Source organism: Aminobacter sp. P4_D5 (assembly GCF_056401815.1).
In genome coordinates, this window is record NZ_JBFUIP010000009.1 from 1 (window position 1) to 57,671 (window position 57,671).

Annotated in this window: 47 protein-coding genes and 7 pseudogenes (1 of these 54 running past the window's edge); 34 read left to right on the top strand and 20 right to left on the bottom strand. The window is 61.0% G+C overall.

What is annotated here, in order from left to right; all coding sequences use genetic code 11:
- Nucleotides 1-300 precede the first annotated feature (300 nt).
- From AC1DWF_RS03700 to AC1DWF_RS03725, 6 genes are read left to right on the top strand one after another with little or no spacing between them, the layout of a single operon-like run.
- Entirely contained in the window at nt 301-2,415 is a 2,115-nt protein-coding gene (locus AC1DWF_RS03700) for a hydantoinase/oxoprolinase family protein (RefSeq protein WP_476841463.1), read from the top strand.
- Complete coding sequence (locus tag AC1DWF_RS03705; RefSeq protein WP_476784848.1) at nt 2,412-4,607, top strand: hydantoinase B/oxoprolinase family protein; 2,196 nt, start codon at nt 2,412-2,414, stop codon at nt 4,605-4,607. The genes AC1DWF_RS03700 and AC1DWF_RS03705 overlap by 4 nt, the downstream gene beginning before the upstream one ends.
- Entirely contained in the window at nt 4,604-5,059 is a 456-nt protein-coding gene (locus tag AC1DWF_RS03710) for a Zn-ribbon domain-containing OB-fold protein (RefSeq protein WP_476789106.1), read from the top strand. The genes AC1DWF_RS03705 and AC1DWF_RS03710 overlap by 4 nt, the downstream gene beginning before the upstream one ends.
- On the top strand, nt 5,056-6,219 hold the full coding sequence (locus AC1DWF_RS03715; protein WP_476789105.1) for a thiolase C-terminal domain-containing protein: 1,164 nt from the start codon (nt 5,056-5,058) through the stop codon (nt 6,217-6,219). The genes AC1DWF_RS03710 and AC1DWF_RS03715 overlap by 4 nt, the downstream gene beginning before the upstream one ends.
- Nucleotides 6,220-6,234: 15 nt before the next feature.
- On the top strand, nt 6,235-7,026 hold the full coding sequence (locus tag AC1DWF_RS03720) for an SDR family NAD(P)-dependent oxidoreductase (RefSeq protein ID WP_476785767.1): 792 nt from the start codon (nt 6,235-6,237) through the stop codon (nt 7,024-7,026).
- Between the two features lie 42 nt (nt 7,027-7,068).
- Nucleotides 7,069-8,094: an ABC transporter substrate-binding protein gene (locus AC1DWF_RS03725; protein WP_476785768.1), complete on the top strand. Its 1,026-nt coding sequence runs from the start codon at nt 7,069-7,071 to the stop codon at nt 8,092-8,094.
- On the opposite strand, the gene AC1DWF_RS03730 is transcribed toward AC1DWF_RS03725, so the two are convergent.
- Nucleotides 8,057-8,953: an IclR family transcriptional regulator gene (locus AC1DWF_RS03730; RefSeq protein WP_476785769.1), complete on the bottom strand. Its 897-nt coding sequence runs from the start codon at nt 8,951-8,953 to the stop codon at nt 8,057-8,059. The two genes, AC1DWF_RS03725 and AC1DWF_RS03730, sit on opposite strands and share 38 nt — an antisense overlap.
- 144 nt (nt 8,954-9,097) lie before the next feature.
- On the opposite strand from AC1DWF_RS03730, the gene AC1DWF_RS03735 reads away from it, so the two are divergent.
- On the top strand, nt 9,098-11,230 hold the full coding sequence (locus AC1DWF_RS03735) for an acetate--CoA ligase family protein (RefSeq protein ID WP_476789104.1): 2,133 nt from the start codon (nt 9,098-9,100) through the stop codon (nt 11,228-11,230).
- A 75-nt stretch (nt 11,231-11,305) separates the two neighbouring features.
- A complete protein-coding gene (locus AC1DWF_RS03740; protein WP_476841464.1) occupies nt 11,306-12,295 on the top strand; it encodes an IS5 family transposase in 990 nt (329 codons plus the stop codon).
- 150 nt (nt 12,296-12,445) lie between these two features.
- Here the strand turns inward: AC1DWF_RS03740 and AC1DWF_RS03745 are convergent, their stop codons facing one another.
- Together AC1DWF_RS03745 and AC1DWF_RS03750 are read right to left on the bottom strand one after the other, a co-directional pair.
- Nucleotides 12,446-13,327: an NmrA family NAD(P)-binding protein gene (locus AC1DWF_RS03745; RefSeq protein ID WP_476786013.1), complete on the bottom strand. Its 882-nt coding sequence runs from the start codon at nt 13,325-13,327 to the stop codon at nt 12,446-12,448.
- 77 nt (nt 13,328-13,404) lie between these two features.
- Nucleotides 13,405-14,088 (bottom strand): helix-turn-helix transcriptional regulator, encoded by a 684-nt coding sequence (locus tag AC1DWF_RS03750; protein WP_476786012.1) that lies wholly within the window; start codon nt 14,086-14,088, stop codon nt 13,405-13,407.
- Nucleotides 14,089-14,320: 232 nt separating this feature from the next.
- Here AC1DWF_RS03750 and AC1DWF_RS03755 point away from each other — a divergent pair, with 232 nt between their 5' ends.
- A complete protein-coding gene (locus tag AC1DWF_RS03755) occupies nt 14,321-15,079 on the top strand; it encodes an SDR family oxidoreductase (protein WP_476786011.1) in 759 nt (252 codons plus the stop codon).
- Between the two features lie 476 nt (nt 15,080-15,555).
- Nucleotides 15,556-15,707: pseudogene (locus AC1DWF_RS03760) on the top strand (IS30 family transposase); the annotation flags it as partial.
- A 52-nt stretch (nt 15,708-15,759) separates the two neighbouring features.
- Here the strand turns inward: AC1DWF_RS03760 and AC1DWF_RS03765 are convergent.
- A pseudogene (locus AC1DWF_RS03765) lies at nt 15,760-16,418 on the bottom strand (IS6 family transposase).
- A 420-nt stretch (nt 16,419-16,838) separates the two neighbouring features.
- Between AC1DWF_RS03765 and AC1DWF_RS03770 the strand changes: the two are divergent.
- Together AC1DWF_RS03770 and AC1DWF_RS03775 are read left to right on the top strand one after the other, a co-directional pair.
- On the top strand, nt 16,839-17,051 hold the full coding sequence (locus tag AC1DWF_RS03770; protein ID WP_476786428.1) for an aminotransferase class I/II-fold pyridoxal phosphate-dependent enzyme: 213 nt from the start codon (nt 16,839-16,841) through the stop codon (nt 17,049-17,051).
- Between the two features lie 324 nt (nt 17,052-17,375).
- The gene (locus AC1DWF_RS03775) at nt 17,376-17,945 is read left to right on the top strand and encodes an ANTAR domain-containing response regulator (RefSeq protein WP_476786429.1); all 570 of its coding nucleotides are present in this window, start codon (nt 17,376-17,378) and stop codon (nt 17,943-17,945) included.
- 248 nt (nt 17,946-18,193) lie between these two features.
- On the opposite strand, the gene AC1DWF_RS03780 is transcribed toward AC1DWF_RS03775, so the two are convergent.
- Both AC1DWF_RS03780 and AC1DWF_RS03785 read right to left on the bottom strand, forming a co-directional pair.
- On the bottom strand, nt 18,194-18,607 hold the full coding sequence (locus AC1DWF_RS03780) for an SRPBCC family protein (protein WP_476786430.1): 414 nt from the start codon (nt 18,605-18,607) through the stop codon (nt 18,194-18,196).
- A 46-nt stretch (nt 18,608-18,653) separates the two neighbouring features.
- On the bottom strand, nt 18,654-19,097 hold the full coding sequence (locus AC1DWF_RS03785) for an SRPBCC family protein (protein WP_476786431.1): 444 nt from the start codon (nt 19,095-19,097) through the stop codon (nt 18,654-18,656).
- A gap of 358 nt (nt 19,098-19,455) precedes the next feature.
- On the opposite strand from AC1DWF_RS03785, the pseudogene AC1DWF_RS03790 reads away from it, so the two are divergent.
- The 5 genes and pseudogenes from AC1DWF_RS03790 to AC1DWF_RS03810 all read left to right on the top strand — a co-directional run bounded on the left by AC1DWF_RS03790 (nt 19,456) and on the right by AC1DWF_RS03810 (nt 22,292).
- A pseudogene (locus AC1DWF_RS03790) lies at nt 19,456-19,700 on the top strand (DUF4287 domain-containing protein).
- A gap of 263 nt (nt 19,701-19,963) precedes the next feature.
- The gene (locus AC1DWF_RS03795; protein ID WP_476841465.1) at nt 19,964-20,461 is read left to right on the top strand and encodes a hypothetical protein; all 498 of its coding nucleotides are present in this window, start codon (nt 19,964-19,966) and stop codon (nt 20,459-20,461) included.
- Nucleotides 20,462-20,463: 2 nt separating this feature from the next.
- A complete protein-coding gene (locus tag AC1DWF_RS03800) occupies nt 20,464-21,057 on the top strand; it encodes an OmpA family protein (protein WP_476841466.1) in 594 nt (197 codons plus the stop codon).
- Nucleotides 21,058-21,168: 111 nt separating this feature from the next.
- A pseudogene (locus AC1DWF_RS03805) lies at nt 21,169-21,515 on the top strand (IS6 family transposase); the annotation flags it as partial.
- 306 nt (nt 21,516-21,821) lie between these two features.
- Nucleotides 21,822-22,292 (top strand): GNAT family N-acetyltransferase, encoded by a 471-nt coding sequence (locus AC1DWF_RS03810; protein WP_476786325.1) that lies wholly within the window; start codon nt 21,822-21,824, stop codon nt 22,290-22,292.
- Between the two features lie 14 nt (nt 22,293-22,306).
- Here the strand turns inward: AC1DWF_RS03810 and AC1DWF_RS03815 are convergent.
- Nucleotides 22,307-22,408 (bottom strand): annotated as a pseudogene (locus AC1DWF_RS03815) (transposase); the annotation flags it as partial.
- Between the two features lie 30 nt (nt 22,409-22,438).
- Between AC1DWF_RS03815 and AC1DWF_RS03820 the strand changes: the two are divergent.
- The 4 genes and pseudogenes from AC1DWF_RS03820 to trpS form a co-directional block, all read left to right on the top strand.
- A pseudogene (locus AC1DWF_RS03820) lies at nt 22,439-22,756 on the top strand (SRPBCC domain-containing protein); the annotation flags it as partial.
- Between the two features lie 439 nt (nt 22,757-23,195).
- Nucleotides 23,196-24,021: pseudogene (locus AC1DWF_RS03825) on the top strand (MFS transporter); the annotation flags it as partial.
- A gap of 329 nt (nt 24,022-24,350) precedes the next feature.
- Nucleotides 24,351-24,758 (top strand): LysE family translocator, encoded by a 408-nt coding sequence (locus AC1DWF_RS03830; protein ID WP_476789100.1) that lies wholly within the window; start codon nt 24,351-24,353, stop codon nt 24,756-24,758.
- Nucleotides 24,759-25,171: 413 nt separating this feature from the next.
- On the top strand, nt 25,172-26,188 hold the full coding sequence (gene trpS / locus AC1DWF_RS03835) for a tryptophan--tRNA ligase (RefSeq protein ID WP_476789099.1): 1,017 nt from the start codon (nt 25,172-25,174) through the stop codon (nt 26,186-26,188).
- Nucleotides 26,189-26,673: 485 nt separating this feature from the next.
- Here the strand turns inward: trpS and AC1DWF_RS03840 are convergent, their stop codons facing one another.
- Together AC1DWF_RS03840 and AC1DWF_RS03845 are read right to left on the bottom strand one after the other, a co-directional pair.
- Entirely contained in the window at nt 26,674-27,153 is a 480-nt protein-coding gene (locus AC1DWF_RS03840; protein WP_476786749.1) for an SRPBCC family protein, read from the bottom strand.
- A complete protein-coding gene (locus tag AC1DWF_RS03845; RefSeq protein ID WP_476786750.1) occupies nt 27,137-27,487 on the bottom strand; it encodes an ArsR/SmtB family transcription factor in 351 nt (116 codons plus the stop codon). Before AC1DWF_RS03845 ends, AC1DWF_RS03840 begins: the two co-directional genes overlap by 17 nt.
- Nucleotides 27,488-27,633: 146 nt before the next feature.
- Between AC1DWF_RS03845 and AC1DWF_RS03850 the strand changes: the two genes are divergently transcribed.
- Complete coding sequence (locus tag AC1DWF_RS03850) at nt 27,634-28,275, top strand: dihydrofolate reductase family protein (protein WP_476841467.1); 642 nt, start codon at nt 27,634-27,636, stop codon at nt 28,273-28,275.
- 306 nt (nt 28,276-28,581) lie between these two features.
- On the opposite strand, the gene AC1DWF_RS03855 is transcribed toward AC1DWF_RS03850, so the two are convergent.
- Together AC1DWF_RS03855 and AC1DWF_RS03860 are read right to left on the bottom strand one after the other, a co-directional pair.
- Nucleotides 28,582-28,950 carry a winged helix-turn-helix transcriptional regulator gene (locus AC1DWF_RS03855; RefSeq protein WP_476841468.1) on the bottom strand — a complete coding sequence of 123 codons (369 nt, stop codon included), beginning with the start codon at nt 28,948-28,950 and terminating at the stop codon, nt 28,582-28,584.
- Nucleotides 28,951-29,383: 433 nt separating this feature from the next.
- On the bottom strand, nt 29,384-30,082 hold the full coding sequence (locus tag AC1DWF_RS03860; RefSeq protein ID WP_476783823.1) for an IS6 family transposase: 699 nt from the start codon (nt 30,080-30,082) through the stop codon (nt 29,384-29,386).
- A gap of 100 nt (nt 30,083-30,182) precedes the next feature.
- On the opposite strand from AC1DWF_RS03860, the gene AC1DWF_RS03865 reads away from it, so the two are divergent.
- Both AC1DWF_RS03865 and AC1DWF_RS03870 read left to right on the top strand, forming a co-directional pair.
- The gene (locus tag AC1DWF_RS03865) at nt 30,183-30,593 is read left to right on the top strand and encodes a hypothetical protein (RefSeq protein WP_476783824.1); all 411 of its coding nucleotides are present in this window, start codon (nt 30,183-30,185) and stop codon (nt 30,591-30,593) included.
- 447 nt (nt 30,594-31,040) lie between these two features.
- On the top strand, nt 31,041-31,511 hold the full coding sequence (locus AC1DWF_RS03870) for a nucleoside deaminase (protein WP_476783825.1): 471 nt from the start codon (nt 31,041-31,043) through the stop codon (nt 31,509-31,511).
- A 144-nt stretch (nt 31,512-31,655) separates the two neighbouring features.
- On the opposite strand, the gene AC1DWF_RS03875 is transcribed toward AC1DWF_RS03870, so the two are convergent.
- From AC1DWF_RS03875 to AC1DWF_RS03910, 8 genes are all read right to left on the bottom strand, one after another.
- Nucleotides 31,656-32,606, bottom strand: a complete 951-nt coding sequence (locus tag AC1DWF_RS03875; RefSeq protein WP_476783826.1) for an alpha/beta hydrolase — start codon at nt 32,604-32,606, stop codon at nt 31,656-31,658.
- Nucleotides 32,607-32,689: 83 nt separating this feature from the next.
- Nucleotides 32,690-33,790 (bottom strand): glycoside hydrolase, encoded by a 1,101-nt coding sequence (locus AC1DWF_RS03880; RefSeq protein WP_476783827.1) that lies wholly within the window; start codon nt 33,788-33,790, stop codon nt 32,690-32,692.
- A 43-nt stretch (nt 33,791-33,833) separates the two neighbouring features.
- A complete protein-coding gene (locus AC1DWF_RS03885) occupies nt 33,834-35,006 on the bottom strand; it encodes a polysaccharide pyruvyl transferase family protein (RefSeq protein ID WP_476783828.1) in 1,173 nt (390 codons plus the stop codon).
- Between the two features lie 44 nt (nt 35,007-35,050).
- On the bottom strand, nt 35,051-36,229 hold the full coding sequence (locus AC1DWF_RS03890; protein WP_476804365.1) for a polysaccharide pyruvyl transferase family protein: 1,179 nt from the start codon (nt 36,227-36,229) through the stop codon (nt 35,051-35,053).
- Between the two features lie 41 nt (nt 36,230-36,270).
- On the bottom strand, nt 36,271-38,943 hold the full coding sequence (locus tag AC1DWF_RS03895) for a glycosyltransferase (RefSeq protein ID WP_476789562.1): 2,673 nt from the start codon (nt 38,941-38,943) through the stop codon (nt 36,271-36,273).
- A complete protein-coding gene (locus tag AC1DWF_RS03900; protein ID WP_476789563.1) occupies nt 38,930-40,402 on the bottom strand; it encodes a DUF6212 domain-containing protein in 1,473 nt (490 codons plus the stop codon). Before AC1DWF_RS03900 ends, AC1DWF_RS03895 begins: the two co-directional genes overlap by 14 nt.
- A 213-nt stretch (nt 40,403-40,615) precedes the next feature.
- The gene (locus AC1DWF_RS03905; protein WP_476841469.1) at nt 40,616-41,830 is read right to left on the bottom strand and encodes a glycosyltransferase family 4 protein; all 1,215 of its coding nucleotides are present in this window, start codon (nt 41,828-41,830) and stop codon (nt 40,616-40,618) included.
- Between the two features lie 45 nt (nt 41,831-41,875).
- The gene (locus tag AC1DWF_RS03910) at nt 41,876-42,463 is read right to left on the bottom strand and encodes a MarR family transcriptional regulator (protein ID WP_476785612.1); all 588 of its coding nucleotides are present in this window, start codon (nt 42,461-42,463) and stop codon (nt 41,876-41,878) included.
- Between the two features lie 194 nt (nt 42,464-42,657).
- Between AC1DWF_RS03910 and AC1DWF_RS03915 the strand changes: the two genes are divergently transcribed.
- From AC1DWF_RS03915 to AC1DWF_RS03960, 10 genes are all read left to right on the top strand, one after another.
- Nucleotides 42,658-44,427: a type I secretion system permease/ATPase gene (locus AC1DWF_RS03915; protein WP_476841470.1), complete on the top strand. Its 1,770-nt coding sequence runs from the start codon at nt 42,658-42,660 to the stop codon at nt 44,425-44,427.
- The gene (locus AC1DWF_RS03920) at nt 44,424-45,830 is read left to right on the top strand and encodes an HlyD family type I secretion periplasmic adaptor subunit (protein ID WP_476785610.1); all 1,407 of its coding nucleotides are present in this window, start codon (nt 44,424-44,426) and stop codon (nt 45,828-45,830) included. Before AC1DWF_RS03915 ends, AC1DWF_RS03920 begins: the two co-directional genes overlap by 4 nt.
- Nucleotides 45,831-46,183: 353 nt before the next feature.
- Nucleotides 46,184-46,843, top strand: a complete 660-nt coding sequence (locus AC1DWF_RS03925) for a calcium-binding protein (protein ID WP_476788814.1) — start codon at nt 46,184-46,186, stop codon at nt 46,841-46,843.
- Between the two features lie 75 nt (nt 46,844-46,918).
- A complete protein-coding gene (locus AC1DWF_RS03930) occupies nt 46,919-49,168 on the top strand; it encodes a glycosyltransferase family 2 protein (RefSeq protein ID WP_476788815.1) in 2,250 nt (749 codons plus the stop codon).
- The gene (locus AC1DWF_RS03935; protein WP_476784033.1) at nt 49,165-50,004 is read left to right on the top strand and encodes a class I SAM-dependent methyltransferase; all 840 of its coding nucleotides are present in this window, start codon (nt 49,165-49,167) and stop codon (nt 50,002-50,004) included. Before AC1DWF_RS03930 ends, AC1DWF_RS03935 begins: the two co-directional genes overlap by 4 nt.
- A gap of 2 nt (nt 50,005-50,006) precedes the next feature.
- The gene (locus tag AC1DWF_RS03940) at nt 50,007-51,263 is read left to right on the top strand and encodes a glycosyltransferase family 4 protein (protein WP_476788816.1); all 1,257 of its coding nucleotides are present in this window, start codon (nt 50,007-50,009) and stop codon (nt 51,261-51,263) included.
- Between the two features lie 11 nt (nt 51,264-51,274).
- Nucleotides 51,275-52,009, top strand: coding sequence for a hypothetical protein (locus tag AC1DWF_RS03945; protein WP_476784031.1), 735 nt, complete (start codon nt 51,275-51,277; stop codon nt 52,007-52,009).
- A gap of 6 nt (nt 52,010-52,015) precedes the next feature.
- Nucleotides 52,016-54,226: a hypothetical protein gene (locus tag AC1DWF_RS03950; RefSeq protein WP_476788817.1), complete on the top strand. Its 2,211-nt coding sequence runs from the start codon at nt 52,016-52,018 to the stop codon at nt 54,224-54,226.
- Nucleotides 54,223-55,542: a glycosyltransferase family 4 protein gene (locus AC1DWF_RS03955; RefSeq protein WP_476784029.1), complete on the top strand. Its 1,320-nt coding sequence runs from the start codon at nt 54,223-54,225 to the stop codon at nt 55,540-55,542. The genes AC1DWF_RS03950 and AC1DWF_RS03955 overlap by 4 nt, the downstream gene beginning before the upstream one ends.
- Nucleotides 55,543-55,686: 144 nt before the next feature.
- Nucleotides 55,687-56,574: a UTP--glucose-1-phosphate uridylyltransferase gene (locus AC1DWF_RS03960; protein WP_476784028.1), complete on the top strand. Its 888-nt coding sequence runs from the start codon at nt 55,687-55,689 to the stop codon at nt 56,572-56,574.
- A gap of 29 nt (nt 56,575-56,603) precedes the next feature.
- On the opposite strand, the gene AC1DWF_RS03965 is transcribed toward AC1DWF_RS03960, so the two are convergent.
- A protein-coding gene (locus AC1DWF_RS03965; protein WP_476788818.1) for an aminotransferase class I/II-fold pyridoxal phosphate-dependent enzyme crosses the window boundary here: on the bottom strand, nt 56,604-57,671 show its 3' portion. 309 nt of this gene lie beyond the right edge of the window; the window shows 1,068 of its 1,377 coding nt (coding positions 310-1,377); the start codon falls outside the window, past its right edge; its stop codon occupies nt 56,604-56,606.

Consider the following 57,671-nt stretch of genomic DNA (forward strand, 5'->3'; position numbering starts at 1 on the left):
ACGAGAGGCTAGGCTGATAGGCGAAGTCAAAACAATCGCTTCCGCAGATTTTCCGGATAGCCGGAAAATTGCCGGTTGAGTTTGACAGCCTGCTCCGTTCGACGCCTAATCGTCGTGTCTCAAGTGGCGGAAATCGTTGCCGCTTTGGACAGCGGAGGCGCAGCGGCGAAATTTATGCTCCGCAATGTTGTTTCAATTCCACGCCGGGTTTCCGGCGGTCACAGCAGGCTACGAGCGGCGAGCGCCAGGCGTTCGACGGACGGCGAACTGCGTCCTGAAGAATGATTTGCGAGATTGCATATGCAGATCGTCGGCATCGACACTGGCGGAACCTTTACCGACACAGTCATCCTCACCGAGGACGGGCGTGTTGGCGTCGGCAAAGCGCTGACGACGCACGGCCGGCTGATGGAAGGCGTGATCGCATCGCTTGGTGTCGCCTCCCGCTCGCTGGGCAAGAGCCTGCGCGAAATCCTCGAGACGACCGACATCCTGTCGCACGGCACCACGGTTGGCCTCAATGCCCTGCTGACGGGTACCGGCGCCAAGGTCGGCCTGCTGGTCACCTCAGGCTTTGAAGCGACCTTGCCGATGGCACGCTCCAACAAGGTGCACGGCCTGCCCGACGAGGACAGCATCAATGCGCTCAAATGGCGCAAGCCGGACTTGCTCGTTCCCCGCCGCCGCATCATCGGAGTGCGCGAACGCATCGACGTCGACGGCAATATCGTTGTGCCGCTGGATGAGGAGCAGGCCCGCCAGTCGATCCGCCAGATTGTTGCGCGCGGCGCGGAGGCGATCGGCATTGCGCTGATGTGGTCGCCGGTCAATGGCAGTCACGAACGACGCCTCGCCGAGCTCGTCGCCGAGGAGGCGCCGGGCTTGCATGTGACGCTGTCGAGCGAGCTTGCGCCGCGTATCGGCGAATATGAGCGCACCGCGACTGTCGCCATGAATGCCTATGTCGCGCCGCTTGTCGGCGACTACCTGACCTCGCTCGACGAGGCGCTGCGCAATAAGGGATTTGCCGGCCTGTTCCTGATCGTGACCATGGGCGGTGGCGTGCGTCGCGCCAGCTCGCTGCGCGATGCCCCGGTACACCTTCTTCAATCCGGACCGGTGGGAGGCATCATGGCGGCTCGCCAGGTCGGCGCGCGGCTTGGGCATGCCGATGTGCTCGCCACCGATGTTGGCGGGACCAGCTTCGATGTCGGCCTTGTCGTGGGGGGCGCTTTGCCTGCCGCCTCGCGGCCACGCATCGACCGGCACAGCCTTGCCGTTCCGGTGATCGACCTCGCATCGATTGGAACGGGTGGTGGCAGCATCGCCTATGTCGATCCCGAACTCGGCGTGTTGCGTGTCGGTCCACAAAGTGCCGGTTCGATGCCCGGCCCTGCCTGCTACGGGCGCGGCGGCAAGCAACCCACGGTGACCGATGCCGCTGTCGTTCTGGGTCATCTCGACCGCCTTGGCGGGGCACTCACGCTTGATCGTGAAGCGGCGCGGTCGGCGCTTGCGCCACTTGCCAGCAAGCTTGGCTTGGAAGTCGAAGCGGCGGCCGACGGGATCTTGCGCGTTGCCAATGCACAGATGGCCGATCTCGTCCGTCGTGCCAGCGTGCAGCGCGGCCACGATCCTCGCAACTTCGTGCTTTATGCCTATGGTGGCGCGGCACCCCAGCATGTCGGGCGCTACGCCGCCGAAATCGGCGTAAAGGCAATCGTCATACCGCGCCTTGCGCCTGAGTTTTCCGCTTGGGGCGCAGCCTCCAGCGACATGAGGACGTCCTACGAGATCGAGCTGCCCGCCCGACCGCTGCGGGACTTCCGTGATAGCGAGATCGAAGCATTCGACCGGCTCGAGCAGCGCGCTAAAGGCGAATTCGAAGGGCTGGCGGAGGCGGGCTTGTCAGGTACCGTCGAGATCAGGCGCAAGATCGGCCTAAAATTCTCCCGCCAGCTGCACCGGATCGACATCGAGGTGCCGGCGTCACGGCTCGACGGCGCCGAGATCGCCACTGCTGAGGCGGCATTCCRGTCTCGTTACGAGCAGATCGTGGGCCGGGGTTCAGCCCATGCCAAAAGCGCGATCGAACTCGCGGCCATCGTTGTCGAAGCGCGCATGCATATTGCCATGCCCGACGCCGCTCCAGCACAGATGCGTGGCGTGCCTCGACCCATCCGGCACCGGAAGGCCTGGTTCCTGGGCCGCGAGCGGGAGACGCCCGTCTTTTTGTGGGATGAGCTTGGCGCCGGCGCGGAGGTATCAGGGCCTGCCTTCATCGAATCCGAGCAGACAACGGCCGTGATCCATCCCGGCCAGATGGCGACAATCGACGAGGACGGCAATCTCACCATCGCCGTGCCTCGGGCCCACAAGCGCTCGCCGTCGCCCAGGATTGAGGAATTGGCATGACAATCGGCCCGATAGAACTCGAAATCATCCGCCACCGGCTCGAGGCCATCAATGCTGACGCTGGCGAGACGCTGGTCCGGGTCTCGGGTTCGCAGATCGCGTCCGAGGCGAACGATTTCAACACCGCTATCATGACCGCCGACGGCACCGTGGTCTCCTGCAGCAAGTTCATTCTCGTGCAATCGACCTCGCTCAACCTGATCGTCCGCGACATCCTGGATCGATACGATGAAAACCCCGGCATTGGTCCCGGCGACCAGTTTCTCACCAATGATCCCTATCTCGGGACGCTGCATCAGCCAGATGTCACGCTGGTGGCGCCGATCTTTCACGGCGACAGGCTGATTGCCTGGGCGGGGTCGACAGTGCACGAGCCGGATGTCGGTGGGCCGGTCGCCGGCGGCTTCAACTATGCCGCCCGTTCGATTTTCGACGAAGCCATACCAATCCCGCCAGTCAAGATCGTCGAGGCCGGCAGGATCCGCCGCGACATCGAGCGTGATTATCTTGCCCGCACCCGAACGCCAGAGCTCAACGCGCTCGACCTGCTTGGCCAGATCGCGGCGAACCGTGCATCCGAGCGCCAGATGCTTGAGCTCTGCGCTGCCTATGGGACCAACGGTCTCGTCGAGGCGATGGACAGGCTGCTTGCTTCGACAGAGGCGGCATTCCGCCGCCGCCTCAGCGAACTGCCTGACGGCGTCTGGCGCGAGAACTCCTTCATCGAGCATGAGCAGCGCGTCGGCGCCGACTATCTGCCGAACCAAGTCTACGCGATCCGGCTCGCCATGGCCAAGACCGGCGACAAGCTCAGCTTCGACTTCACCGCGAGTGACGATGAAGCGCCGGGCGCGGTCAACGCCACCTATCCGACACTGGCCAACTTCACCATGGCAGCGGTGCTCGTCCATATCTGCCAGGGACTGCCGTGGATGCCGGGCGCCATCTGGCGGACCATCGAGATCCGCACCCGCAAGCGGTCTGTGGTCGATGCCGAGTGGCCGGCTGGCGTCGCGATGAGCACAGGCACCTCGGCCCAGGCGATCCGCAACTGCGTCAGCGGTTGCCTGGCCCGTTTACTCGACGGTTCGGCAGCGCATGCGCACATGGCCATGGCGTCGTCGCAGTCGTCAGGCGCCGGTGGCATGTCGATTTCGGGACACAGGCTCGATGGCAGCCCCTTCACCACGCTATTTCTGGATGAGCTGAGCGGCGGCGGAGGCGCCACCCGTAATGCGGACGGAAGCGACACCTCTGGCACAGCGACGTCGCCCGGCGCTACGCCCTCGAACCTCGAAACCAACGAAGCATACTATCCGGTGCTCTATCTGACGCGCCGCGAGCTGGCCGATTCGGGCGGGCCGGGCGCGCGCCGCGGCGGCGTCGGCGCCATGCATGCCTATCGCCCTCATCAGACGGAACGCTCGATCGCACTCTTGTCCATGGCGCAAGGATTGCAGCATCCGGCGACCATGGGTGCAGCCGGCGGCGAACCCGGTTTGCCGAGCGGCTTCGCCATCATGAGCAGCGACGTGCCGGTAGCCGGTTCGAAAGGCTGGTCGGATCTTGCGGATGTCACCGATGTTCGGCTGCCGGATGCCGCCACCAGACTCCACCCGGACCAGATACTGGTCACGTCCTCGCAAGGCGGCGGCGGCTTCGGCGATCCGCTTGAGCGTAATCCGACATCGGTGGCAACCGACGTTCTCGACGGGTTGGTCAGCATCGGCGGTGCGTTGCGCGACTTTGGCGTGGTCCTGCGCCTCGACGGTGACCAGGCAGTGATCGACCATGCCGCGTCGGAGGCGGAGCGACAAGCACGTCTCAGGGCCCGGCTCGGCGGTCGCGAGTTGCGCAAGGCTGAAGGTCCGGTCAGCGGACGTCGCCTTTCTAGCCATTTCCGGGCCGTCGAAGCGTCCGGTGGCGAACAGATCGTATGCGCCAGCTGCGGCCATGGCATCTGCAACGCGGGCGCGGGTCTCTACGCGTCCCTTGTCGTCCACGAAGCTGCCGCAGGCGAGCGGTCGGCCACCACCGATCGCTATCCCGGCAGTGAGCGTTTCCGCCTCCGCCACCTCTATTGTCCCGGCTGCGCCCGACAGGTCGACGTTCAGGTCGCGGTCGCCGGCGATCCAGTGCTTGAGGCGATGGAAGTACTGCCACCCGATCAACCAACAGAGGCACGACCATGACCGCCATTCCTCTGCCTTATGGCGATGATCCCGACACGATGGGGTTCTGGGACGCGGCCCGCGAGAAGCGCCTTGTCGTGCAACGCTGCAAGGCCTGCGGCCATTGTCAGTTTCCGCCCCATCCGTTCTGCGCTGGCTGTGCCCGTAACGAAACAGAATGGGTCGACGCAGTCGGTCGGGGTCAAGTGTGGTCGTACGGCATTGCCCACGGCCCAACGCTGCCGGGTTTTCAGGATGTGGTGCCGTATCCGATGATCGTCGTCGAACTCGACGATCATCCGCATATCCGCATGGTCGGCAGTCTTGTTGCCGCACCGGAAGCCCCCATCAACAGCGTTCCCGCTTCGGCCATCCGTATAGGCTTGCCGGTCGATGTCATCTTCACCGCCGTCTCCGACGACATCACCTTGCCGCGCTGGATGGCTCGCGCATCCGAGGGTCAGAAGCCATGAGCGACACGATCTTCCTCAAGGACCGCACAGCGATCGTCGGCATCGGTGAGACCGCTTTCGGCAAGTCAATGGCGGAAAGCGAGGAGCAGCTTGCCTGCATGGCGATCAAGGCGGCGCTCGATGACGCCGGCATCTCGCCGTCGGAGGTCGATGGCCTGTGTTCGCTCAACATGGAAAATGTCTTCCAGCACGACATCGCGCGCGACCTCGGCATGAAGGAGGTGACCTACTACGCGCAGATGCCCGCCGGTGGTCATGGCGGCTGCGGGACTGTTGGCCATGGCGCTATGGCGATTGCCACCGGCCAGGCCAAGGTAGTCGTCGGTTGGCGCTCACGCAAGCGGAGCGGCCGCGCGAGCCGCGTCTGGGCTCAGCTGGAACAGCGCATCCAGGGCAGCCGCGACACCTGGTTGAGACCCTGGGGCATTATCCGCCCGGTCGACGAGGTGGGTGTGCTTGCCATGCGCTACATGCACGAGTTTGGCGCCACCCGCGATCATCTCGCCAATGTCGCATTGGCGTTTCGAAGCCATGCCAATCGCAATCCCAATGCCTTCATGCATGCCAAGCCGATGAGCCGCGAGGACTATTTCGCCGCGCGCTGGGTCAGCGAGCCGTTGTGTCTGTTCGATTGTTGCCTTGAGACCGACGGGGCGATCGCCTTCGTCGTCACCTCTGCGGAGCGGGCCAGGGATTGCCGTGCCAGGCCCGTCTACATCCATGCTGCAGCTCAAGGGTTCGACGGCGGCAGTGCCATACTTGCCAACTACTTCACGGCTGATCCGATGCGCTCACAGGCCGCGACCTGCGCGAAGTCGCTGTGGCGCCAGAGCGACTTCCGTGCCTCCGACATCAAGGTGGCGCAGTTCTACGACGCCTTCACGCCAGAAGTGTTCTTCACCCTTGAAGGTTATGGCTTTTGCGGGCGAGGCGAGGGGGCAGCCTTCACCGAGGACGGCGGCATCGCGCTTGGTGGGCGCCTGCCGGTCAACACCGGCGGCGGCAGCCTCTCGGAGGTCTATCTGCATGGTTTCAACATGATCACCGAAGGCGTGAAGCAGATACGCGGCAACTCGACCGGTCAGGTCGACAACGCCGACTGCTGCTTGGTGAGCTCAAGCGATCTGGGCCCGACCTGTGCGGTCGTGCTGCGCAATTGAGATGGAGGGCTAACGATGCACGATACCATCGTCTGGATCAGTGGTGCGACGCAGGGCGTGGGCCTCGGGCTCGCCCGCAACGTTCCTTTCAAGAGCGCCCGCATCATCAATCTGTCGCGCCGGAAGCACCCCGATTACGAGAGCGTCGCGTTCGACCTGACTGACCCTTCGACATGGGATCGCATCCGCGGCCATTTCATCCGGGAATTGGCCGCGTTTCGCGGCAAGCGCGCCATCTTCATCCACAACGCATACTATTCCGAAGCGATCGGCGTGGTCGGCAAGGTCTCCTCGGAGACGTATGAAAAAGGCGTGCTTGCCAATCTCGCTGCACCCTTCGTGCTTGCCGAAGCGTTTCTCGATGCTTGCCGCCCCGGCTACGAGGCAGGGCTGGTGATGCTTTCTTCCGGCGCGGCGGTTGCAGCGCTCGAAGGCCTCGCCACCTACTGCGCCTCCAAGGTTGCTATCGAGCACTGGGTCGAAGTTGTCGCGCGCGAGCGCCAGAGCCGCGGCGGAACCGGGCCGTGGGTGGTGGCGGTGCGGCCGGGCGGCGTCGACACGCCGGCCTTGCGCGCAGCCTCCGGAGTCGATCCCGAGCTTTATCCGCGGGTGGCGAGCCTCAAGCGCAACATTCCCAATCGCGTCGACATTGACACAGCCGGCAGGCGGATATGGGCGGCGCTGCCGCCGGCCCCTGATACCGCGGTCATCTCGTTCGCCGAGCCGCCGGGCGACCCGGCATTCCACTTCGGTGGACCGCGCGTCAGGCAGTTCGCCGGGTCGAGCTGGAAGCTGGTCTACGACTGACGACGAGGGCCGGCGGCCAAGAGGATCAACAGGGAGGAAGCTATGAAATCTCTATGGAAGAAACTGGCGCTTGCCGCCGCCGTAATCGGGATGAGCCTCGGCGCCCGTGCCGAGGGCTCTGACGCGCCAAAGCCTCTGCCGCAGCGCGAGAAGGTGACAGTCGCCATGACTGCCAAGGTCGAGGCCTACATCCCGATGATCCTTGCCGAGCGAATGGGTGAGTTCGACAAGGAAAACATCGACATCGAATACACCTTCGCCAAGTCGAGCGACGGCATCGTGCTCCTGTCCACAGGTCGTGCTGACGTGCTTGGCGGCCAGCCGAGCGCGGCCGTCTTCAACGCCATCGCCAGTGGCGCCGACATCCGCGTGGTGGCGCCGCTCTTCGTCCAGTCGCCGGCCTCCAAGCAGGGGATCTGGGCCAACAACGCCTTTCTCAACGGCCGCAAGTTCACCGTCGACCTGTTCAAGGACCAGACCGTCGCCAGCGCCATCGGCCTCGGCTCGACGGCCTCCTACTTCCTGCAGACGGAACTGGAGAAAGTCGGCCTGTCGCTCAAGGACGTGAAGTTCCAGACCATGGCTTCGCCTGACATCCTGGTGGCACTCGAGAACGGTGCCGTCAATTTCGGCTACCTGATCGACTCCATCTGGCAGAAGGCGGATGAATCCAAGGTGTCGCTGGCCTTCGTCCAGGGACCGGAGATGTCGGCAGGGTCGTGGAGCTTCGGTCCACGCCTGCTCAAGGAACGCCGCGACGTCGGTGAGGCGGTGATGCGGGCGCTGGTACGCACGACGCGCACCTATCTCCAGGGCGACTACCATAACAACCCTGAGATCATGAAGATCATGCTCGAGGAGCTGCAGCTGCCCGAGGAGACGCTGAAGAAGGGTGTCTCGCTTACCTTCGATCCCAACCTCTACATGCCGGCCGATCTCGCCAAGCGCCTGCAGAAGACCTACGCGCTCATTCCCGAGGTGCTGTCTTACACCGAGCTGATGCCGGAGGATCGCGTCGTTGACCAGGGCTTCATTGCTGCCGCAGGAATTCCCATTCCGGCGAAATAGGCAGGTCGTCATTGGCCCGGTGCAATTCCGCGAGGCGTTGGTGCCGGGTCACTATCTGCCTGAGGGTGGACCCAAGGGCAGCCGTGCCGGGGCTCTCCTCGGGCGCGGTACTGATAAGCCCCACGGCGACCGGAACACGCATGAACTTCGACTGGAAGGATGCCGCGACCGCGGTCACGCCTTCCGCCGAGAAGCCGCGGGAGGTGGCATAGCCTTGTTTGCGAACCGATCTGACCTTGTCGAGCAGTGCGGTCAAGTTGGCCGTGCGCCTTGCCGGCGGCTCGGTGCGGAACATGCGCTTGGCAATCTCCACCACCATCTCCTGCGGCTTGCCCGACAAAAGTGCCATGCCGGCGGCGGTCGACCAGTCGTAATCGGTGAAGCCTTCGACATGGACGCCAGCGTGAAAATCGGAGCCGGGAATGATCGCCGAGCACTGCACCCAGCGGTCGTTTTGCATACACAGCCAAACCGTCAGGCCGGTGCGGCGATGAACTTCGTCCATCAGGTCGGAGACCGCCGTACCACCGAAGAACGAACCTTCGAGGCGCCGGGCGAGCGTGACGATCCGGTAGGATGGCAGGTAGACCTTCTGGCGCGGATCGAAGGCGAGGTAGCCGGTGCGCACCAACGTCTTCAGTATGTCGTCGGCGCTGGAGTTGGGGATGGCGAGCGCACGGCTGATCTCAGTCGTTCGCGCCGGCCGCGGATTGGCCTGGAAGTATTCGAGTACAGAAAGCACGCGCAGACTGGATTTCACCACACCGCCAGAACGGTCGTTGGTGACGCCCCGCAGCAGTTCGTTGGGTTCTTCGAATCCCAACTCCGCCCGTCTCGCCGTACTGGCCGCGGATCCCATGGCGCTCTCCTCTCCTTGCGCCGGTGTGCCGACGCAGAGCGTTTCGTGCCCCAGCTTGGCACCTCACCAGGAACTTGAATTCGGCCATTTGGCCTAGGCCGTTTGCCCCTCAATCTGAAAACCCTATCGAAAGACCCCGACACCATGCAGACCATCCCACAGGCAATCCGGCACGCCCGCGACGAACTCGACCGCAGCCTGGCGGATCTCCAGCGCATGTTTTGCAAGAAGACCGGGATCGCCTATGTCGGCCGTGTCGATGCGTCGCCGCAGGCGCACAATTGGTTCCGCCGCTTCGGCGAGGATGTTCGGTTCTGCTACGTCAATCCGCGCGGCGGCGAGGCCGGCGGCATGCCCGTCTTCACGTCGATGGCAGAGGTGCCTGACTACATCGACCTCGCCGTGGTCAAGGTGGCGCCGGCGATCGTTCCGCAGGTGATCGCCGATTGCGGTCGCCGCGGCGTGCGCGACGTTATTGTCTTCAGCTCCGGCTTTTCGGAAGTGGGTGCCGAGGGTGCCGCTCTCGAGGCCAAGGTCGCCGCGGCGGCGCGCGAACATGGCGTGCGCGTCATCGGGCCGAACACCAACGACAATACCTTTGAGCAGTTTCCCATACCGGAGCAGCATCGCGGCGGCCTGATCGGGTTGGTCACCCAGAGCGGCTTCAACGGCCGCCCTATCGTCGAGGGCGTAGCCATGGGGGCTGCCTTTCGGCGCTGGGTAACGGTAGGCAACGAGGTCGATCTCGAGGTTGCCGACTTCATCAACTACTTTGCGCACGATCCGCAGACGTCAGTCATCGCTGCCTATGTCGAGGGCTTCAAGTCGATCTCGAAGCTGCGGCTGGCGCTTGAGGCGGCTAATGCAGTGAAGAAGCCGGTGGTCATGCTGAAAATGGGGTCGACCGAGCGTGGCGCGCGCATGGCCGCCTCGCACACCGGCCATCTCGCCGGGGCGGATGCGGTCATAAACGGCTTGTTCAAGCAATATGGTGTGATCCGGGTCCGCGATCTCGACGAGCTGCTCGAGACCGCCAACCTGCTGGCCAAGCTGCCGGCTGGTACCGGCCCCAACTGCGCGCTCTATTCGGTTTCGGGGGGCTCGACGACGCTGATGGCCGAGTTGGCCGACAGCTATGGCGTGAGCTTCCCCGACCTGTCGCCGGCGACAGTTGAGAAGCTTTACACCTACCTGCCCAGCTACGTCACCGTCTCCAATCCGATCGACAATGGCGGCGGCTTTGTCATCTCTGCTCCGCAGCAGCAGCGTGTCGATGTGCTCGAAACAATCGCCGCCGACCCCAACGTCGACGTCATCGTTGTCGGGCTGACCGCGGCCCTTGGCCTCCTGTCCGACAGTTTTGCCGCCGACGTGCTGGCTTTTGCGCCCCATTCGCCCAAGCCCATCGTGGCGGTATGGGGATCGATGCTGACAGACAGCCCCGGATATCGTGATCTGGTCAAGTCTGGCGTGCCGATCTTCCGCTCGTTCCGCAAATGCTTCCGCGCCATGCGCGCGCGGGCCGACTACGAGGCTGCGAAGGGGGCGTTCCGCCGCCGCCTCTGGGGTGCAACGGCATTGTCGGTCAGCCAGCACAATGCACTGCAGCATAATGGGGTTCTCGATAGCGCACAGGCCGCCGCCCTGCTCGACGGCGCCGGAATCGGCCGTGCTCGCGAGCGTCTTGTCACCTCGTCCACAGAAGCTGCAGAAGCGCTTACGGCTTGGGGAGGGCGCGTGGTCATGAAGCTCGCCTCGCCCGACATCGCCCACAAATCTGATGCAGGATTGGTGCAGCTCGACATCGCCGACGTCACGACCGCCGCAAGAGTCTATGACGGCCTGGTTGCGACGGCGAAGAACCATTTTCCGGCGGCTCGGATCGAAGGCGTGTTGATGCAGGAACAGATCGGCGCGGGAGTCGAGATGATCGTGGGACTGACGCAGGATCCCGACCTCGGCCCAACCATCACCGTTGGCGCCGGAGGCATCTATGCCGAAATTTTGAAGGATGCCGCAACGCGCCCACTGCCTGTCGACAAGGAAGACATTCGCGAAATGATCGCCAGCCTCAGGCTTTCGCCGCTGCTCGACGGCGCTCGTGGCGCGCCGCCTTCGGACAAGGATGCGCTTGTCGAGTTGGTTTTCAATCTCGCGGAACTGGGACTTGCTGCCGGTTCGCGTATTGCCGAGCTGGACCTAAATCCAGTTATCGTGCTGCCGGACCGAGCTGTGGCTGTCGATGCGCTTGTTGTCGCCAAGCGACCATCGGCATAGCTGGGCGTTGGTGCACGGATCATTCAACGGTTGAGCTGTAAGCAGTTGAGACCGCAATCACTGTGATCCCAGGCCATGCCCCATAAACATAACGCCGCCCGCCGTCATCGCATCGGCAAGATGAAATTCAAGGTGACGAATTGGGCGGAATATGAGGCGGGCCTACGCCGGCGCGGCAGATTGACCCTATGGATGACACCGGAAGCGCTGGACGGATGGCAATCCCCTCGCCGCAAGACACGGGGTGGCCAACCACGATATTCCGATCTGGCAGTTGAGACTACCTTGACGCTGGGGTTGGTGTTTGGACTGCGACTGCGCCAGACTGAAGGATTGCTGGGTTCGGTGCTTGCGTTGATGGGACTGGAAATACCCGTTCCCGATCATACGACGCTCAGCCGTCGGGCAAGAACGTGGGAGTCGGCTGCCAGATGCAATGATAAGGAGCCCGTCCCGAACGGCCCAGTTCATGTGCTCGTCGACAGCACCGGACTACAGATTTACGGCGCCGGCCAATGGCTGAAAGAAAGGCATGGAACCAAGTCCCGTCGTGGGTGGCGTAAGCTGCATCTGGCTCTCGATGCCGATAGCGGCGAGATTATTGCTCATTCCCTGACGGATCAGGCAGCTGGCGATATTTCGCAGGTGGAACCCTTGCTCAACCAGATCAGTCACGAGATCGATCAGTTCACTGCCGATGGCGCCTATTATGGTGATCCAACTTATGACGCCGTTATGCGTCACAGCGCCGAAGCTCGGATTGTCGTTCCACCACGCTCGAACGCGGCGGGGCGGGCTGAGACCGAAGCCCGCGGCCAAAGAGACGATCACATAGCATCGATCGATAAAGATGGCCGTCTGAGTTGGCAGACGTCCACTGGCTACGGCAAACGCGCCTTGGTTGAAAYGGCAATAGGTCGATACAAGAGGATCATCGGGCCGCGCTTGCGGGCACGATCGTTTCCGGCTCAGCGCACAGAGGTAGCCATCGGCTGCTCTGTCCTCAATCGCATGCTGGCATGCGGATACCCGAAATCCGTTCGGTGCAAGACGAAGACGAAATGAGGAACGCTTCCATAGACTGAATTGCGGCCAGGAACCGATCCGTGCACCAACGCCTAGGGAAGCGAAACCATTGACGCAAATCACCTAAGATTTGGAGCGGCGCGTAAATCAGCTGCGAAAGCTGCCGCAGAAGTCAGGAGTTTTACCAGGTCACCTATGATGCCGATCTTCGACACCGACGCCCAAGAAGGATCGAATATACTCGCGGAGGGATGTTTGCCCTCTCACCGGCTCATCGTTTGCATCGGTTTGTCCGTCGATCACCTTGCCGGTCATACATGCATAGGACGCTGCAGTTTTTGCCGAAAACCCAAACTGCTCGAATGACTCTTTCAGCGCGTCGCGTGAAATTTCCTGAACTTCGACTTTCCGGCCGACGGCATTGCTGAAGGCATCTGCGACGTCTTGCGTGGTATATCGCTCAGGGCCTTCGATATGCTGGATACCAGTATTCGAGACAGGTTCCATAAGCCGCCGGGCGGCCGCCTGCCCGAGATCCCTGGGCGCGACCATCGGTAGGACCAGAGCGGCGGAGAAAAAGCTGGGCAAAGCCCCGTTCGCTCGGACAGCTTCGGCCATGCCCGTCCAGTTGCTCATGTAGTATGCGCCGCGATTGATAGCGACCGGAATTGGCTGGGCGAGCAGCTTTCGTTCCAACTCATGAAGCACGGTCAGGTCCCCACAGCGTTCGCCCTCGAAAGCTCCATAGGTGGATTGCGCAACAACCTTTTCGAGACCGGATCCCTCCAGAGCGGCAATGATTGCGGCGACATTCTTGCGCTCTTCAATGTCCGTGTCCGTTGACGGATCAGCGGGTGGGTTCAGCAGGAACGCGCGCTTGCCGGCGCGAAATATCTTCCGCAGAGTATCCACGTCGCGAATATCGGCCACGGCGATCCGGGCGCCCTCCTTTTTTAGATCAGCGCCGTGATCCTGGACATGCGTGACAATCGTTACATCCTGTCCAGCGTCCAGCAGAGCGCGTGCTGTCGCGGAGCCGACCCGACCCGTCCCTCCAAGAATGATGTGCATGACGGTCTCCCTTGTTCTTGCGTGAGACAAAGGATTAACATCCTGTTTGGACAGAAATTGTCAGGAGTATTGCCAGGTCAGAGATTGGCCTGCGGCTCTAGGAGCCGATACTCCGCCAGAAGACTGCGGCGGGATCGCGGCAGAGGGTCTGGCAACGCTTGAAGCTCTACGATGCGGTCGATGCGGAAATGGCGGAAGGCGTCTCGGGTTTCACACCATGCTGCCAATATCTCCGCTTGGTCAAAGAAGCCCAACGCTACGGGCCAGACAGTGCGGTTGAGCGCTCTTCCGTCACCAGCTCCATACTTGATCCGCAATTTCCTCTGGTCTCGCATTGCCGCGCGGACCGTCGCCAGTTCTGTCAGCTTGCCGCTGCCCGAAGGACCCACCGTGAGTCCGTTGGAGCGCATTGCCGCTGCGATATCATCTCCCATTCCATCAGTAATCTTGACCAACACGGTGTCGGCCGCTGCGGCGATGCTATCGTCACCGCGCGCCGCGACGAACCGAAGCCCCAGCAAGATCGCATCGGCCTCGATTTGGGTCAGTGCCATCGGAGGAAGAAAGAAGCCTGGCCGTAAAATGAAGCCGATCCCGGCTTCGCCTTCCACGGAAACACCCAGCTCCACCAGCGTTTCCATGTCGCGGTAGATCGTGCGTTCGGACACGCCAAACAGGTTCGCAAGGGTCTGAGCGGTCACCGCAGTCCGCCGTTCCCGCAGCACCTGAAGAAGTCTAAGAAGTCGGCCAGAGCGTTGCATGATGTTTGAAATACCCGCTTTCAGGCACCGCGAATAGCTGCGTTGGATAGCGTCCGTATGCGTGGGTCCGGTCGCACAAATCCTGATTTCACGCCGGTGCTTTATTCAATCGCAGAAATTAGTGACACCGATGCCCTATTTCCACGAAAGATAATTTGAAGGCATAAATCGGGTGGCCGCGCCATCTGCCGCGCCGCTAGACAGCCATGACGCAATATTCAGGAGACACGTCATGGAACTGGAAAACAAGACTATCATCGTCACCGGCGCGAGCAGCGGGATCGGCGCGGCGGCGGCGCGGCTATTTGCATCCGAAGGGGCCAATGTAGTTCTAGGCGCGCGCCGATCCGGGGAGCTTGAAACCCTTGCGGAAGCGATCACTCAAGCCAATGGCAGAGCCGTGGTTTTAGCCGGCGACGTAAAGGATGAAGGCTACGCCGATGCTCTTGTCTATCTCGCGACAAACGAGTTCGGCGGGCTGGACGGCGCATTCAACAATGTCGGCATCGTGGGCGAGATGCAGCCTGTCCCGGATATGAGCCTCGGCAATTGGACCGATGTGATTTCGGTCAATCTGACGGGTGCCTTCCTGGCCGCCAAGGCGCAGATACCGGCAATGAAGGCGCGCGGGCAAGGCTCGATCGTCTTCACCTCGTCATTTGTAGGCTTCAGCAACGGTGGCATGCCGGGCATGGGAGCCTATGCGGCATCCAAGGCGGGATTGATCGGTTTGGCCCAGTCGCTGGCATCGGACCACGCCGTCGAGGGCATACGCATTAATGCGCTATTGCCGGGCGGTACGATCACGCCAAGCGGGGGTGAAGGAAATCCGGCCGCTTTGGAGTTCATCGCCGGCTTGCATCCCATGAAGCGGATGGCGACCGCCAAGGAGATTGCGCAGGCAGCCTTGTTCCTCCTTTCTGATCGATCCAGCTTCATGACCGGGAGTCCAATGATCGTAGATGGCGGAATGTCCGTTCGGTTGGCATAATGATCGCAAAAATGCCCTCCGAATGGCCAAGACCGTCATTCGGAGCGGCGTTGACGGAACATCGCTGCCTCAGTGACCCTGCGATGCAGGAGTGCGTCAAATTCGGGATTCTGGCCGGTTTGCTGATCGCAGGTCTGGCGGGCTACATCATCTTGAGGCTCACCTATCGCAGGAAGGCCGCAGCGGCGTCGTAGAAATCCTAAAACTCGTTACGTCAGGGTTTCGGGATTCTCACGACAAAATTGTTTAGACCTCAAGTCAGAAACGCTCAAGCATGTTTTTGAGCAGGCATTTGGCAACGCCAAATTCTTAACGAGCATTTTGCACCATGATTAAGAACCCGACCGAAGTCTTCATGGCACATTTGCGCGAGGGTGGCTGATACCCTACCCTCCCAACCGGCATGATGCACTTGGCGTAGATTCTCCAAAGCACCATTTTAGAAATGCGACACGGGAAATTTCCCGAATGCCACGATTGCCGACGACACGAGCAAAGAGCGTCGGCGCAAATTAGAAGGCTCAGGCGCTATCCGGAATTCCGCGAACTAGTCATCGAGCAGCTGAAGTCACATTGGTCGCCGGAACAGATCGCAGGCCGTGGGCCGATGGGGTCAGTCTCGGTGGTTGTGTCGCAAATTTCTTAGGAGCGCTGATCTTCGCCCGTTGACCTCGGAGCGATCAGGCGGCCAGTTGACTGAATTGCTGAAATGGACGCAATTCGGGCGTGAACTGCCCCTTGCGGATCATGTTGACAGGCTCGATGCCGGCGATGGTCGAGGCCGCTGCAGCAAACGACTTGAAGCCGGACATCGGGCGGACGCGTCGCTTGATGAAGCGATGATCCTGCTCGACAATGTTATTGAGATATTTGATCCGCAGCATCTCGATTGGAACCGGGCATCCGAACCGCTTCAGMATACGATTGATAGCGTTGATCCCGGCCGTGTTTGCGTACGCGGCAGGCCGTTCGCCTCAAGTGCTCGTGCGAAGAATTTCGTCGCTGCGGCCTTGTTGCGGCGCTTTGACAGCATGAAGTCGAGGGTCTGACCGAACTTGTCGACCGCACGGTAGAGATAGACCCATTCCCCTTTCACACGGATATAGGTCTCATCCATCCGCCAGGATCGATCCGTGGCGTGCTTGCGATGGCGGCTTCATCGTCCATGAGCCCGGCATAGCGGACAACCCATCGTTTCAGGGTGTGATCGAGCGCGACACCCCGCTCGGCCATGATTTTCCTCGAGATCACGGTAAGACACGCCGTAGCGCAGATAGAAGAACACAGCGAACAGGATTACGTCTCTCGGCAAATGCGCGCCCTTGAGTGATATCGCCATCGTTGCGCTCCCATCATCATCGCCACGAGCCCAACGATCGTTCGATCTGAAACTTGGTTTGCGACACAACCCCCGAACGTGATCGCCCGTCAGATGCCGGAACAGATGATCACGGCCCCACCATTCCAAAGGTGGCATGAAGTAGGCGGTCAGTTCCTGCGCGCTGGCACGTCACGCTCCCGATTGAGTTCTGCGTCGACCGTCGCCTGCACGACGGCTATGTCCGTTTCGGCTGCGGGTGCGATACGCGCGATCTCGGCCGAAACCTTCGCCCAATGGACAAACTCACCGGCATCGCCGCGAGCGTGGGACCGCGCGGCGCGGCGTTGTGCTTCATAATACGCCGTTCGTTGATAGCGTCTGACGAGTGCCCGCGCATCCTGCTGCTACCGGCAGCGGCGCGACCTGGCTCTCAGCCTGTTGCGAGATGCTCCGGGCCTTGAATGCGCCGGTGTCACGATCACAAGCTCTGCCGATTTCTGCAAATACCTGATCGAGGCCTTTGGTGTCGTCACAGTGCCTGGGGCAGGCTTCTTCTGCGATCCCTATTTCCGCATTTCGTTCGCCACATCGGAAGACGTCATCAAGGAAGGCTGCGCGCGCATCCTCACCGCCGCGCGCTCGCTGACATAAGGAGCCGGAGGCGGCGGCATCGTGGCGGAACTTGCCAAGGCCATAATCGCCATCTTGCCCAGGTACTTTGGTGCCGGTCCTCAGAAGTACCGCATCCTTCACTCCGAGCACCAGTCTGTCCCAATCTATTCGAGCCAACTGGATTCGAACCAGCGCGTTTTGCTATGGGGCATGCCAACGTCTACGCTCGTTTTGGCCTGATGGCCGGTGGAGCCCGGCCTTCGTGGTCGCATTCGGCCGTTTGCCATCATGTGCACGTCGATTGCCGCATTCCACAATCGACGTCGGCGCGCAAAATAGGGCATAGCCGCTAAACCTCTCGCCATGCTTGTGATTGAGGAAAACCGCATCCCCGCCTCGATCATCGAGGCGGGGCTGCGCGAAGCCGGCCATGACGAGGTAAGCCTCGTCCACAACGTTTCCGGCATCGCCCGGCGCATCGCCGAGATCAACCCCGAAGTCATCGTCATCGACCTCGAAAACTTCAATCGCGACATGCTGGAAAACATGTTCCAGCTGTCGCGCGCGGTGAAGCGGCCGATCGCCATGTTCGTCGACCGCTCCGACAGCGCCTCTATCGAGGCCGCAGTCGATGCCGGCGTCTCGGCCTATGTCGTAGATGGCCTCAAGCGCGAACGCGTCAAGCCGATCCTCGATATGGCCGTCAGCCGCTTCAATGCCTTTTCCAGGCTGTCGCGGGAGCTCGAACAAGCGCGCGGCGAGCTGGAGGACCGCAAGGACCGGGCCAAGGGCATCTTGATGAAGTCGCGCGGACTGTCCGAGGCGGACGCCTATGCGCTTCTGCGCAAGGCGGCGATGAACCAGAACCGCAAGATATCCGAGATCGCGCAAAGCCTTGTCACGGCGGCCGGGTTGTTGGGAGACGACGCATGACTGACGCCCGCTACCCGGTCGCCGCCGGCTTCCTGACGCTTCTCGACAGCGCGCTTCTGGTCTCGACCAAGGAAAAGGGTTCGCCACGGCCGAGGGCATCGACCTCACGCTGATGCGCGAGACGTCATGGACGAATATTCGCGAACGCCTGGCCATGGCCACTCCCCGCACTTCTGAAAGAAATGAAGGGCCTCTCGAATGCCTGAAAGTGCAAGGCATAGAATCGATCGAACGAACGCTGGATGTCGTCACTTTTCAACATAACTCCCGAAGTTATTCAGGATCGCCTGCCAGCCGTCGCGCTGCATCTCGATGGAGTTCTGCGACTCGGCATCGAACATGGTCGTCACCTTCGTACCATTCTCTGTGGCTTCGAAGGTCGTACGCGCCTTGCGCCCGTCGCCCATGGCTAATGTGATGGCCTTATGCGGCTCGACCTCTTCGTACACCGCCTCGAAATCGAAGCCGAAACTGCCGTCCTTGGCTTCCATGCGCGCCTTGTAGCCGCCGCCCACTTTTAGGTCGGCTTCGGCGCTAGGGCAGCACCAGTCGTCGGAAGCGAAGTTCCACCGCGTGATATCAGCGGGCGTCGTGTAGGCCTCCCAGACGCGTTCAATCGGCGCCGCGATCGTGGTAGCGATGGTGATCTGCTGGTTGGTCATTTTTCGTTTCCTTGTTGTCGCAGTTGGATGAGATTTCGCCGGCGGTTCATTGCGTGATTTCGGGCTCGACGAGTTTAGCAAGCTTGCGCAGCGACTCTTGCCAGCCGAGATAGCATGCCTCGACGGGGATCAGATCGGGCACGTTCTCCTGAACCACCGTCATCTCCGTTCCGACCGAGACTGCCATCAGCGTGACCGTCACTTTCATCTCGCCGGGAAGGTTCGGATCATCGAACGCATCGCTATAGACGAGCATCTCGCCGGGAACGAGTTTCAGATAGGTACCACCGAAAGAATGGCTTTGCCCGGTCGTGAAGTTTCGGAAGGACATTCTGTGCTTGCCGCCTTCCTTCGCCTCAAGCTCATGGACCGAACAGGTAAAGCCGACGGGCGGGAGCCAACTCGCAACCGCGTCAGGTTCCAGAAATGCGCGGTAGATCTTCTCGGGTTTCGTGGCGAAGATCCGGTGCAGTTTAACAGTGTTGGGCATGATCACCTCCATTCATTCAACTCCTCTAGGACGAACAAGTAATGCGTCTCCCGACAACCAACCTCTTTTTTTCCAGGGTCTTGGCTTGCTGATCGCTTTGGCCTTCGGCTTCGTGGGCGAACTTGAGGATTTCATAAGCAAAATCGTCCAGGGACCGCTTCGGGTCGGGAAGCAGAAGTTGCCACGCGGAGGCTCAACAACGAAGACATGGGGAAAACGGATGTTAGTCTGGCGGGAAGAATCCAAAGCGGATCGCTGTTATGATCATGGCCCGGCTGTCGGTTCTTGCGCCTATTGATCGTCCTGTGGTGAAAGCAAATTCTTGAAGTGATGATGGCAAAGATAGAAGGTGGCTCAGATGCCGGCAGAGACGAAGGTGAAAGGCCCTGCTTCGTACTTTCCTTCCATTGAGAAGACATACGGCAAGCCGACAAGTCATTGGCTTAGGTGCTGGATGGAATGAGGGGAAAGAAACACATGGAGATGGTTTCCACGCTCAGATCAGAGCACAAGATAGGTCATGGGCACCCCCGTTGCTCATCATCGGTCTCAGAGTGCGGCCTAACCACCCCGGATAGTGGATTGACGCCAGAGGCAGAATGACCGGCATTCAAGCTTCGTCGCCAGTTTTGGGATGAGACATCAAACGGGAGCGTCGCCTATTATATGGCGACGATCGCGAACTGCTCCGACGCCAAAGCCTGGCGCCGGATTCTGTCTTCCGCCGCGCGCGTGTCCCAAGGTTAACGTCAGAAGCGTGATTATGTGAGATTTGCCACATTGCCCCCATACGGGCAGGCGATTGAGGGTTCGTTTTGTGATTCATAAACGCCACCCGCGATTCTTAACAAGAGAGGATTGATAACATGGGTCTGACCAGAACCGCCGCAACCGCCTGCGCTCTTGGCGCCTTCCTGACGACCACCGGATTGTCTCGCGCCRTATTCGCCCAAACCCAGACCGAGGCCGCCTCTACAGCGCTCTTGGCCACGGGCTTGACGGACGGCGGAGCCGCCGAAGCCCAGGTGGTCGAGGCTGTCCGCAACGGTGACATCTTGACGATCAAGCTGCGCTTCAAGCCGCTCGGCGCAAGCAAGGTCGAACGAATCTACGATTCGATCAGCGAGAACGCCTATGAAAACAGCTTCTACGTTCTCGCCGGCAACAAGAAATACCTGCTACTCACGGACAGCAACGACAAGCCTCTGACAAATCCTAATCTGACCATCAAGGCCAGCAAGGATTCCCCGATCGCCGGCTCCTGGCACGGCAGATTTCCCGCCCCGCCAAGGGACGTCACGGAAGTGTCACTGACGATCCCGGGCGTCGAAACGCTCGACGCCATCAAAATTACCGACCGATAGCCATGACCGGCACAACTAAGTCTTCCCTAGCGGCGGTAGTGATCATGGCGGCGGCGAGCGGTTCCTTTGCTCAGGAGTCGCCCTACAATCGCGATATCCGCGATCTCAAGGCCACGGTTCTGGATCTGAAGGGTCTTCCCTCCGATCTGAACAACGCCGTGTCGGATCTGACGGCGAAAGCCGATGGGCTTGCCGCTCAGCACGGTGGTCTTTCCGTACGACAAGACGCGGCGACCGTCAGAATATCCATGACGGGCGATGTCCTGTTCGATTTCGACAAGGCAGACGTCCAGCCGGCTGCGGAACCGACGCTCACCGATATCGCGCGTCTCATCGCATCAATCTCCGCTGGCAGGATCATCATCGAGGGCCATACCGATTCCAAGGGCTCGGCCCAATATAACCAGGACCTGTCGCTTCAGCGGGCAAATGCGGTCGCGAACTGGCTTGTGAGGCACGGAGCAGACAAGGCGCAACTGTCGGTCAAGGCATTGGGTGCCAGCCATCCTGTCGCGCCCAACACCCTTGAAAACGATGCGGACAATCCAGCTGGGCGTGCATTGAATCGGCGCGTCGAGTTCGTATTGCCCAAGTAATTCGCGCAGGGGATCTCCGGGCCGATGACTACCCGTTGGCTTTGTCGCAAAGTTTCGGTGCTGTCACATTGTTATTTCGGCTGGGATAGCTGCGGGGCATGAGCAGGACCGCGCCGACTTACAAGAACCACCGCTATCCCATTGAGACCGTAGCCCGTGCGGTCTGGCTGTATTTCCGGTTCAATTTGAGCCTGCGCGACGTCGAGGAAATGCTGCTGGAACGCGGCATAACCGTTTCCTACGAGACGATCCGCCGCTGGTGCGGAAAATATGGCTCCGATTATGCGCGTCGCTTACGCCGCAAGTCGCCGACGAAAGACGATATCTGGCATCTTGATGAGCTTGTCGTGCGCATCAACGGTCAGAAATGTTGGTTGTGGCGAGCGGTTGATCAGGAGGGTTATGTACTTGACGACATCGTCCAGACGCGCCGCAACTCCGAGGCTGCTGCAGAGTTATACTATGGCGCCGCGCAGGGCGGCAGGGCATCGAATGCCGGTGATCATCATACTCAACTAAGCATGAACGAGGGATTCTTTTGATACACTTGGCGTACGAGAACCCGATATTATCCTCGCGACCGATAGGAGGAGTTAGGCCCGGATTACCGGAGTTCTTTGCGGCCATTTCTTCATATACGGTTGAAAGAGTCATTTTTAGGAGTTTTTCACGATTGAGAGGTTATCGGCGTGTTGCCAAGCTTTGAAACTGAGCGGCTTTTTGTTCGACCTCGTACGATGTCAGATTTTCACGCATGCCTAGCGATGGACCGTGACCCGGAGGTTACAAAATTTATTCCCGGTCCGTGGAATGACACGCCGAAGCATGAAGCCTTCCTGAGAGACAGGATAAAGACTGCGCTTGGGGATGGACTTGGATATTGGTCTATTTTCCCCAAAGAGCGGCCTGACCAATTTGTAGGTTGGATTCTCCTAATCCCATATGATGGCGTTGGCCCAGAGATAGAAATCGGCTGGCGCTTAAATCGTTTGGCGTGGGGAAACGGGTTTGCAACGGAAGCGGCTCGCCTAATCGCAGAGTATGCTTTTCACACGCTCGGCCTCAACCGGATTGTTGCTAATATTGATCAGAGGAATTTATCATCAGTGCGCGTGGCGGAGAAGATCGGTATGAAGTTCATCGGAGATGGTGAGCACGGGGAAGATGCTTGTAAGTGTTTTGCGATGGGAAAGGCTGACTTCGCTGAGCCGATATCGCAAAGGACCGCACAGTAAGGGACTCTCTCGGAGTCCAGAAAGCGGCGCTGATATTTGCCGATCAGTTTGGGGGCGAAGGTGACGGACCGGTCGCGCGGAATCGACAGCTGCGTCCTCGACGTACCCATCTGCACCCTCGTTGCGCGGGTCAAGAGACTATCCGGATTTCCGTGGGCGGGGAATGGCGCTTCGACATGGTGGGCGTGTTCGAGGGCCAAAAGCAGCGCTTACCCAACCTCATGCGCTTCCTGAAGGTCGTGCCGAATGAGCTAATCGTGGTGGACTATGGTACCCCGGACCCCAACGACCTGGAGCGCTTCTACATGACGGTTACCTTCGATGAGCAGACCGACGGCAAGACCGTGCTGACCATGCGCCAGCTTCACCCAAGCCGCGAACGCCGACAGGTGGTCGTCGGTTTCGGCGCGGTGGAATATGGTCTGCAGACGCTGGATAGCCTCGCCACGTGGCTGGATAGTTGACCGTTGCTCATCTGGAGGGTTGGCGGTCGTGTCGCCACAGTCTCCATAAACGACCGCTTTATGATTGTGCGGTCCAACCGCGAACGGCAGAAATGGGGTCGGAAGCAGACATTGTCCCAAACTTCGCAATTAACCATCGAGCGCTTTCCCGATCGACTCCAGTCAGCTTCCCAGGTATGAGCCGCCGCATGTTCAGGATCTCGCACATACTGCTTTGACTTCTTGGTGGCCTGACGGTCACTTCGGACCAATGAATTCGCCATCGCCATGACCGTCGTGCAGCCTGCTGCATTGGTCTTGCACCTCCACATCCCGTCCGGAGGTTTGGAAATACGCGGCTCAGTCGCCTTCCAAACCGAGGAGGGACTGAGCCTTGGCAAAGTCCGAACAAAAACCCAAACGACAGCATTTCCTGCTGTCGCCCGAATGCCGAACTCTCACAGTCATGGACTTGGCAAAGGACCGCGAGGCGACAGCCTATGGTTGGTTCAAGCAGATGCGTTGGCCACAGACGGACGGCGAACCCTTCCCCGCTCTCGGACCGATCGCCGGGGCTGTGATTGCCGATGAATTTGGATGGCGGGCCATTTTCGTCACGTTGGGCGCGGCCACCGTTCTGGAGCTCCTGAATGCCGTGTTCCGGTGGCATGAAACGCGGCCCGCGACAGCGGTCCCCGCTCAGCAGGCGTTCCTGCCGATTTTTCGCAGCCATGCCTTCTGGACCTATACGCTTGGGTTCAGCACAGCCATAGGAACGTTCTTCGTTTTCTTCGCAACCGCTCCCCGCGTTCTTATTGACAAGGCCGGCTATTCCGAGCTGGAATTCAGCGTGGCCTTTGCGACAGCAGCGGTCGTGATGATAATCATGACGCGGTTTGCCAAGCGGTTCGTCGCGAAATGGGGGATTGCCGGCAGCCTCGCAAGGGGCAGGTGACGCTTCTGGCGGGAGCAATTCTCCTGAGCGTGGGACAAGTCTTCGGCTCGCTTCGTTCCTGGCATTCATCGTGCCAATGTGGGTGATGGCAATCGGCATCGTTGTCACCGTGTCGGTCACGGCCAATAGTGCCCTCGAAGGATACAACGATATCGCGGGATCAGCCGTGGCGCTCTATTTCTGTGTTCAGAGCTTGATCGTCGGCATCGTGGGGACACTGATGGTCGTCGTGTTGCGGGGGGATACTGCTTGACCGCTCGTGGCCTATTCCTCGACCATGGCCCTATCAGTTTTGACTGCATTGCGGTCGCTTAGCCAGCGCGGTCGGTGACGCTGTAAACTGATGATGCCGGACAGCGTATAACCGCCGTCCGGATTCAGGACACGTGTCGCGAAAATCCTACAGATCGTCCCAAAATGGGATTTGGGACGGTCTGCCTAAGTCGCGCGACAAAGACCACCTAACCGAATCTTGTTGATGCTCCCTAGAGTTTGCGGATACATTCCTCAGATGACCAAGTTACTCAATCATATCGCGGGCTGGTGGCTGCTGATCTAAAGGCGGCTCCAACTGTTATGTACAATCTGGGCTGCCACATTGGGCATCCTTTTTATTTCTCCGGCTCGACTGCGGCGTCCAAACCTCGAACGGAGAACTCTATGGATAATACAATTTTCCATGCCCTTATTAGCTTTGTCTTTGCAGCGACAATCATACCCGGCTCGAATAACATTATGGTCATGGCGTCGGGTGCGAATTTTGGTGTCCGCCGCTCAATACCGCATCTGCTCGGGGTTTCCGTTGGAGTCCTTCCGATTATACTGCTGGCAGGCGTCGGACTAATGGCAATTTTCGATGCTGTTCCCGCGCTTGAGGCAGCATTGCGAATTGTCTCGACGATTTATCTTCTGTGGCTCGCTTGGAAGATCGCGAACGCCACGCCGCCCGAGGCTGGCGATGCGGTTGGCAGCCCGCTTTCTGGGTCAACCCGAAAGTTTGGGCAACCAGTTTATCCGCGATCACCGTTTTTGCGCCGAATCGCGTACTCGTTTCCGTGGTGCTGGTAGCATTGGCCTTCGCCGTAATCGGGTTGGCCTCGAATGCTATTTGGACGTGGATGGGAACCGTGCTTCAGCGTTGGCTGACGGTAGGTCGTAGGCTTCAGCTTTTCAATATCACTATGGCAGTTTTGCTGATTGCCTCACTCTATCCTGTAGTCCGGCATTAAGCGCCATCGGTTTGTCGCGAGACACCTAAGATTCACGAATCTCGTCTTGGCACTTGCGAGATATCGGCGGCATGTGGCATCTATCTGGCATGATCGACTTTGCCAATATCAGCCTCAGCATCTGGTGGCGCTCCTTCTAGGAGCGGCATGTCGTCATTTTTTTTAAATTGACCCTTTGCCGCCGTGATCCGGCAGGCATGGTCAAATTCCCGATAGTCTTCCGATCGCGGCGGCTCCCTTACGGAGCCCCTTATGTCCAACTCTGCAAATAAACTCCCAATTATCCTGACAGGGGATCGAACGACCGGCCCCCTTCATCTCGGCCACTACGTCGGGTCGCTGAAGAACCGCGTGGCCCTTCAGCATACCCACGAGCAATTCCTGCTTCTCGCGGATATGCAGGCCCTGACCGACAATGCCCACAATCCTGAAAAGGTTCGACGTAATGTGCTTGAAGTTGCCTACGACTACCTGGCTGTGGGGATTGATCCGGCCCTAACGACGATCTGCGTGCAATCGGCTTTGCCGGCGCTGGCAGAATTGACCATGCTCTATATGAATTTCGTGACCGTTGCCCGGCTGGAGCGAAATCCGACCATCAAGACGGAAATTCAGCTTCGCGGCTTCGAACGCGACGTGCCGGCCGGTTTTCTCTGCTATCCCGTTGCACAGGCGGCCGACATTACCGCGTTCAAGGCAACGCTCGTTCCCGTAGGCGGGGACCAGGCCCCCCTCATCGAGCAAACCAACGAAATCGTTCGGCGACTGAACCGGCAGATCGGCCATGTCCTCCTGCCGGAAGCTCACGCCATGATCCCAACCGTTGGCCGTCTGCCGGGGATCGATGGCAAAGCCAAGATGAGCAAATCGCAGGGGAATGCTATTCTGCTTTCCGCCTCGCCGGATAAAATTCGTGATGCCGTGCGGCAAATGTATACGGACCCCCATCATGTGTGTGCTGCTGACCCCGGAACGGTCGAGGGCAATGTGGTCTTCACCTATCTGGATGCCTTTGGCGATGATTTGGCCGACATTGAGGACCTCAAGACCCGATACCGCCGGGGCGGGCTGGGCGACATGGCAGTGAAGCGGCAGCTTGAGGATGTTTTGCAATCCTTGCTCGCTCCGATCAGGGAGCGCCGTGCCCGGTATGCGGACGATCCGGGCTATGTCATGGACCTCCTGCGGCAGGGCACCTTCAGAGCGCGCGTGAGGGCACAAACAACCCTTGAGGAAGTGCGTGCCGGTTTGGGTCTCTTTTCACTCTAGCAATTGTCGTAAATGTCAGTCGCAAAACATTGACTTTTGCATCCGACTTTTGCGACAGAAATTTTCCCGAAAATTCAACGCGGCCGATTCTGTCGCATTTCCGCAGCGATTTCTTTAGTCGCGCGGACTGTCGCCACTGGCGGTTAGCCGCGCATTTTTCAAAGGAACTGGATCTATCATGGACGCAGTTATCGTCTCCGTCGCTCGTACACCGATTGGCAAGGCCTATCGCGGCGCGCTGAACAACACGCCCGGTGCTGTCACATTGTGAATTGTGGGCGCACGAGATCCAAGTGGTGCTTTTCAGGAGAGGTCCAGCGCCACGGCTTTCCATTGTGCCGTTGCACTGAGGCGATGATTTCGGATTTGGGAAGCGGAACGATTGGTCCGGGATGGAACGAAGAGATTGCAAACTGCGGAGAAGATCGACACGAAATGCTGGAGCGAGCCGATCGATCTGAACCAACCCTCCAGATGAGCAGCGTTCAACCATCCAGCCAAGTGGCGAGGCCATCCAGCGTCTGCAACCCATACTCCACCGCGCCGAAACCGACGACCACCTGGCGACGTTCGCGGCTTGGGTGAAGCTGGCGCATGGTCAGCACGGTCTTGCCGTCGGTCTGCTCATCGAAGGTAATCGTCATGTAGAAGCGCTCCGGGTCGTTGGGGTCCGGGGTACCATAGTCCACCACGATCAGCTCGTTCGGAACGATCTTCAAGAAGCGCATGAGATTGGCGAAGCGCTGCTTTTGGCCTTCGAATACGCCCACCATGTCGAAGCGCCATTCCCCGCCCTCGCGGATATCGGCCTCCTGGTTCTCGATGCTGAGGCCAGCCGGCCCATACCATTGCGCCAGCGCTTCCGGGTCCATCCAGGCGGCGAAGACCTTATGCCGCGGGTGCTTCAGCACCTTGACCAGCACGATCTCACGGTCGAGCGACCAGGTTTCAAACAGCTTTTCCATCGTCGTTCGCTTCCGTCTTGTCCAAATAAGTTTCCAGCCGGTCGAGCCGCTCGGCCCAGCGTCGGCGCTCCGCTTCCATCCAGTTTGCCGCCTCGGCGAAGCGCGCCAGCTCCAGCCGGCACCAGCGGCTGCGCCCGCGTTTCTCGCTGACGATCAATCCGCAATCCTCCAGTACCTTGAGATGCTGGGCGAAGGAGGGCAGCGCCATGTCGAATGGCTCGGCGAGTGCGGTTACCGGCAGCTCGCCCTCGACCAGCCGCGACACCACCGCGCGGCGGGTCGGGTCGCTGAGAGCGTGAAAGGCAAGATCGAGTGGGGCAGAATGGTGAGGCATTTGACTCAGCTAGAACGGATCAGGATATGGGTCAATGATAATTAGGTACTTGCCTTTCTATTTGGCGTAAAATACAAAGGCAATCACCTTAATATCAAGGTCGCCAGATATCGAGGCGGCTTCAAACTTTCAGAAGGAGCGTTCTAATGGCCGTTCGTGTTGATCTTATCATTTCGCTTGATGGCTTCGCGACAACCACTGACCAAACCCCCGAAAAACCATTTGGCGAAGACTGGATGCGCCTTGTCGGTGCCTACGTCGCGACCAGGACATTCCAGGAGCGCGTGCTCAAGGACGTCAGCGGCAAAGGCACCACTGGCATAGACGATAGGTATGCGCAGGATTACTTCGACAATATCGGCGMGGAAATCATGGGGGCCGGTAAATTCGGCCTGCATAACTTCCCTGATGACCCGAACTGGAAGGGGTGGTGGGGCGACGAACCTCCGTTCCGCTGCCCGGTCTTTGTGCTGACCCACAAGCCTCGCCCCTCCATCGAAATGGTCGGTGGCACCACGTTCCACTTTATCGATGCCACCCCGGCTCAGGCGCTCCAGCAAGCCGCAACCATCGCAAATGGCAAGGATGTGAGAATTGGCGGCGGACCAAGCATGGTGCGTGACTATCTGAAGGCCGGACTTGTGGACCGCCTGCATGTTGCCATCGCTCCAATTCTGCTGGGGCGGGGAATACGCCTTTGGGACGATCTGCGCGGCCTGGAGGCCGGATATACGGTCAAGTCGGAAACGGCAGAGAGTGGCATCATCCACCTCACCTTTCAACGCTAGATCCTGAGCTGGGTCGATCTTGGACCGTCAATCACAGCCGTGCCCTAACTCAGGCATCCGCTTCTTGCATTACGGGCCCGATAGCGGCCAGTCCCCTTCCCACCCCTACTGCGACATTCCCTTGTCGCGGAAATCCTGATTTTCGCGACAAAATCACCGGCGCTGATTTTTCAAAGAAAATTCTGTCGCAAAAGTCAGGTGCGAAAGTCAAACTTGTGCGACAGACTTTCGCGACACGTCGCGGCCCGGAATCCGGGCCGCTGCGGACGTGGTGCAGGTTTCAGGAATTGCGCGACACGCGCCAATTCATCGATTAACCGCGACCGATCCGGCGAGCTTCCGGCCGACGCTTTCGATAACCTCGATGACGGGCAGCAGTTCGCGCMCGAGATCGGTCAGCGCATATTCGACCGTGGGCGGCGTGGTGTCGATGACGGTTCGCCCGACTACGCCCTTCTCCGCGAGGTCTTTCAGCCGGGCGCTCAGCATCTTGGCGGAAATGTTAGGAATGTCGCTGCGCAGCTCGCTGAAGCGGCGAGGCTCCCCCGACAGCTTCCAGACGATGTTAGGCGTCCACGCGCAGCCGAGAAGGTCCATGCACTGTTGGAGCGGACAGGCCGCCGATGCGCAATCGGGCAGCGGCGGAACCGTCGAGTTGCGGCGGGCGAGGACCATCGGGCGCTCCATGGAGGTTCCTGCGAGGAAACCCCAAAGTTCAGTTACCAGACGTTATCTCATTTACGAAGGTTACTGCAACTCCCTACCTTCGGCATCACGACCAACCGTTCCAGACGAGGTTTCCGTGAGCGCCGATGCCGTTTCCCCATTGCCCGATCCGATCATGCCTATCGCCATCGCTGGATTGCGGCCGTGGTGCTGATTCTGGCCTTCATGATCCGATTGTTATGACGTTGTTGCAGGGATCGGGCTTTGCCGGGTATTAAGGTTGTACCTGCCTGACAGGATTGTCTGAATGCCGCACAAGTTCAATGACGCCCGCCGCCATATGCTCCCGAGGCAGCGGCATCGGGTGACGAACTGGACGGAATACAATGGGTTTTGTTGCAACGGCTGATTGGAAGCGCAAAGAAGGCTGGTCCGAGGCCAATTATGCGGCAAGAATTGCGAACTGTTCGGCCAGGGACGGATTCGGATTGAAGGCGTATCTCGCCTGTCGCTTGCGCATCATGTGGACCATCTCGATGCCGGACAGGATGATCGCGGCTGATGCCTGTGATTTGAAGCCAAGCATTGGCCGGACGCGGCGCTTGATGCGCCGATGATCCTGCTCGATCCGGTTATTCAGGTATTTATCCTTGCGGATTTCGATCGGCTTCAGCCGGCGTCGGGAGCGATCTTGCAAGCGATTTGTGGTGTCACAGGAAACGATAGCCTCGTGGTTGGTCTGGCTACCATCGATAACAACGCGGTCGGGCCGGCCATGACGTGCCAGCGCTTTCCTGAAGAACCGCTTGGCCGCTAATAGATCACGCTGCTCGCTGAACCAGAATTCGACCGTATCGCCGACACTGTCGATAGCGCGATAAAGGTACATCCACTGGCCGCGGACCTTGATGTAAGTTTCGTCGATATGCCATCTGCCGGTCACGCTACGCTTGCGTCGGTTGAAACACTCCAGCAATAGCGGTGCGTAGCGGACGGTCCAGCGGTGAATGGTCGTGTGGTCGACGGCAATGCCTCGCTCAGCCATCATCTCTTCCAGATCACGCAGGCTCAGACTGTAGGCCAGGTACCAGCGCACGCACAGCAGGATCACTGACTGGTCGAACTGGCGGCCCTTGAACATTCAATCCTCCAAAATGTCAGAGGCTCTCCTTGCCACAGTGCCGGTATTCAAAACGTTGCAACACAACCACCGCGCGCGGCCCTTGTGCAAGCCCGGATCTATGTTCGACCGCTACATTACTTCATGCATCTGCCAGAATCTGCTGGCTTCGGGCAATTTCGAGGCGAAGGACCGCGAACTTGAATCGCTGACCAAAAGCCCGATAAGCAAGGGCCCGTATAGGCTTGTATATGCTAATCCAAACGAGGCTGTGCCGTCGTTGCCCGTTCGTATTCACCTTGCACTTACCCCGCGAAAATATGCCCGCGCGGCGGTGCTCTGGAGCTACTACATATCCGCGCGCCTTTATCGCCCCCGCGAGGCGAAGGAAAACGTGATTTTAGGCTTGGCCCGCCATATGCGAAGCCGATTTGGCGACGAGATCATTCCAGATGAAGTCAGCGCAGCGATACCTGCGACAATGGGTGGTGTCGCCGGGCCCGCGTCCGAAAAAATATCTTCTTACGTCTGACTGCTAGTAAGTGCTTTCGTTCGCCGGCTGTACGTCAAGCTATTGGGCTTGGTTGACTGGCGTAATTTCGCTCCAGCTTCTTCCCTGGGGCGGAAGCCCGGCACGACAGCGTCGACGCCTTCACCGTCGACGTTCGCGGCGGATCAAAGATACCGCTGTGAGCCTCCCAGCGCATCACGCGTCACGAGAGATAACACTCGACGTTTCTCCAGGCTCCTGGAGCGTCTGCTTGTCAGGCGCAACTAAGCGCTCTCTATGGCTGACTTGGAGCGAAACTCCGCCAATGGTAACGTTTGACAATCCCGCTTAATAGAGGCGCTTAATGGTGGATGCTAAGTAGCAGATGAGGGTGCGTTGCGCCGCCGGCATGACCCGGTAGCTTTCTGCCAGTCAGATCTATTTGGTAGAGTGGTCGGCCGCCCGTAAAAATATGAGGGGATTTTTGCCGTGACTCGAGAACAGATGATCACCCATATCCGTGAAGCCAATGATGTTGCCCGCGCCACCGCTGCCCATGGTCATCATCCATTCGGTGCGGTGCTGGTCGGGCCTGACGACGAGGTTCTCATGCGCCAAGGCAACATCGATACGGTGCATCATGCGGAGAGCGAACTTGCGCGGCGAGCGGCGGCGGCCTATTCGCCAGAATTTCTCTGGACCTGCACGTTGGTATCAACCGGCGAGCCCTGTGCGATGTGCACAGGCACACTTTACTGGGCGAATATAGGCCAGCTTGTCTACGGCTATGAGGAGACCAAACTCCTCGCACTGACTGGCGACCATCCCGAAAACCCCACGATGAGCCTTCCCTCCCGCACGGTGCTTGCCTCCGGCCAGAAGGAGATCGAAGTACTCGGTCCCTTCCCCGAGATCGAGGACGAGCTGCTTGCGCCTCACCGCGATTTTTGGAAGCGCTGACGCGGCCGTCGCTCCGGCGGAGGCTCCGCAGCGAGTACCCGGGCGTGTCCGTCTAGCGACGAATATTCGTTCGGCTTCCCGATCGGTCATCCTGATCAATCGACAGGTGGCTACTAGGACCTGTTTAGTTCGCCTGCGAAAGTCTCACAAAGTTGCCGCCGCCACGCCCGTGCGGATGATACGCGCGTCGAGTTCCTGCAGGCGCCGGGCAGGCCCGGCATTGCTCGGTTGAAGGGCTATAGCCTCGACAAGCATGTCGCGCGCGGTCGCCAACTCGCCGTCGCGTATGTGTCGATTGGCCCGGTGGTAGAGGTAGTTGACCCGCTGCACGGGCGAGAACTCCTTGAGGAACCGCTCGCAAAGCCTGTCGGCCCAGGCGGGATGACGCGCAATCGCGGTGAGCGCGGTCTGATAGGGCCGCATGGGTGCGTCGACCCGGACCGCGCGGGCGAGCGAGCGCAGGCCAGGCACATTGTCTGCCCGGCAGGCTTCTATAAGGGCCAGCCCGCGTGCCGTTCCGGCGAAGGCCCGGACAGTGCCGTGGCCTGTCATGTGCACCGGGACGAGCCGCGTCCGCTCTTGCAACGCCGCGATCCGCTCCGCGTGCTCGCGATCGACGGCATGGAACGGATCATGGAAAACATAGGCGCGGCCAGCAGCGTGCTGAGGCGCGACCTCCATGTCTTCATGAAGGGAGGGCGAGAAGTGGCGCGTGAAGCGGCCGTCGAAGGGGACCGCCCTGGGATCGATTGAGATCTGCGGACAGAAGGCAATCGCGACATCGGCATCGAAGAGCCGGCGATAGCGGAGCGTCGCGTAGCCACCCTGGGAGTGGCCATAGAGGATGCGTTCGCTTGCCTGCCGCAGGATCGGCGCTGCCGCGACGCTGGCCTTCGCCATGCTCGCCACTGGGAACCAGTTGGGGCGCCGGCTGATGAAACCGAGAGCGGTGATGTCCGCCTTCTCGCAAAACCGCTGCCCCCAGAAGCGGCTGCCGTTTGCCTGCATCTCCATTTCGTTGAAGGTCACGAGAACATAGGGCGACGATCCCGCCCTGTGAAATACCTCTAGGTTTTCGTCTGAATAGATGAGCAAGTCCAGTTCCCGGATGTTGGAAATACTCTGGCAATACGGATCGCCGCTTCACTATATTTGCACCTGCGCAAAGCTTGCCCCGCTCAAGGCACTACTGACCGCGGCGCCTCGGTTCTGGCCGGTGCGACGGCCAATGCTCCCGCAGGGCTCAACCGGCCGCAACGCCACAGGCTATATGACTTCTCAGTGTCCCAATCGTAGTAGTAGGCTGCCGTCAGCCGCCCTTCGTCCATCAATTGCTGAAAGACTGTGCGCACGGCCCGCACAGCATCTTCCCGCTTTTGGTCGTCGACGGGGCAGTCGCGTGCGGTATTCGCAATCCCCCATTCCGTCACCCAGCAGGGTCGGCCATCACTGTCGGTCCGGCAAAAATCGAGGATGCGCTTCACCTGCTCCGCAAGCGCCTGCGCTGGTTTCTGTCCTGGATAGACGTGAATACCGTAGGCATCGACAAGGCTGTCGATGCCCCGCTTGCGCAGCAGCGCAATGACTTCATGCGGATCGAGGCGCTCCATGCCTCTCTTGTCAGCCCAGCCCGCACTCAGGTCGGACAGGCCGGCCGAAACGATGCCGGCGTCGCTGCTGTGAACGGTACGCCGCACCTCCTCGCGGGTGATCTTCACGGCCTCCAGATATTTGTCGAGCCCCTGCTCGAAGGCCACCCTGCCCGCGAGATCGGCGATGCTGCGTGGGGTCTGTTCGCCGGGACGACGATAGACAAGGAGATCGCCATTGTAGGCACTGAAATTGATCTCGTTTCCGGGTTCGATCGCCTCCAGCCGAATGCCCAAGGCATCGATACGGCCGAGTGCGTCGCGCAATCCCATGCGGTACCGGTCGAGATCGAGTTCCGAGAGCCGGTGGACATCCCAGATGCGGCCGAAGCCGGCCCGGGGACGAGCCTTCTCGGGATAGAAGCTCTTGTTGGTAAGCTGGACCTCGAGAAGGATCCGTATGCCCAGGCGATTTGCAATCTCAAGGGCCTCGATGCTCTTGTCGACTGGCCGCGACAGCGAAAGACGGGCATGGGTGATGCCGTTCGCCGTCATCTCCCCGAGCACCCTTTCCTGGTCGCTTCGCGGCAACCAGGCGAGGTTCATGCGGTTGATCCCGATGCGGGCACCTTGCGTCTCGCCGGCATCGGCAGCCGGCACTGGTGTGTTGCCACAGACAGCCAGCAGCATGCCAAACAGAAGTCTGGCCGCCGCCGTCCTCTTGATATTGAAACTAGAGGCCCACATGGCCGAGTGCGCTGCGGAAATTAGCTTCGCAGGCCGAGTACCGATCGGTTACAGCCTGCGTATCGATCTTGGAAAGGAAGTTGGCGAGATAGGCCTTCTTGTCGGCCTCGCGGTTCCACGTCGCCGCTTCCATGTAGGGGAAGCCGACAAATTCCAGCATCTCACGCATGCGGTCGTCTACAGCAATCATGAGCGCCGGCACGCCGGCCTGCATGCCGATGATGCAGCCATGGAACCGGCGGCCGAAGCAGAGTTCGCGGGTGGCGATCCAGTTTCGCCACTGGTTGGTGTCGAAGAAGACCACGAGCTCATGATCCCTCTGCCACTTTTCGGAATGCTTGTATGAGGTTGCCCCGGTAATGCGGCCGCTGGCTTTGTCATAGACGGGCGCGTGATCGTCGCCAGCCAAGGACAGATTATAGGCGATCACCTCGTCCTGTATGACATAGCTTGCGACGCTTGTCGGCTTCAGCAGCGCGTGCGCATCGACGATCGTATCGGCCACGCTGCCGAGATAGCCGCCGAAGGCGATTTTCTGCGCGTTCGCCAGATCAGGATCCGCGAGTGCCGCGAGCGATCGCTGCATCCCCGCCGGGTTGAAATAGAGCGACGGACAACCGGTCGGCTTTACAAACTTCATGCCTTGTTCCCTTAGGAACTCGGCGGTGAAATAGCCACGGGTGAGGAAGAAGGTCTCCTTGCGCTTGAGGACATCGAGGAACTTGAGGGTGCCGGCGGGCAGGTTCTCCTTGAGGCCTTCCTTGCGCTGGATGCCGATACCCATGACCACGACCGGCATCTTCAATTTCTCGAACACTTCCGCTTCCAGATCGGCGGAATAGCCAGGCCGCAAAAGGTTGGCCGAGGCGAAGACGCAGATGTCGAACTCCTGGTTCAGGCGCTCGTAGGCTTCCGCGGAATCACAGCTGCGGGCGAGGTGCCAGAACGGCACGTAGGTGACGTCATGCGCCTTCAGGCTGTAGGCCGCGCCCTCCCCGATCAGATAGTTGCCGGTGTTGGCGATCTTCCTGACCTGTTCGATCAGCTCCGCCTTGGTGCGGATGTCGTCGAAATAGGGCCTGTGGCGAACCTCCGCCCCGGACACGCTCGCCACGGTTCGCTGCAGATATGATGGGATGCCCGTAAGCAGAATGCGCATGATGTTCCCTGAAATTGTGCCTGAGAATGTGGGGCCGGCGGCGGCTAATGCCCAATGCCGATCTCGCGCAGCGCCGTGCGGAAATTGCGCTCACGATCGGAGTAGCGGTCGACCAGTTCGGACGCGTTGAGGCCGGGCAGATGATCGGCGACGAACTCGGCCCGGTTTTCGGCCTTGTCGAGATCGGTAGCGTCCACAGCCGGCAAGCCTGTGAAGCCCAGCATCTCACGCATGCGATCGTCCACTGCCACCATCAGGCTTGGCACCCCTGCCTGCATGGCAATGATCGAGCCGTGGAAACGCCGCCCGAAATTGAAGTCCATCGACGAGGCCCAGGCGCGCCATTGGTTCGTGTCGAAGAAGGTGCGCACTTCGAATGGACGCTTGAGCCGCTCGGTGCCCGGATAGGCGATATCGCCGATCATCATCCCGGAGGCTGTGTCGTAGACTCGCCCTTCGGCGTTCGGCTCAACCTTCATGTCGAAGTGCAGGAATTCGTCCTGGACGACATATTGGGGAACCGAATCCTGCGGCTCCAGGGCGTTGGCGTCGACGATCGCGTCGTGATTGGCGCCGAGGTAGCCCGAGAAGATGGTCCGCGCCTTGCCAATCTGCACGCCCGGCAGCTTCTTCAGCGCCCGGCGCATGTTGTCCGGCATGAAATAGACGGACGGACAGCCGGTCGGCCGGACATTGGAGAAGCCCTGGTCCTTCAGGAAACTGGTGGTTTCATGACCGCGCGTCAGGAAATAGTGCTCCCGCTCCTTGAGAATGCCCAGCAGCCGCTTCGTGCCCTCCGGCAGTGCATTTTCGAGATCCTTGCGGTTCTGCTGGCCGATGCCAAGCATGACGATCGGCATCTTGAGCTTGCTCAGCACTTCCGCTTCGGCGTCGGCGGAGAGCCCCTTGCGCAACAGGTTTGCGCAGGTGAAGACGCAGATGTCGAAGTTGGAATTGAACTGCTCGAATCCATCCCCGTTTTGGCTGCAATTATAGAGATGCCAGAAGGGCACCTGCTTGGCATGCGGTGCGAGCGCACGCAAAGCACCCTCGCCGATCAGATAGTTGCCGGTGTTACTGATGTTTTTCAGTTCCTGGATGAACTCGTCCTTCGACTCCGGTTGCTTCTGCCGTTCCGAATAGGAGACGGCCAATCCATTGGCACCGCTTGCAAGGCGCGAATAGTGGCCAGGAATGCCCGTCACGAGGATCCTTGGACGCATACAACTAGACCTTTCTGCTTGATAGAACTGGTGGAAGCCGTTCAGCCGGCCGCCACGACCTCTGTGTCGGCCGTCTCGGGCCGGCGCATGACAACCGCACGCGACAGCGATGAATTGTTCACCGCGCCGTCGCACCAGCCGAGGAATTCCGAGAACGAGCTTGTCCACGACCGTCGTGCCGCCGAGTCGAGGCAGCCTTCCATGAGCGGAACGAGCTTGCGGCGATCGCGGGCGACCTCTTCGATGACCCCTGCCATCTGCCGCACCACCTGGGAATCGACATCGGCATCGATGAGGATGCCGTCTTCGCCATGGGTGATGAGTTCACCCACGGCGCCGACGCCGGTTGAGATGGGAACGCAGCCGAGCTGCTGCGCTTCGGCGATCATCAAGGGAGCGCCTTCCCAGCGCGATGGCATGACGAGCACGTCGGCCCAGCCCAGCGCCTTGATTAGCTCCTTGCTGGCAAAAACCGGGGGGTGCACGTCGACGCCGAGGTCCTTCAGCTGCTCCGTCCAGGAAACAGTGGAATCGGCGAGAATCTCGCCTCCGATCGCCCGTATGTCGACAGGAACGCGCGTGGCGTGCAGCTCAGCGATCGTGGCGGCCAGGCGGTCGATGCCCTTTTGCTGGTCGAACCGTCCCATATAGAGGAGCCGCAGCCGATCGTCCTTCCGCTCCCCCCTCCTTGCCGACACCACCTCGGCAAGCGCCTTGGGCGGCACCGAAAAACTCGCGCCATTGGCCACAGCGAAGACCTTTTCGAGGGGGACACCGAAACTGCGAAGGTAGATCTTGAGCTGCTCCGAGCACGTCAGAAACGCGTCGTAGCAATGCTCGTGGGCGATTGCCGCGAAGGGCTGGCCGGCCGGCCGTTTGAACGAGGTGTTGTCTACGACGTGAAGATAGCAGGCCGTGCGCGTTCCCTCCGAGCGCAGCCGTGCAATCAGCGGATGAACCGACATCACATGGTTGTTGATGACCAGGTCGAAACCCGAGAGCTGCCCCTTCAGAGCGCCCCAGTCGACCTCGTGGTGCTCGGCAATGAAGTCCTGGCCGAGGAACTGGCCCGAGCCTCCCCATGCCGGAATGCCCTCATTCCAGAAATGGATGTGATCGAAGCTCGCGTCGAACTCGTCAATGACGTCCATGCGCAGGGCGCCGAGCACGAAGAGATGGGTTTCGAAACCGGCCCTCTTCAGCTCGCGCGCGGCTGCATAGACCACCTTTTCGGCACCGCCGAACGACGCATTGGGCACGAGCAGCGCCGCTGTGCGCTTGCCGTCGCTGTGGCCAAGCGGCAGGACCGGCGATCCGCCGATCTCTTTTCGCAGTGATTTGTACAGGTCCGCGAAAGGCACAAGTCGTGCTGGCCGCCATGTCCAGCGTGCGCCGGCGGTCTGGCGCAGCGGGCTCGTGGCAATGGCGTTGACACAATTTATCATCACCTGCTGGGGCGTGATTTGCGACCGCCGCGGCCGACTCCGTGGGAACGGGAAACGCACCTTCAGGATGGCCGAAGTGGGCCAGACCTGCTGGTTGCCGATCGAGGAGAACCAGTCCAGCGCGTTGTTTTGGATCACATCGCAAACAAGCGACGTCGGAATGAAGATCAGGTCGGCAGACGCGGCCTGCGAGGCCCCCGACTCCAGGATCACCGGTTCGATCTTGCGCTGCGTCGCATCGTTGCCGAGCTGGACGAAGACGATGTTCGCCTTCTCGCTCAGGCGCTCCAAGTGGCAAAGCACGTTGGGCAGCATCCGCGACCGTCGCAAGAGGTCGAGCGTCGCGCCGCTACCTGCGATCAGGAAAGGCGGGAAGTGGACATTGTCAGGCTCGCCGATGCTCGCCCAGAAATCCGGGATGATGTCGTCGAGGCGAAGCATCTTCGGCGGCTTGGTGGGATCGGTGAAGAACGAGATAGCGGCATCTTCGGTCCGCGCGAAGAGATAGCGCGGGCATTCCTCGTGCTCGAACTCGACAAGCATCGGACGTTGGAACAATGCCTTGTGGCGCTTCCTAAGGAAGCTGACCGAAGTGGCACGCTCGCGATTGGCTTCCTTGAAGCGGCTTTCCGCCCGCAGCCGATACTCGAAGGTGGTATCATGCGAGGGGACGCCGACGAAGCCGTGCTCGATGCAGGAAAGCCAGAACTCCCAGTCCTCGAATCCGTTCTGCCGGTCGTCGTTGAAGCGTACGCCGGCCAGGAAGACGTCGATGGAGATCATCGAGCCGGTGTCGCAGATGTTGTCGGTGATGCAGTGGACAAGCCGTGAATAGCGGTTGCCGTAGTGCGCGCGCCAATTCACCGAGAAGGTGTCGATATTGGTGTAGACCCAGCCGCAACCGCTCGAGAGAAGTTGCTCGTACAGCGTTTCGATGGTACCCGGCAGAACCCTGTTGTCGGCATCCAGCAAGTAAAGCGCCTTGGCCTCCGGCAGGTTTTCCAGCACGTAGTCGATCGCGCGATTGCGCGCCCCGCCCGGTCCGGCGTTGGGGCCGAACACCACATGTATTTGAGGATGGCTGGCGGCATAAAGCAGCAAAAGGTCGAAAGCCTCGTGCCGTGGATCGCCGTCGACGGAGACGACAATGGCAATCCTGCAATTGGAAGCCGTCGAAGCCAGGACGGATTCCAGCGCTTCCAGCACCAGCGCGGCATGGCCGTACAGCGGCATCGCCACGGCAATCAAATCGTGCTTACCGGCCGACATTGATCGCCTCCCCCGACTGCTTGACCAGTCGGAAGCCCGATACCTTGAGCCAGGAGAAATCGACTGAACCGGTGACGGCTCGGCTCAGGATCATGAGATCCATGTGCGCACGCACCGGCTCGTCCATGTGCATGTTGATGTTGATCGACTGATTGGGGCCGACCTCGCGCCAGCCGCTGAAGAAGGCCGACGGCTTTGCCGAGCCCGTACGCAACAACTCCGCCACTTCGGATCGTGCGTTGGCATTTGCCGGGGCAAGCAGGAAACTGACGGCCGCCGGAGCCCCTTCCGGATGGTCGATCACGGCGCTCGCCGAGAACGAAATGGTTCCGGGCTCGACTGCGCGGCTGACAGCGCCGGCAGATATTCCGCTCGGCAGCGGATGACACACCACCGCGTGCTCGTGCTCGAGGAAGCGGACGGTCTGGAATTCGGGGACAACTGGCGAGACTGAAACATCGACGATTCGGCTCAGCAGGGCCGGCGCCAGGCGGTAATCTTCGATGAACTGGCCGTCGAGCAGGTCGGTGGGCGCGATCATGTTTGGCATACGAGCTGGCTTGACGCCGGGCAGTCCTGTGAAAACGCGGAATGCCAGCGGCCTGAAATCAAGGTCGGGATGCGAGGCCTCCGACCTGGCCGTGTAGCGCTCGCTGGCAATCGGGACGCCAAGCGACAGCCCGACCGTCTCGTGACCCGTGGTCGACACCCGCAGCCGCAATGTCTTCGCCCCAAGTCCGCAAGCCCGCGGCAGCGAGAAGAAATTCCAGTTCGCGACGAGCTTTGAAGCGGGAACGCTCCACTCGGCCACGCCCTCGCGGCTCTCGACATAGCTCAGCGTGACGACCAGCTCGACGCCGTCCCTAGGCACTGAATTGAGATGGAGGGCGATGCCGGCCACGCCCTGGCTGGAGACCGGCAGAAGCTGCTCGACATAGGAACTCGACAGTAACTGACCGATACCCTCGTCCTTCGGGTCGACATAGGGATCATGCGCAAAGACTTCCGCCACCGGCTCCCAGTTACGCGCCTGGAACGCATCTTCGAGCGCGCGGTAGTTCTCGAACAGCACCTCGCGCTCCCGGCGAAGCATGGCGAGTTCCGAAGACATCGAGGCAGTGAACCGTGACAGCCGCCCCAACCCACCCTCGGCCAGCGCAACAATGAGCGTGCACATCTCGGCCCCGTTTCGGGCATCGAGCCGCTGGACGGGGACTTCCGGCACCGTGGCAAGCCGCCTGAGCGAGACGAGCGCGTCCCTCAGGTCAGCTTCGGCTTCTTCCGAAAAAGCTATGGCAATGAGAGGAAAGGTGTTCTTGAGGATCGGTTGCGAACGTATGCAGTCGTCGAGAAAGACGACTAGATGTTCAATTCCAGCCTTTTGAAGGTTCGCCCGATCCAGTTCTGACGCAGCAATCAGCTTTATACTCGCCGTCGATTGCTTCCCGCCAGAAGACATCAACATTTGCACGCATCACCCTCAAAAAAATAGTAATATAGTTCGAAATCTGAATTCAATCAGACGGCACAAATCATTGACAACCATTCGAGAAGACACGTAGCAACAAATGCGACTACGGACAATAATAAAAATCAGGAATTTACTTGAAAGTATACTTCAAAACTTGAAGTAATAATTGCGCAATCTGCATTTCGCCGATGGAAAGGAAGGCTATCCCGTCATTTTTGCAACCAGAGCAACCTGGTTCGCAATGCATGCATCCAGCCGGAAGCGCTGCTCGATAGCCCGGCGCGCGGCGATCCTGAGGTCAGCGAAGCTGTCCGGGCTCTTCAGGACTTCGAGGATCGTCTCGGCGAGAGCGTCCGTGTCGAAGAACGGTACCAGAACTCCGTTGCGGCCCGAACTGATGACCTCGCGGACAGGCGCGGTATCGGAGCCGATGACGAGAGCACCACAGGCCATCGCCTCCAGAACCGACCAGGAGAGGACGAAGGGGTAGGTCAGGTAGAGATGGGCCGCAGAAATCTGGAAGAGCTGGCGCAAGACCGCATGTGGAACCGGGCCGGGGAAAATCACCCTGTCTTTTGGAAGATCTAGCGAAGTGAAAAGGTGCTCCTTCCACGATACCCCCCCGGGGGCCGGCGTGCCGTAACTCACGCCGTTGCCGCCCACGAAGACGAACAAGGCATCGGGGTGTTTGCGGATGACCTTGGACGCAGCCTCCAGCGCCTGTGGAAATCCGCGGTAGGGCTMAAGGTCGCGCGCTACAAAGGTGACGATGGGAGGATTGCCAGCCTTGAGCACGCGTCCGTCCGGAAGCTTCAGGGAAGCGGCCGGATCAGGACGGAGGCGGTGCGTATCTATCCCCTCGTGGCACACCGTGATGCGCTCCTGCACATCCGCCGGATAAAGGCTCCTCTGCCACTCGGTCGGACTTAAGCCGCCATCCAGAGCCTCGAGCGAAATCAGCTGCGCCATGTTGCGAAGCCTGATCCGCTTGCGCGTCTCAAGGTCGGGCTGGCTGTCCGGGGCAAATCCGACATCCGCTCCATCTGCCCGATAGAAAAACTCGCAGTAGCCGAGCGCCGGCACATGCGGCAGCACGTCCTTCACGAACATCATGCTGCCCCAGCCGATGTGGCCGATGACGATGTCAGGGCCTGGGCCCTGGCGCGCCATCGCGTCGAATGTCTCGGCGACGCGATGGCCGACCCGGGCATGGTGATCGGGTATGCCGAGATGGCGAGCCATCTGCGGGTGCGCCCGCGGACCCGGCTCCGACCGGTGCCGCACAACACGCACCGACGGGATCCGCTGGTCCACGGCCTCCGTTACCAGGCTCACCTCGTTCCCCGCCTGCGCCAGATGGGTGGCCAAGGCGGCGAACTGGCCGAAACCGCGCCGATGCACGAAAGCTACATGCATGACGCTCAGCCAGCCCGCGACAAGGAACCGCCCTTCAGCTGCACCTCAAACGCCGTAGCGTGCGGCATTGGCCCACACCAGCTCGAGCCGGTGCAGCGCCTGGAAGGCCGTTGCGAGATCCCGCAGGTCCTTTTCCCCACAAAAGGCGCGCTCAAAGGCCTTCGCCGCATCCCGCAGGTCGGCACAGAGCTGCCTGCCCCTTTCCGTCAGCCTGATTCGGGCCGAGCGCTTGTCGCGCTGGGAGGTGACGCGATCGATGTAGTCGCCATCTGTCAGCTGCTTCAGATAGTACGAGATGTTCGAGCCGACATAGTTGCCGCGATCGAGCAGCTCGCCAACCGAGAGCTCGGTGTCGCCAATGGCCAACAGAACCATCACCTGGGCCGGGCCGATGTCGTCGACACCTAGCCGCGTAAGCTCCGCGCTCACCAAGCCTGAGAAGCGCCGACTGGACCGATCGAGCAGACGAGCCAGGTCAAAACATGAGACCTGAGGAGCATCGCTGTGCTGCTGCTCGCGGTGCGGCTGATCACGGCGCGGCTCATCAGGGGCGACATGCAGTCTATCGCCCCCGTTCCGTAACAATACAGCGTCTTCCAGACCCGTGAACGGGTAGAGAAGTCCTTGCGTCATCCACCTCTCCTATTTTTGTAATTTACTTCAAAAATTGAAGTAAAATTGCACAATGCCCCGCCCGAGATCCCCACCCTTGAGAGTGTTATATTTATTGTGTCACACTGACGACAGCGATATTGCAATATGTTCTGCATGAGATGCAGATACCACACTCAAATCACTAAACACGCAAGCCCCAGGCCAAATCGCCCATGTTCGATACTGTTCGAAAAAAACCGGTTGGCAAGAGCCAAAATGGGGCAGTTGCCGCCCACAACGGGACACTCAATCCGAGGTTGCTTKTGTTGCAGGCAAGGCGTGTTTTTGGCATGACGCTCCTTTATGCAGCCTTGCTAAGCGCCTGTATCAACCTGCTTCAGCTGACGATGCCCCTGTTCATGCTGCAGGTACACGACCGGGTGCTAAACAGCCAGAGCATCGATTCCCTCGTCATGCTGACGGTCCTAGCGGTCGGCGCCCTGGTGATCTACGGCGTGCTCGAATTCATCCGTGCCCTTTCGTTCCAGGCCATGGCCAGCGCGGTGACGCGATGGCTGAACCTGCCGCTGCTGACGGCCGCGGTTCAGGCCTCCGTCGATCAAGGAGTTTCCCGCGCGGCCCAGTCCCTGCGGGATCTGACGGAACTGCGCGGCTTCCTCACCTCGTCGGCCGTCAGCGCCCCGCTCGATGCCGCCTGGTCGCCGATCTTTCTGGGTGCGCTGTTTTTGCTGCATCCCCTCTTTGGCGTGGTCGGCGCGATTTCGGTGGCGCTGCTCTTGGGCTGCGGTGTCATTACAGACCTGCTCACGCGTCAGCTGATGAAAGAGGCAAGTCAGACCAACACCGAATCGGTGTCGAAAATTGCCGCATCACTTCGTCACGCGGAGGCCATCGAGGCGATGGGCATGCTACCCGCGCTGGCGCGGCGGTGGCGAGGCGCGCAGTTGCACGCGCTGGAAGCGCTTGAAAGCAGCGGCAGCAGAAGCAGGGCGATGTCGGCAATCACCCGCGTACTCCGCTACGTCATCCAGGTCGTGACGCTCGCAGTAGGCGCGCTGCTTGTGCTGAAACAGGAAGTCAGCCCCGGCGCCATGATGGCGGCAAGCATCCTTGTCGGTCGGCTGCTCGTGCCCTTCGATTCCATCATCGAGAACTGGCGGCAATGGGTCCTGGCAATTGCCGGCTGGCGCAGGCTCGAGGCGAGCTTGAACGAGGACCTGGCGGTGCGCCAGGTCATGCCGACGCCGCAGCCACACGGCGACCTCGTCGTCGACAAGCTGGTCTATGCAGCGCCAGGCATGGACGTGCCGATCATCAAGGGCATTTCCTTTTCCCTTTCCCCCGGCGAAGTGCTGGGGTTAGTCGGACCCTCCGCGGCCGGCAAATCGACGTTGGCGCGGTTGCTCGTTGGCGTCCTCAAGCCAACGTCGGGCGGCATCTTCCTGGACGGCAACAATGTCTACCTCTGGGAGCGCGGCTCCTTCGGCCGCGTGGTCGGCTATCTTCCGCAATCGGTTTCGCTGCTTGAAGGAACGATCCGAGACAACATCTCGCGGATGGAGGATGGCGACCCGCACAGGGTGCTTGAAGCCGCACGGCTAGCGGACGTCCACGACATGATCGGCCGCCTCCCCCTGGGCTACGACACGCCGGTCGGCGACGGCCAGCTGACGCTTTCGGGCGGACAGAAGCAGCGCATCGCACTCGCCCGCTGCCTCTACGACCGTCCCCGGCTGATCGTGCTGGACGAGCCGAACGCCAATCTCGATGCCGTTGGCGAGCGCGCTCTCATCCGCGCCATCGAAAAGGCCCGAGACGACGGCGTCATTGTCGTGATGATCGCCCATAGGCCGACAATCATGGAGGTCGCTGACAAGCTGCTCGTCCTGGAAAATGGACGCATTACCCAGTTTGGCGAGCGCACTGATGTGGTTGCCTCGATGACTTCAGCTCAATCTTCGCGCGAGGTAGTGGCATCATGATGCGCAAGTCGATGCCGCCGGCACACACCGAGGTTCAGCCTGTCCGCGGGCCCGATGTCGCGCACCACCAGCCGCGGGCGCTATCGCCCGTAAGCGCCATGGAGTTGGAGATGGCCGAGGGCAATGCCCGTTCGCCGCTCCGGCGCCTTGTGATCGCTGGGCTCACGACAATCCTGGTGTCGTTCGGCGGATTTCTCGGCTGGGCGTTTTTCGCCGACCTCAGTAGCGCCTCGGTGGCCACCGGCACGGTCGTTGTCGATTCGAAGCGCAAGACGGTCAGCCATTTCGAAGGTGGCGTGCTAAGCCGCGTAGTGGTGCAGGAAGGCGACCAGGTCACCACCGGACAGGCCTTGATAAAGCTCGAGGACACGCGGGCCCGCGCCGATCTGCAAGGCCTGGAAAGCCGGCGCATCGGCCTGATTGCCAAGCTAGCGCGACTAAGGGCGGAGCAGGCCGGCACCGAGGCGGTAGGTTTCCCCGACGAATTTGGCAGCAGCAGCGACGCTGCGATCCAAGACGCCATGGCGGCTGAACGCGCATTCTTCGAAAAGCGCCGCGAGTCCAAGACCGGACGCAACAGCATCCAGCAGACAACGATCGAGGAATATGGCGAGCGGTCGAAGTTCCTGACCATTCAGGTCGATGCCATCGAGCGGCAGATCGACCTCATCAACGAACAGCGATTGGCCATCGCGACCCTGGTGGACAAGGGCTTTGCCCAGCGCTCCAAGCTCATAGAGATCGATGCGCGGCTCAGCGAGCTTGCAGCCAAGCGCGGAGAGCTTGCCGGCCAGCGAGCGCAGGCTGAAAAGGCCGAAGCAGGCGCCGGACTTGGGCTGACGGGAATCGAACGCGACTTTCAGTCGGAAATTGCCGGCGAAATCACCACTGCCCGCCTCGAACTCGCAGATGTCGAGGAGAGAATCGTCGGCGCCAAGGACGTATTGCGCCGCCTCGAGATCCGCTCCCCCCAGGCCGGCATCGTCACCAACATCCGCGTGCGCACGCCGGGAAGTGCCGTGACTCCAGGCGAACCGCTGCTCGACATCGTGCCGGAAAGCGAGCCATTGCTCATCGAAATGCATGTCAGCACCCGCGACATCGACAGCATCGCCATCGGCTCGCAGGCGCAGATCCGGCTGACGGCCTACAATCAGCGCTCGCACCTGCCCGTGGCAGGCAAGGTCATCTATGTGGCCGCCGACCAATCGGTCGATGAAAAATCGAACATGGCCTATTTCGTCGCCCGAGCCCAGGTCGACCCAAACTCGCTGGCCGCTGATATGCGCCTCTATCCCGGCATGCCGGCGGAAGTGCTGATCGTGCACAAGCCGCGCCGGGCGATCGACTACCTGGTTTCGCCAGTCACTGACAGCTTCAATCGCGCCTTCAGGGAAGACTAACCCCAACTCTGCCCGAGTTCCGCCCGGGGACGATGGCTAAGCCCAGCCCAGCCTATGGGCACTCCGGCGACCCGCAACTCGGGCCGGCGGCGCGCGCCTTCGGATACGGCTGGAATTTAGTTCGAATTTTGAAACGCATTGCGTAAAAACCAGAATTACAGTCACTATATTGTTTCCGTATTTTCTGTTTTATTTGCTTGTATTTACTTAGCTTTGGAAATTTTTTATCAAAAATCATCAATTTATGCTTCTGTACGTGTTGCGAATATCTTCTTTGCACCGCACAATGATCTAGCGTAATTCTCGGATCCCCCCGGCGATACACGCATTCAAAAGGCGAAGAGGAGTAGCAGATGGCCACATTGGAAGGCGGCGCATATGACGACGTCCTGTTTGGCTCTCGCTTTGACGACGTCATTCGCGCCCTTGGCGGCGATGACCTCGTCAAAGGAGGCAACGGGCATGACATCATCTACGGGCACGGCGGCGACGACGTGCTGTTCGGCGACAATGGAAACGACACTCTGTTCGGCGGCGACGGAGCGGACATCCTCTATGGCGGAAACGGCAACGACATCCTGAACGGCGGTCCTGGCGACGACATGCTGTTCGGTGACAATGGCGACGACATCCTCCATGGCGGCGACGGCAATGACATCCTGATGGGTGGCAAGGGTAACGATTTCTTGTTCGGCGGTGCTGGAAACGACATCCTCAATGGCGGCAAGGGTGACGACATCATGGTCGGCGGCAAGGGCAACGACCTGTTCGTCTTCGATGGCGGCGGCGGCAACGACGTCATCCTCGACTTCACCCCCGGCGAGGACTTGCTGCAGATCTCGAAGCATATCAACGGCCTCGACATTTCCTCCCCCGACGACATGGCTTCGCGCATCACCCAGGTCGGCGGCAATGTCGTGATCGATCTCGGCCACGGCGACTCCCTGACGCTCGTCAACGTCGACGCAAAGGATATGCAGGCCAATCCGGACCACTATTTCACGGTCCATTGAGCCTGACACGGCGTGCCCTGAACTCCCCCTGCAGGGCACGCCGCCCCTTCTCCAACCTCTCTAAAGGACCAACGCGTGACGTCCGACCGTTCGAAGGTCGCGGGCGGCGGTACCAGCCTGGCACAGGCCTCCCAGCTTTGCTCGGAGGTGGCTGTCGTGGCCTGGGACATCCCCCCGCAACTACCAGCCCTGGGCAAATTCACCCTGGCCATGCAATCCCAGCCGGTCCCGCTCGTTAGCATGACGCTTCCGCGGTCAGATGGCGGGCAGTGCGTGCTTTGGGCTATGAAGCCAGGACACGAAGCGGAAGACGCGCAGATCGCCGCGGCTGACGGAAGCACGCTGCAGGCGTTCACGCTCCCGCCGGCCGCACGGCTGCCGCTTCTCGATGTGGAGACGCTTCTGGGCAACCTCTCGCCGGAAGGCCGCGTCAAGTTCCTGAACAATCTCCTGACCGTTTGGCGCAGTGCATTCCGGCTGTCCCGCGACGAGCTCTTTGGCAGTGTCGTCGAGGATGCCGTCTTCACCCTTGTGCCGGCGCCGCGGCTTGCCAATTCCGTCTGCCAGATCGCGCCCCGACGCTATCTCATTGAGACCGACATGAGCCCTGACCTGGGCGAGATCACCGGCATCTATGCCATCGGCGCTGGTTCCGTCGCGCGGCTGCCGTTGCAATTTGTCGTTGCCAACGGTTCGGAGCGGGGTTGGCAGTCCTGCCATTTCATTTTCGACACACCGCAGCCTGCCCGGCCGCTCCACATCATGTTCCTGGGCAAAAGGGGCATCGCTGTCCGGAACCTGCCGAACTGCCATCCGCGCCACCTCGATTTTCAGAAATGGTGGGCGGAGCAGCGCGGCGGCACGGGGCTGCGCGAGTTCGTCGTGCGTCAACTCTCAACAATGGCGGGCAGCGGCACGGCAACTGCAATCGACCTCCAGCAGCGGGCCCCGCTGCCGGCCCGGCAGGTGGCCAGGCCCCAGATGCATGCCGCTGTCGACCTGGCGCTTGCGTTGCCGGACGGCCTGCTCGCAGGCGGCTGGACCAACGATCAGACCTCCACCCTTGCCGGCATCGACTATATCAAGGAGGACGGCACGGCCCTGCCCCTCGACGGCAATTGGTACGAGTTCCCGGCCTGGAGCCGCGAACCGAAGACCAACGCAAAGACTGCCGTAACCGGCTTCATCGCCTGGCTTCCGCAGAAAGAGCCGCTTGGTCCACTACTCCAGCCACGCTTCCAGTTGCGGCTCGCCTCCGGTGCGGTGAAACCGCTCGTACCGAAGCCGCAGCCCTTCGAGCCAGGAGCGCAGCGCAACCGCATCCTGCGCGCCGTCCCCCCGCAGCATGCCGTGGACGATGCGTTCCGGACCATTCTTGCCCCGGCCCTCCAAAGCGTCGAACGTACCCTGGGCAAGACAATCAGCGTCGACCACACCAAGGACTATGGCCAGCCTCGAAAGGCACCACTCGCCTCGATCGTGGTACCTCTCTATCGGGTCCTCGATTTCCTGCGTTTTCAACTGTCCGGCATGGCCACCGATCCCTGGCTGGCGGAGAATGCCGAGATCATCTTCGTTCTGGATTCCCCCGAGTTCGAGGACGAGACGAAACACATGCTGGGCGGGCTGCACATCCTGCACGACCTTCCGATGAAGCTCGTGGTGATGAACCGCAATGGCGGCTATGCCCGGGCCTGCAACGCCGGTGCGCGCTTTGCGCGCGGCTCGGTTCTCGTCATGCTCAACTCCGATGTCGTGCCGCGTGAACCGGGCTGGCTCCAGTTGCTGGTGCGACCGCTTTTCGAACAACGCAAAGTCGGAGCCATCGGCCCGAAGCTGATCTTCGAGGACGGCTCGCTGCAGCATGCCGGGCTCTATTTCGGCCGCGACCAGCGCGGCATCTGGCTCAATCACCATTTCTACAAGGGGATGCCCGGACGCTATCCACCGGCGCAGGGTGCCCGCAACGTTCCCGGCGTCACGGGCGCATGCCTTGTGACGCTCAAGGAGACCTATGAGCGGGTCGACGGATACACCGAGGACTATGTCATCGGCGACTACGAAGACAGCGACCTCTGCCTCAAGATCCGACGGTTGGGTCTCGAGATCGCCTATGAACCGGCGGCCTGCCTCTATCATTTCGAGCGCCGGTCGATCAGCCGCAGCCAGGACTACATGCGCGGCGTCGCCAGCCAATACAATTCCTGGCTGCACACTGAGCGCTGGGAAGACGACATCGCCGCGCTGATGCCTGCCTATTCCGATGGCGCAAGCGCGAAGGGCGCCTCCATGGAAATCGAATCGACAAAAAGGAACGCTGCATGAGCGAAGCCGTTCTCCGCCATGACGCCCAGCCGGCGGCAACGGTCCGGGTACATCGCGTCAGCTGGCTGACGGAAGCGGTCCTGAATAACCGCTTTCTGCCGCAGCCGGATGCGAGCAGCGTGTTCGTCGGCGACGGCAATTTCCGCGCCGTCGGCGCGGAATTTCTTGGCCATTTCATCCGCCTGGGCGGCCTGCGGCCGGAGCATCGYGTGCTCGACATCGGCTGCGGCATCGGCCGCATGGCCGTTCCGCTGACGCAATATCTGGACGCCGAGAAGGGACGCTACAGCGGGCTCGATCCGGTCGAGGGCGGCATCGCCTGGTGCCGTCGTTTCATCACCCCTGTTTATCCCAACTTCGCGTTCCAGCGTCTCGACATCGCGCACAAACTCTACAACCCTCAGGGCAAGATCAGCGGCGAGGCACTGAAACTCCCCTACCTCGAACGGCAATTCGATTTCGTGATCATGACGTCAGTCGTCACGCACCTGCCGCCCGACGAGGTTCTCGTTTACCTGCGCGAGGTCGCCAGGATGCTCAAGCCGGGCGGGCGCTTGTTCATGACCGCCTTCGTCATCGACGGCATCGCTGCGGCGAACGAATCCGGCAGGCGCGATCCCAGGCTTGGCTTCGTGCGCGAGGGCGACGGACCCTGCTGGCACGTTCCCGACATGCCGCCGCTTGCGGCCGTCGGATTCGACGACGGCTTCCTGGACCAGGCGCTGGAAAAGGCCGGGCTTGTGGTCACCATGAAATCCCTTGGCCATTGGCGCGGCCAGGATGCCGGTCACTACCAGGATCTCTACGTTGCCGAATGCCGGGGAGCCCAGCGGTAAGCATGCGCATCCTTGTAGCGGCGCACAACCATCCGGCCCTCCACCCCGGCGGTACCGAGATCTTCGCGCACGACCTTTTCCGCGCCTACCAGCGCGCCGGCCACGAAGCGCTTTTCCTCGGCGCGACGAACCAGGTCCATCGCCAGATCCGGCCCGGCACGAGCTTCCAGGGGCTCGGCGATGCGGCAGACGAAGTGCTGTTGTGGTCAGGCCATTTCGACCGCTTCTACATGAGCCAGGTCGACCTCTACGGGGTCGTTCCGGACCTGGTGGAATTGCTGTCCGACTTCCGGCCGGACGTGGTGCATATCCATCACCTGCTGCTGATCGGCGCCGAGTTCCCCCACATCGTCCGTCGGACGCTGCCGGACTGCCGCATCGTCATGACCCTCCATGACTACTATCCGATCTGCCATCATGACGGCCTGATGGTCCGCACCAGCGGCAAGGAGCTCTGCTACGCTGCCAGCCCGGACCGCTGCCATGCATGTTTCAAGGACATCCCGCTTGACCGCTTTGCGTTGCGGGAGCGCCATCTGAAGGCCCTGCTGAGCACGGTCGACCATTTCGTGGCGCCGAGCCGCTTCCTGCGGCAGCGCTACGTCGACTGGGGACTCGCCGAGGACGCCATAAGCTTGATCCCCAACGGGCTGCCGCATCGGCCCACACCGGTGGCCACGCCTGACAGCGCCGGGCGTCCGACAGTGTTTGGGTATTTCGGCAATCTCAATCCCTGGAAGGGGACGACGGTTCTGCTCGAGGCCGCCCGGCTGCTCATCGCCGAAGGGCTCGAGTTCGAATTGCGCGTCCATGGCGGCACACCGTTTCAAAGCGAAGCCTTTGTCGCGGAGATTGACCGCCTTTTCAGCGACACGGCACCGACGGTGCAAAGGCGTGGGCCCTATCGGCGCGAGGACGTTGCCGAGCTCGTCGCCAGCGTCGATTGCACGGTCATGCCGTCGATCTGGTGGGAGAATGCACCGCTCGTAATCCAGGAAGCCCAGGCACAAGGGCGGCCCGTTATCGCCAGCAATATCGGCGGCATGGCCGAGCTGGTCGAGGACGGTGTCAACGGCCTGGGGGTTTCGCCCAACGATCCGCGCGCGCTTGCTTCGGCAATGCGCCGCATCGCTGAGGCACCTGAGCTGCTGCACAGGCTTTCCGGGAACGCACGCCAACCCGACGACATCGATACCACCGCCCGGCGCTACCTCGAATTGATCGAGGCGATCAAGCCGGCGCGTGTCCAAGCAGCATGAGGAACAACTGAATGCCCGTTGGTGCCGAAAAACCAAGCGCTGTGGCCGAGCAAAACAATACCAAGCCGGTGAATGGCCGCGTTGACGCCATCGACCAGGGCTGCGTCTTCGGCTGGGCCTTCGACCCCGCCGAGCCGAACAGGCGGCTTGCGATCCGGGCGACCCTGGACGGCAAGACGATTGCCGAGGCAGTTGCCGACCGCGATCGTCCCGATCTCAGGCGCAACGGTATTGGAGACGGCAAGCACGCCTTTGAAATCATGCTGCCGGAGCCGGCGGTCTCGCGAGCTTCCGATCTCGTCGTCATGGCGTTGAGCGGGACGGGCCACGAGCACGCGCTGCGCGTCCCCCGCCCCGACGAGCAGGCTGCTGGAGCTCTGATCGCCGCACCGCTCACCAAGGTCCTCGACAGGCTGGACGTCCTGATGGCGGCGCAACGACAGCTGCAGGTCTCGCAGCGTTCCTTTATGCGCACGCAGCAGGTCGACGACACCGGCGAGGCGGAGGCCGTCGGCCTCATCGACATCAGCACCGCCGTGTCCAGCCTCCGCACCGAGATCACGCAGCGACTGAGCGATCTCGACGTCCATCTGATGCGGCTCGACGGCGTGGTGGCTGGAATGAAAAAGACCCTGAGCGGACTGCAGAAGCGCTCCAACGGGGAGTTGAAGCCGCTGCTGCTGTTGCTTTTCGTCCTGGTCGGTTTTGCAGCCGGCGCCGCCATGGCGCTCCTTGCGCGGACCTGAAGCAACATGCTGGCCGTGGAAAATGGACTTCCCCCCTCCCTGCCCGCCGCGTCCCGGCGCATCAGCAGGATCCCCAGGGCTGGACGGGTTATTGGTTGCCCGATCGGCGCCTCCGCCCTGCTCGTGATCGGCACGGGCGGTCCGATGGCCAACGCGGCACTGGCCACACTCAATGACGATCCCACCGAGGTCTCGCCTGCCGCCATCATCAGCTGGCGATTGGCGATGCCATTGCCGAGCGCCACGCACGGCTTCGCGGCACTGCTGCATACGAACAGCGCCGATCGCGCATTCGCCACCGCGCAGTTCGAGCAGGACGGCGTGCCCAAGCGCTACGTCTTTGCGCCTCGAACGGTCTCGGTCTACGAAGCCGCCGCGCTGCTGGCCGAGCTTTGCGGCAGCCAACTGGCCGCCGCCATCGACTCCTTGGCGGATTTGCTTATCGCGGCGCCATCCGACCCTCACAGGCTGTCGGCTATCATCGCCCTGGTCAAGGCGGCGCATGGGAACAACGGCTTCATCGAATTGCTTGGCGAAGGCCAGGACGGGGAGATTTTCCTGCAAGGCTGGGCCTACGACGTCATGTCTGGCACGGGCCGTGTGGTGGTCGACGGCGACGAGCCCTTGGTCGCGGAGGGTGCAATTGCCACTTACGCGCGGCAGGACATTCCTCAGGGTGCCTCGGCTTTCGCCGGACTTCTCGATATGGGCGGGCCGATCGGTCCCGACGGAATCAAGGGCCTCGTCTGGCGCGGCCGCCACAGCTGGCGCCATATGGCCGTCCACGAGCGCAAGCTGATTGCTGGACCACTGGAAATAGCTGGCCACGCCCGATCGGTGCTGCCGCGGGCGCACAGCACTCCGCAAGCTCTGCTGCGCCTGCGCAGGGCTGCCAACAGCTTCGATGGCACCGAGACTGTGTCGAGCCTGCCCCTTCCTGTCCGCATGGGCGTGGACGACGTGTTTCAGGTCGATTGCGCGGGCTGTCTTGTTTCCGGCTGGCTGCTTGACCCCAACGGTCATGTCCAAAGCGTCAAGTTGCGCCGTCACACCGGCGAGACACGGCTCGATGAGGGCTGGAGCCGGATCGACCGGAGCGATGTGGCCGATACCTTCGCAGACCATCCAGCCTTCTCGCGCGCATTCGGTGACGGCGGCCACAGGCATGGCTTCGTCGCCCATGCGCGGTTGCCGGACGACGATGCGTCTTCGCCTCTCTACCTGGAACTCACATTGCGCGACACCCGCCGCGCCTTCATGCCGCTCTCGCCCTTGCGGACCGCCGCCCGCCTCGCTGCGGTGCGCCAGATACGCGCCATCGACCCATCCGACTGGGCACTGCCGGAGCTCATAGACCGCCAGATCGTTCCCCTTCTCTGCGCTTCGCAAAGGGTTACGCCGACAGTCAAGGACGTCGTCGACGCCGGCCCGTTCGAAGCGGCGGCCAGTCCGCCGATCGTCATTAGCGTTGGGGAAGAAGACGAGGACGGCATCGCTCCCCTTCTCGCCTTGTTGGCGATCGACCCCGAAACGAAGCGCGCGCCGATTGCCCTTGTCGTGCCCTCGGAACGCTTTCACCGACAGGCGCCTCGCATGGCGAAGCTCGCCGCGTTCTACGGGCTCTCGCTGAGGCTGGTCTCGGCCGGCGAGGCGAGTGATACCTATGATCTTCTCGAGGCAGGGGCGCGGGCATTGTCGTCGGACACAGTAGTCCTGCTTTCAGGATTGCTGGTGCCAAACAAGGCCGGCTGGTACCGCAAGCTTGTCGACACCCAGGCAGCGCTCAAAAACAGCATCATCTCCCCAACCCTCGCTTATGAGGACTATTCTGTCCGCTGGGCGGGAACCTGGCCCGCGCGTCGCTACGAAGGCTACCCCATCAGTGCGGTGACCGGGTTCAAGCTGACGCCTATTACCGCCGCATCGCTCGAATGCTGCGTGATGCCGCGCGCCGCCCTCCTCAAGGCCGGCGGCTTCGCAGGAGGGTATCTCGGCTCTCGCGACAAGGGCCTGGACCTAGGCCTTCGCCTCGGCCGCGCCGGCGTTGCCTCCTACTGGCTACCATCCGTGCAGATGCTTGGTTCCGAGGAGACGTCGACCAAAGGCACATTAGCGATGGGCGCTCTCGTGGAGAGCATCGATCGCAAGATCTTCGATATCAGGGGCATGGCTGCGCCTGCCGGCAACGCAAACCCATCGGAAGGCCCGCGCGCATGACCGAGCAGCTTCGCGTTCTCGTCGTCTCGCACGGGCATCCAACACTTGCGCTCGGTGGCGCTGAAATAGCGTCCCACAACCTGCACCAGGGTCTGAATTCGTTGCCCGATGTGGAATCGGTCTACCTGGCCCGCGTCGGCCAGCCCTTTCCGCGGCATGGTGCTTCGGCACTCATGAGCCTTGGTCTAACCGAGGACGAGCTTCTGTTCCATGCCGACGACTACAATCACTTCTTCCTTTCGAACGGCGATACCGAGGCCCTCCAGCGCGACCTCGTGCGCTTCGTGCGCGACGCACGGCCCCATGTCGTCCACTTCCATCATGTGCTGGGCCTGGGGATGGAGGCGCTCTATGCAGTGCGCGAGGCCCTGCCGCAGTCGGTCGTCCTGGTGACATTCCATGAATACCTGCCGATCTGCCACAACCATGGCCAGATGGTTAAACGGCCGACCGGCCAGCTTTGCAGGCAGGCATCGCCCATCGCCTGCCACGGATGCTTTCCCGAAATACCCGTGTCCCATTTCCTCAAGCGCGAGCGGTTCGTGCGCGGAATGCTCGAACTGGCCGACGCTTTCGTTTCCCCGAGCGTGTTTCTGGCCGGGCGTTACGCCGAATGGGGGATCGAGGCGGACAAGCTCACGGTCATCGAAAACGGGATCGCAAAGGGGGAAGCCGTGCCCGCACGCGGGCTTCCGCTCCACAATCCCCGCCGGAACCGCTTCGCCTATTTCGGCCAATTGACGCCGTTCAAGGGTGTCGACGTGCTGATCGAAGCGGTCTCGCGAGTGCCCGAGGACATCTGGGGCGACGATGCCTGCCTGATGATCTTCGGCGGCAATCTCGAGCGCCAGCCGCCCGACTTCCAGGAGCGCCTGAAGAAGCTCATCGACGACGCGGGCCGCCGCGTGCGCTTCTACGGCGCCTATCAGAACGCCGACATGCCGCGCTTGATCGGCTCGGTGGATTGGGTGGTGATGCCTTCCACCTGGTGGGAAAACTCGCCGCTGGTGATCCAGGAAGCGCTGCACCACCGCAGACCCCTCATCTGCTCCGATATTGGCGGCATGGCCGAAAAGGTACGGAACGGAAAAGACGGGCTGCATTTCCGCGCAGGCAGCGCGCAGGATCTCGCCGATCGCATGGCCGAGGTGTTGAGCGAGCCCCAGGCCTGGGATCGGCTACGGGCCTCGATGCGGCAACCCACGAGCCACATTGATTGCGCACGTGAACATGTCGACCTCTACCGTCGGCTGCTGCGTCGGGATCATGGCGACGCTTCTGACAGTCGGGCCAGCCTGCTTTCGCAGGCGGGTTAGGCAGCAGATGGCACGCGGATTCGCAATGTACCGCGAAATGCCCTGTTTCCCGACCGAAGGCGGCACTGCTTGCCAGACGATGGGCAGAGGCAAACCCCAGAATATTTCCGCTCACAAAGTCACATGACCCGGAGGGCTACCACCATGCACCAGAAGATCCGCAAAGCCATCATTCCCGCCGCCGGTTTCGGGACGCGCATGCTTCCAGCAACCAAGAGCATCCCCAAGGAACTGCTGACGATCGTCGACCGCCCCCTGCTCGACTACATCGTCGCCGAGGCATTCGCCTCGGGGATTGAACATGTGATCATCGTCACCGGGCGCATGAAGGGCGCTATCGAGGACCACTTCGATCACGCCTTCGAACTCGATGTCAGCCTGCGCAATGCCGGGAAGCTGCACTTGGCCGACCGGATCGTGCAGGACACGCCGGGTGCCGGGACGATTTCCTTTGTGCGACAGCAGCAGGCACGGGGTCTCGGCCACGCCGTATGGACGGCTCGCCACATCATCGGCAACGAGCCCTTCGCGGTGCTTTTGCCCGATATGCTCATGGTCGCCGACAGGCCATGTCTGAAGTCCATGGTCGATCTCTATGAAAGCCACGGCGATAACGTCGTCGCTGTCGAGCGATGCGCCCCCGAGGACGCCCACAAGTTCGGCATCGTCTCGCTCAAGCCAACCGCCGACGGCCCTGTTGTAACCGGGCTTGTGGAGAAACCGGCCCCCGGCACGGCCCCCAGCAACCTCTTCATTTCCGGACGTTACATCCTGCAACCCGAGATCTTTTCCATCATCGAGCGGCAGGCGCCGGGAGCTGGCGGCGAAGTCCAACTCACCGACGCCATGCTGACGCTCCTGGAAACCCGCAACATCCGGCCCTTCGAGTTCTGCGGCCACACCTTCGATTGCGGTGTCCCGGCCGGCTTCGTGACCGCCAACCTGCACATGGCGGCCCAACGCGCCGATCTTGCCGCTCACATCGGGGCCGCAATGGATGCCCTCTACCCGGCACGGCGCGCGGTGGCATGAGCGCGGCCGGCGGCCAAGGCCGCTGGTCGTCAGGCTTCGGTCAGTGTGCCGTCCAACGCGGTCGGCGCCTGGTCAGCCTTTGATACGGCCAACTGCTGGGCGCCGGATTCGCCCTGTATTTGATCCAGTTCCGCCGCCGCGCTGTCCATCGCGCGATTGAAGGCTGTGACCATGGCCTCGATGTCCTCGGCCGAATGTGCCGCCATGACCTGGAAGCGGAACCGCGACTGTCCCAATGGGACTGCCGGAAACTCCACCAGATTGGCAATTCCCCCGTATAGCGCGAGGTATTTCGAGGCCAGCCGCCCCAAGGCTTCGCCGCCGACGCGAACCGGCACGATCGGAGAAGGCTCCCCCAGCACCTCGCGGCCGGAGCGCGCCATGGCTTCGCGCAGATGAACCACGTTGTCGTGGAGCTTGCGCCGTAGTTCCTTGCCTTGATCCGACCGAATGATCGCAAGCGCTTCCATTACAGTGGCCGCCTGGACCGGCGACAGGGCATTCGAGAAGGTGTGGGGCGCGCTGTAGTATCTCAGATATTCGGCCGAGGCCCGTGTCCTGACCGCCACAAAGCCACCGTTGGAGGCGAAGGTCTTGGAGAAGCTGCCGATGATGATATCTATGTCGCCGAGCATCTCTTGCTCGCCGATGCGGCCAAGGCCATCCTCGCCCATGCAGCCGAAATCGTGAGCGCAGTCGACCAGCAGGCTGGCCCCATGGGCGTCGCAGATATTTCGAAGCGCCCGCAGATCAGGGCTGTCCGAATGCATCGAAAAAAGGCTCTCGGTCACGACCAGAATGCCGTTTTGCGTGTCCGCCGCGCGAATGTTCGCCAGCTTGCGGATCAATGCATCCTGGTCGAGATGGCGGAAGTAATGCACCTTGCCAGTGGCGGCGGATGCTCCCGCCTGGAGGCAGGAATGTGCCAGCACGTCCATCACGACATGATCGTCAGAACGGACGAAGCCCTGGATAGCGCCGTATCCGGCAGCCCAGCCGGTCGGATAGAGCACGACCTCGCGCCCGCCGACGAATTCCGAAAGGGCTGCCGATAATTGAAGTGAGTAAGAGGTGTTGCCGAGCAAGGCGGCCGATCC

Bases quoted from the DNA above. Each gene is read 5' to 3' on its own strand.
- AC1DWF_RS03845 (WP_476786750.1), bottom strand. From the start codon at position 27,487: ATGCCTCACCATTCTGCCCCACTCGATCTTGCCTTTCACGCTCTCAGC.
- AC1DWF_RS03735 (WP_476789104.1), top strand. From the start codon at position 9,098: ATGCAGACCATCCCACAGGCAATCCGGCACGCCCGCGACGAACTCGAC.
- AC1DWF_RS03925 (WP_476788814.1), top strand. From the start codon at position 46,184: ATGGCCACATTGGAAGGCGGCGCATATGACGACGTCCTGTTTGGCTCT.
- AC1DWF_RS03960 (WP_476784028.1), top strand. From the start codon at position 55,687: ATGCACCAGAAGATCCGCAAAGCCATCATTCCCGCCGCCGGTTTCGGG.
- AC1DWF_RS03755 (WP_476786011.1), top strand. From the start codon at position 14,321: ATGGAACTGGAAAACAAGACTATCATCGTCACCGGCGCGAGCAGCGGG.
- AC1DWF_RS03865 (WP_476783824.1), top strand. From the start codon at position 30,183: ATGTTCGACCGCTACATTACTTCATGCATCTGCCAGAATCTGCTGGCT.
- AC1DWF_RS03750 (WP_476786012.1), bottom strand. From the start codon at position 14,088: ATGCAACGCTCTGGCCGACTTCTTAGACTTCTTCAGGTGCTGCGGGAA.
- AC1DWF_RS03890 (WP_476804365.1), bottom strand. From the start codon at position 36,229: ATGCGTCCAAGGATCCTCGTGACGGGCATTCCTGGCCACTATTCGCGC.
- AC1DWF_RS03955 (WP_476784029.1), top strand. From the start codon at position 54,223: ATGACCGAGCAGCTTCGCGTTCTCGTCGTCTCGCACGGGCATCCAACA.
- AC1DWF_RS03745 (WP_476786013.1), bottom strand. From the start codon at position 13,327: ATGCACATCATTCTTGGAGGGACGGGTCGGGTCGGCTCCGCGACAGCA.
- AC1DWF_RS03910 (WP_476785612.1), bottom strand. From the start codon at position 42,463: ATGACGCAAGGACTTCTCTACCCGTTCACGGGTCTGGAAGACGCTGTA.
- AC1DWF_RS03810 (WP_476786325.1), top strand. From the start codon at position 21,822: ATGGACCGTGACCCGGAGGTTACAAAATTTATTCCCGGTCCGTGGAAT.
- AC1DWF_RS03880 (WP_476783827.1), bottom strand. From the start codon at position 33,790: ATGCTGCTGGCTGTCTGTGGCAACACACCAGTGCCGGCTGCCGATGCC.
- AC1DWF_RS03940 (WP_476788816.1), top strand. From the start codon at position 50,007: ATGCGCATCCTTGTAGCGGCGCACAACCATCCGGCCCTCCACCCCGGC.
- AC1DWF_RS03840 (WP_476786749.1), bottom strand. From the start codon at position 27,153: ATGGAAAAGCTGTTTGAAACCTGGTCGCTCGACCGTGAGATCGTGCTG.
- AC1DWF_RS03950 (WP_476788817.1), top strand. From the start codon at position 52,016: ATGCTGGCCGTGGAAAATGGACTTCCCCCCTCCCTGCCCGCCGCGTCC.
- AC1DWF_RS03730 (WP_476785769.1), bottom strand. From the start codon at position 8,953: ATGGGATCCGCGGCCAGTACGGCGAGACGGGCGGAGTTGGGATTCGAA.
- AC1DWF_RS03785 (WP_476786431.1), bottom strand. From the start codon at position 19,097: ATGCCCAACACTGTTAAACTGCACCGGATCTTCGCCACGAAACCCGAG.
- AC1DWF_RS03705 (WP_476784848.1), top strand. From the start codon at position 2,412: ATGACAATCGGCCCGATAGAACTCGAAATCATCCGCCACCGGCTCGAG.
- AC1DWF_RS03725 (WP_476785768.1), top strand. From the start codon at position 7,069: ATGAAATCTCTATGGAAGAAACTGGCGCTTGCCGCCGCCGTAATCGGG.
- AC1DWF_RS03860 (WP_476783823.1), bottom strand. From the start codon at position 30,082: ATGTTCAAGGGCCGCCAGTTCGACCAGTCAGTGATCCTGCTGTGCGTG.
- AC1DWF_RS03710 (WP_476789106.1), top strand. From the start codon at position 4,604: ATGACCGCCATTCCTCTGCCTTATGGCGATGATCCCGACACGATGGGG.
- AC1DWF_RS03775 (WP_476786429.1), top strand. From the start codon at position 17,376: ATGCTTGTGATTGAGGAAAACCGCATCCCCGCCTCGATCATCGAGGCG.
- AC1DWF_RS03830 (WP_476789100.1), top strand. From the start codon at position 24,351: ATGGATAATACAATTTTCCATGCCCTTATTAGCTTTGTCTTTGCAGCG.
- trpS (WP_476789099.1), top strand. From the start codon at position 25,172: ATGTCCAACTCTGCAAATAAACTCCCAATTATCCTGACAGGGGATCGA.
- AC1DWF_RS03780 (WP_476786430.1), bottom strand. From the start codon at position 18,607: ATGACCAACCAGCAGATCACCATCGCTACCACGATCGCGGCGCCGATT.
- AC1DWF_RS03885 (WP_476783828.1), bottom strand. From the start codon at position 35,006: ATGCGCATTCTGCTTACGGGCATCCCATCATATCTGCAGCGAACCGTG.
- AC1DWF_RS03920 (WP_476785610.1), top strand. From the start codon at position 44,424: ATGATGCGCAAGTCGATGCCGCCGGCACACACCGAGGTTCAGCCTGTC.
- AC1DWF_RS03720 (WP_476785767.1), top strand. From the start codon at position 6,235: ATGCACGATACCATCGTCTGGATCAGTGGTGCGACGCAGGGCGTGGGC.
- AC1DWF_RS03945 (WP_476784031.1), top strand. From the start codon at position 51,275: ATGCCCGTTGGTGCCGAAAAACCAAGCGCTGTGGCCGAGCAAAACAAT.
- AC1DWF_RS03895 (WP_476789562.1), bottom strand. From the start codon at position 38,943: ATGTCGGCCGGTAAGCACGATTTGATTGCCGTGGCGATGCCGCTGTAC.
- AC1DWF_RS03900 (WP_476789563.1), bottom strand. From the start codon at position 40,402: ATGTCTTCTGGCGGGAAGCAATCGACGGCGAGTATAAAGCTGATTGCT.
- AC1DWF_RS03715 (WP_476789105.1), top strand. From the start codon at position 5,056: ATGAGCGACACGATCTTCCTCAAGGACCGCACAGCGATCGTCGGCATC.
- AC1DWF_RS03800 (WP_476841466.1), top strand. From the start codon at position 20,464: ATGACCGGCACAACTAAGTCTTCCCTAGCGGCGGTAGTGATCATGGCG.